Consider the following 57,671-nt stretch of genomic DNA (forward strand, 5'->3'; position numbering starts at 1 on the left):
ATGGTATCTTGATAACAAAGAATGGTGGGAGCAAATTATTAGTGGTGATTATCAGAACTATTTTGAGAAGCAATACAGCATTAATAAATAGGGTATTAACAACAATAAATGTGGCGAGTAGCTATCGAAATTTGGAAGAGGTAATGTTCAGATGAAAATTACAATCGCTGGAACAGGTTATGTAGGCTTATCAAATGCTATATTACTGGCTCAACACAACGAGGTAATTGCGTTAGATATTATTCAAGAAAAAGTAGATATGATTAATAATAAAAGATCTCCGATTATTGATAATGAGGAGGTAAGAGGATTAGACAGTTAGCAAATTATTGATGGTGTAGGTCTGGATCCGCGAATTGGTAATCATTATAATAATCCTTCCTTTGGCTATGGTGGATACTGTTGTCTGCCTAAAGATACAAAACAGCTATTAGCTAATTATGAAGATGTTCCAAATAATATAATGACAGCTATTGTAGATGCAAACAGAACAAGAAAAGATCATGTTGCCGAAATGATTATTAAGAAGAATCCAAAAATAGTTGGCATCTATAGGCTTACAATGAAAATGGACTCAGACAACTTTAGACAATCAGCTATTCAAGGTGTCACGAAGCGAATTAAAGCTAATGGTATTGAAGTTGTTGTATATGAACCTGCCCTTCATGAAGAGACATTCTATAATTCAAGAGTAATAAATGACTTTGAAGAATTTAAGAGGGTTTCAAATGTAATTGTTACAAATCGATTGTCTGATGATTTACGTGATGTAAAGGACAAGGTATATACAAGGGATTTGTTTAGTAGAGATTAATAGATAACCCGCTGGTCCAATTTGAACTGCCCCCTGTCAAGTTTGAAGGGCCATAAATGATTCTTGTTCTAGTCGATCTCTTCCTTGCATAATTCTTTCATCAGCTGTTTTTAAATTATCAAAAAGACCTTCGGTTGGAACTCCTCCAAAAACTCAAACACATGAACAAAACAATCTAAAAAAGCCTCTTGTTTCTCATGTAGGTAGGCTCTTACAAATTGAACACGACTTGCAGAAAGCTGAATACAAAAGAGGAAAACACTCTTCGTTCAACCCTGTAGAATAATATCCGCCTCTCCCCAGTCGAATTGGAATTTGTGGCCAAGTTGAAAATCAAGAGGAATGAAGACTTCCTGTAGTTTTTTCTTACGTTTAGCTACAACCTTACGTATATTGGATTCAGATCCTTTGAAATTATATTCATCTATTAATCATTTATAGATTCTAGCAGCTGTATGTTTTTGTTTTCCCCAACGCTTGAGATCGTCCTCATGCCATTGATCAATAATCGGTAAAACACGCTTAGTCTCGTCAGAGTACTCCTTACCACTATATGTATATGTACGATTTACAGTAGTTGAAGCTTCATTTTGTTTAATATATTTGCTTACAGTATTTCTAGAGATTCCAAGTTTTTTAGCTATTTGCCTTTGGGGTAGTCCTTCAACCTCCTTCAAGAATTTGATATGATGGTATTGAGCCATATTGATCATCCTTTTTTATCCTCTCTCATTGATAGTTTGGTCACTTTCAATAATAAGAGAGGTTATTAAATTTGGGAATTCAGTGTCTCATTTTTTATATGATCGAAGTCCTTAAAAGTGGCTCATTTTTTTCAAAAGCAGATTCCCCAGTATAATCTTTTGTCAAATTAGTAAAATATTCAGGATTCACCTCTAGTGCTTCTGATAAAGCAAAAATTTTATCATATGGAATATTTTTGATACCCCCCCCCCGTTTCATTATTGGAAAGGTAGCAAAGAATGTATCTGAGAATATAAAACTCTACTCTTTCTACCATTGAATTTACTTTTGTTAAATCGAATCTAATTATTTGAAATTAATTACAATTATTTGTATAATTAATTTAATTCAACATTGTTGAAGGTGTCTTGCAAAAATGGTTGCAAGAGAGATAAGTTTCAACTTGTCAAGCCCTTGATAATAATCAAGCTGAACAAGGTACCAGACCAGAATCAACAATTCCATGATACACATACAACAAGCGTCTGCTAAACTTAAACTTATCACAGTTATAATCTCCTTAGTGTTATTATAATTGATTTGTTTAACGGAGTCAGTGGTCACCGGGCAATTCCACACTTCTGGAATCCCAAAAACGAATGCTAGGAGGTTTTCTGTTATGGAACAGAGTAATAGGCCACAACAATTACATAACCTCCCTAGCTCTTCGGTAATTGATTGGTCTAAGTATGAACCTAAATTTTATTTGCATCTTGATGACCGTGTACATATAGAGCATGTAAAAAGTAAAATCCAGGATCCGAACTGGGTTTCTTCACATGCTTTTTTCCCTTCTATTCACTTTAATATAACTTTCAATAAGTATGTTACGACCTCAAATGACAAGAAATTACCAAAAGAACAACGTAAACAAAAAAAGAAAAAAGTGAGAGAAATTTATTATGCTGCACATAAAGATAGATTTATATATAAATACTATGGCGACATTTTAAATTCTTCTTACAATGAATATGCCCAAAATAATGGTATTAATGAAATTGCTATAGCATATCGAAATAACAAATCTGGTAGAAATAACATAGATTTTGCTTATGAAGTATTTGATTTTCTCCTTAGTCAGAATCAAGCAATAGTCATTTCTATCGATTTTACAAGTTTCTTTGATTATATTGATCATCGAAATCTTAAGCAGAATATTAAGTCGGTCTTAGGAGTAAAAGAATTACCAACAGATTGGTATAAAGTTTTTAAGAATTTAACACAGTTTACTTATGTAAATAAGTCTGATATAGATGAATTTTTAAAGAATAAGTATGGTGTGAAGAAACTAAAAAAGCTTATCAAAACCCAAAAATTAACTAAAATTATGAGCCCAAAAGAGTTTCGATCCTTTAAGAAGGAGCATTTGTATAAAAATAAAAAAACATATGGAATACCCCAAGGGTCAGGAATGAGTGCGGTCTGTTCGAATGTACATCTGATTCATTTTGATCAAGAAATGATTAAATGGGCATCAGAGTATAATGCTTTATATCGTAGATACTGTGATGATTTAATATTAGTCATTCCAGTAGATAGAGCAAACACACAGAAAGTAGAGCTACTAAAAGAAGAAGTAATTCAAATTATCAATAGTTATCAATCGCACGGTTTAAAGATTCAAGAGGAAAAAACAGAAATACGTTTGTATTCTGAAGGAAAAGTTTTTGATGAAAATCAATTACAAAGTACCCTTGATTATTTAGGATTTGTTACCGATGGACATACAATTAAAATACGAGAGAAGAGTCTCTTTAAATACTATTCTAGAGCATATAGGAAAGCGAACACTAGTAAAAGAACTGCATATGTAACAAAACGAAAAGGTCCTAGAAAAAAATTGTATAAAATATACTCTCATTTGGGTTTTAATTATAAGGGAAGGGGAAACTTTATTACATATGCTTATAGAGCACATGATAAAATGAAGAATTTGAAGGCGAAAAGTATTATTCGAAATCAGGTTAAAAGACATTGGAATAAGATTCATAGGCGGTTGGAGTAGATTTGAATTAAATGGCATTTTGGAAGCATGGGGACGGTTCTCACGCTTCCTTTTTACATTAAATACCAAGTTTTGCTTGCTCAGGATATGAGTGCTCTATGTCTCAGTTTCCCTTAATTAAATCGTATGTATAACCTCAAGAGGATATTTGCTCAGAATATAACTTCCATGGGTTATTATGTACTTGTTAAAGCGGATGAAATTTTTGATAGAATAGAAGAGAGGAGTGTTGGTGCAATGACGTATTAGACTATGGATGGAACTCAACCTGAGATGTTGGGTTCTTTTTTGTCTGTCTTTTTATGGTAGAACCCCTTGAATTTAACAAAAACACCTCCAACAGATAATTTCGGCTGGAGGTGTTTCTTAAAAAATACTTATTTTATAAAGCATTATCAATAAGGTAAGCTGATTGATAAAGCATTTCTTCCTGGTTGCAGCCACCTATGAGCTGCATCCCAATCGGTAATCCTTCTGTTGATTTACCACACGGGATACTAATACTTGGAACTCCGATATAATTCGAAATAAAGGTAAGTCGCATTAACGCTTGACGTACATTATGTGTCTTCCCATGAATATGAACGGTTTCTTGACCAAATTCTGGTGGCAGGATAGGGATGGTTGGTGTTAGTAACACATTCACATCTTGAAATGCCTTTTCAAAAGTCTTAGATAGTTTTACTTTTAACTCTTGTGCGAGCAAGAATTCATAGGCCTTATATTTTGCCCCGATTAGGATTCTTTTCCTAGTTTCTTCACCTAAATCGTTTGAATCTTCATGAACAATTTCTCGATTAATTAAGTATGCTTCTGCTTGGTCAATCGCACTACTAATGTACATTGTTTCGTTCATATCTGGTAGATTTAAATCAACCTCAACAACAGTATAACCAAGATTTTCCAGGTGGTTCATCATTTTCATAAGGCGTGCTTCCACTTCAGGATCCAGGTCAACGTAATAGTCTGTTGGGATCCCAATTTTAAAGGAGCTTATTTTCGGTAATATACCCGTTGCTAATTTTTTGTATATGGAGTCTGAAGTACCTAACGTCCCACAGAGTCCATCGTACAAAATGGCGTTATCTGTTACTGTTCGCGTAATTAGGCCAACATGATCCATGGTCCAGCTAAGTGGATGGATACCCTCTAAATCTAGTTTCCCATACGTTGGTTTCATTCCCACAACCCCACAAATAGATGCTGGTATCCTTATTGAGCCACTCGTGTCTGTACCAATCGAACCCCAGCATAGTTGAGCTGCAGTAGCAGCGGCAGATCCACTACTAGATCCGCCAGCTATTTTACTGGAGTCGTGTGGATTACGAGTTGGACCAAAATATGAATCATCTCCTGTGGTACCATAAGCTAATTCATGTAAATTTTGCTTTCCAATTAGTATTGATCCCATGTTTAATAACGTCTTTACTAATGCAGCATCCTCGTTTGGAATAAAGTCTTGATACACACCTGATGCCATAGTTGTTTTGATTCCTTTAGTATGGATTAGATCTTTTAAACCGATAGGAATACCAAGTAACATGCTATTAGAATCATTGTTTTTGTATAATTTTTCTGCATGACGTGCTTGTTCCAATGCATCATCCTTACATAGGGTTATAAATGCATTAAGGTCGCGATGGTTTTCAATTCGTTTATATAATAGTTCGGTAACTTCTACAGGGGATATTGTGCGTTTCTTGTACTCCATATGAAGCTCCGCTATCCCTAAATGCAATAATTCTTGTTCGAGTTGCATGGTTTGTTTCTCCTTTTAATTGACGCTTTCCACTAATTCCTCGTCTTTTTGTTCTTGTTTTTTCTCCGGATACAATAGACTGAAAATAATACCAAATGCAGTTGCTATGAAGAACGTTGTAAAGCGTGAACTGATTAATTCCTCTAAAGGTGAGTTAATCCAGATTAATGTACCAATGAAACCGGATAGAATGGTTGCCAGAACTCCTGCACCAGAATAACGTTTCCAGAAGAATGTCATTAAAATTGCTGGTGATAATGTTGATCCAATTCCTGCCCATGCCCAACTAACCACACTATAAACAAGTGATTCGGAGGTTAAGGCAATGGTTAAACCTAGTAATCCTGCACCAACGACAACAATCCGAGAAACGGTAACCCAGTTCTTTTCACTTAAATTCATTTTCAGGCCTTTATGCATAATGTCTTCACTGACAGAACTTGCGATAACCATAATCTGTGAATTAGCTGTTGTAATCATCGCAGCCAAGATACCGGACAATAATATACCTGCAATCCATGGAGGTGTTAGGTCTAAAATCATTGTTGGTAGAATTGTTTCTACATCAGCGAAGTCTGCAGAGTTGTATAAGGCAATACCTGTTATACCAATAAAGAATGCGCCAAAGAATGCGATAAGCATCCAAGTAATTGCTGTGTAACTAGCTACTTTTGCTTCTTTACTATTTTTTAATGCCATGAATCGGGAACTTAGTTGTGGTTGACCACCTAGATATCCAAAGAACCAGGTGAAGTTATTGAAGAATAATAGAGCAAATGCAAATCCAGTCACACCACCAGTCCAAGATCCTGCTCCATTCCCGGCAGTGCTTAGTGCATTTGTAAGGGAAATATCATTTGTACTAATTTGAATGAATGCTAGAATTGGAATAACTCCAAGGGCTAGTAGCATCATGATACTTTGTACCATATCCGTCCATACAACGGAAATAAAACCACCTAAGAAAGCGATTAAGATAATTGCTGCTGCACATAGGAGGATCCCAGTTATTGGATTAAGGTTAAACGTAGTTAACAACGTTTTTCCAACCCCAGCTAGTTGAGCTCCTAGGTAAAAGGTAAAGAATACTAGAATAAGCCCAGTTGCTAAGTAACGAATACGATTGCCATGCACAGGGAAGCGGACAGCAAGATAATCTGGAAGGGTAAGTACTTTATACTTATCGGTTTCTTCCATAAATCTACGTGCCAAGAATAGCCAAGAAAAAATAATCCCTAATCCCATACCTGCTATGACCCAAATGGATGAGAGCCCATTTACAAATACAAACCCAGTAAACCCGAGTAAGAGCCAGGATGATTCTCCGGTTGCACGTTCGGAAAACGCAAGTGCCCATCCAGGTAATTTTTTCCCGCCAAGTAGAAAATCTGATTGTGTCATCTTTTTACGACTGAAGTAAAATCCTACTCCAAATACAACTAAAAAGTACAGGACCAATTCGACGATAAGAATCGTGTTTGAATTCATGTAATTCCACCTCGTTTTAATATGTGAAATAACATCCCGAAATGAAAGCGCTTTATATTGAAAATTATAAAACCTTATTGTAAAATTGTCTATAGTCTAAATAAATAAAAAATTATAAAAAAGGGACTGATTTCAATGATTGTTAGAAAACTAGAAGATGTTCTAAATACGAAGTACGATGTGTCTGGAGATAATTGGAGAAGCAGAAGGATATTATTGAAATCAGATGGTATGGGTTACTCGCTCAACGATACCATTGTCAAAAAGGGAACGGAAACTTATATATGGTATAAGCATCATCTTGAGGCTTGTTATTGTATCGAGGGAGAAGGGGAGCTAGAAGTAGCAGATGATGAGGGAAATAAAACAGGTGAGATCTATAAAATTGAACCTGGAACTGTCTATGCATTAAATAAACATGAACGCCATTACTTGCGCGCAACAACTGCTGATATGCGACTTATTTGTGTATTTAATCCACCACTTACAGGGAAGGAGGTACATGATGAGGAGGGTACTTACCAGGTGGTGGAATAATATTCGTGAGAAAAACTGACACAATTAAAGAATGTAAAAAAGCTGCTAGGATAATAGTATCGTCTGGCTTTTTTGCTATATAAATAAGGGGAAGGGATTAATTAGTTCTATTACCCATATTCTTGAGATTTAAACTTTATATTTATAGACTATTCTAATTGTATTGATTTAATTGACGATTCAAAAACCAAGTATTAATATATATAATATAAAATTATTTAGTGCTTCGAAGTAATTTATTCACATCTTAGAAATGCTGTGTAAATCTAACATAAAGGGGGATAGATTAAATAGCCAAGCATTTGTCACTTTAATTTTTGGAGAAAGCTAAAAATAAGGCAAAGGGAGCTGAAATACATTGGAGCTTATACACAACGATAATTTTCTATGGTTTGTAATAGGTTATGGAATGGTTATTTTAATTCTTGGAGCGTTTTACTCAAAGAAGGTATCTTCAAGTGACGATTTTATACTCGCAGGAAGGTCTTTAGGGCCAGTTGTATTAATGGGGACTTTACTTGCTACTTGGGTAGGTAGTGGAACTGTAACAGGTGGACCAAACTCATTAGCTTATTCACATGGATTATGGCCTGCAATTGGATACGCTATCCCAAGCTTAATAGGAATTACAGTTCTCTTATTAATTTCAGCTAAAATTCGTAACTATGGCAAGTATACAGTATCTGAAATATTGGAGATTAAATATGGTCCTGTTGCTAAAGTTATTGCAATGGTTATTATTGTGCTTGCATTTGTTGGAATCGTTTCTTATCAGTATCAAGGTCTTGGTTTTATCTTACACGTATCAACGGGAGTGTCGGTAGAAACAGGTACAATAATTGGTGCTGTTCTTATTATCTTTCTAGCAACAATTGGAGGATTGATGGCAGTTGCTCCTACCGATACACTAAGTGCGTTAGTAATTTTTATTGGATTAATAATAGCTGTTCCTGTTGTTCTTGGAAATATTGGTGGTTTTGATCAACTTGCTGCTAGTGTGGATGCTGAAAGCTTAAATTTATTCGGTAATTTAAATTTCTTACAAGTGTTAGGATTTTACGTACCTGTCCTTTTCCTGCTGCTCGGAGACCAGAATATGTATCAAAGAATTTCTGCTTCAGGAAGTGATAAGTCAACAAAATTTGGTATTTCTGGATGGATTGTTGGTATGATTATTTTTACTCCTTTAGTGGCCACATTAGCATTTGCTGCTAAATATTATTTTCCAGATCTTGATCCTGGTATGGCATTAATTTCTACATCATTAGTATTGCCAACTGCAGTCGGAGGTTTATTGATTGCTGCAGTTACTTCATTTATTGTAACAACTGGTAACTCCTATTTATTATCGTCTGCCACAAATATTACCTATGACATTTATGGAAGATATATTAATCCTAATGCATCGGATAAACAAAAATTAGTCTTTACAAGAATGTTGATTCCAGTGCTTGGTTTAATTGCATATCTCTTAACAACATATTTCCCAACTGTTTTAGCTGTACAGATGTATTCATATACTGTATATGGTGCTGGTATAACACCGGCATTATTAGGAGTATTTTTATGGAAAAGAGTTACAAAACAAGCAGGAATTGCATCGATGCTTGCTGGAGTAATCACTACTTTGATATTGGAGTTGTCAAACAATCCATTCGGTGTTAATAGTTCTTTGATTTCTATTCCCGTAGCTATAGTAGTTCTTATTGTAGTAACTTTATTAACCTCTAAAAAAGAAAATGCTATTGATTTCAGAAAGGATGATTTAGTTGCAAATAAGTAATAGAGTAGAAAAATTACGTGAGTTTATGAGTGAAAACAAAATTGATTTATCCATTATTATGAACTTCGAAAATCAATATTATTTTAGTGGGTTAAAAGCTATTACTTATTCGAGACCAATTGTACTTGCTATTGATTCAATGGAGTTAAATTTAATTATTCCTTCATTGGAAGAAAGTCATGCGAAGGAAAAAACGAAAGCAAATAATTTGTATATTTATCATGAAACTCATTTACGTGGTAGCGAAGGGAAGTCCCACCTTGAACATTTACAAGCTTTAATTTCTACCTATCCGTCTGGTACACGGGTTGGGGTTGAATTTTCATCCTTGCCTATAAAAATGGGAAATATCTTAAGAGAAGCTGGTTTTGAGCTTGTAAATTTGGATAGCCAAATCTCTGAAATGCGCTATGTGAAAGATGAAGAAGAGATTAAACTTGTTACCGAAGCTGGAAAACTTGTAAGTCTTGCACTTAAACAATCCTTGGAAAGTACCAAACCGGGTATTACTGAAATGGAAATTGATCGACATGGTACCCAACTTTTATTCGAAGAGATGGATAATTATCCAAATGCTACGTTAGATTATTTTGCGATGTCACCATCCGGTCTAAAAAGAACCAATATGCCACATGTGTTTTCTAATACTAGAAAACTAGATGAAAATGATATTGTAGTCCATAGTAGACAAGTGGCTCTAAATGGCTATAGAGCAGAATGTGAGAGAACATTCTTTGTGGGGAAACCAACGGATAAACAGGTAGATGCTTTTAATGCTGCTTATGAAGCACAATTAGCAGCATTGGACAAAATTAAAGTAGGTATAAGTGCGAAAGAGGTTGATGAAGTAGCCCGTAAAGTGTTTCAAAAGGCAGGATATGAAGAATTCAGTATTCATAGAACAGGACACGGAATAGGAATTGGGTTACATGAAGAGCCATCCCTTCGTTTTGATAATGATCTTGTATTAAAAGAAGGAATGATTTTTACCATCGAACCAGGAATTTATATTCCAGGAGTTGGAGGTTTTCGCCATTCAGATACAGTTATTCTAACGAAGGAAGGAACCAAATTAGTCACGGAATATCCTAGAGAATTAGAAAAATTAATTTATTGAGAACATAAAACTCATAAAAAACAACCTGGATCCTAAGAACAGAGGTTGTTTTTTACTTATCGAGAGTTAAAGGGATGTGGAACGGTATTTGGCAGGACGTTAGTATTTATAAGGAGTATAAACTTTCCTATCTTTATAAGTACAACAAAGGAATTTACCATAAATGCAAAGTAAATACTAATTTTTCTTAGATTAAATGTCTGAGTTTCCAAAACGAACTTTGGAGACGTTATGGAATTCAACAAAAAGGTTACGATTAGTCGTGTTACTTCAACGGAGATAAATTGGTGCGATTAAGCCATGTACTTGTGGTATCCAGGCTCTCCTTAGAAAAAGTTAATCTAGGTACAGAGCTATCTAAAAATCAAAATACCGTTCCTTATATTCTTTAATCATTTCTTTGTTTTCTGAATACTCGATTCCCTCTCCACGGGTATATTCATCATACTTGCCTTCAAAAGAAAGAAAATTATAACTCCCAATCAAGTAAAAGCGATCATCGCAAATAACTAACTTAAAATGAGTATTGGTACGCTTCATTTTAAACGTTTCCTGCTTTACATATTTAGCTAGTTTCTTTTTTAATGAATTAGCTAATTCTTCCGTCTTAATGGACCGGTTATTTCTTTGATTTTCTTTACTTTGATCATTAATGCCATATAGTATTTTAATCGTAACTCCTCGCTTACAAGCATCCTGTATATTGGAAAGAAATTGGTTGTTAAAAATCCAACTTCCTAGCCAAGGGCTAATGATACACAGTTCATATTGAGCAGTTTGCAACGCTTCAATAAATTTTCCTCTTATTTCCGCATCCTTTATGTGCCTGACATTAGCAAAACTAACTCTATCTTGTTTAAACTTTTCGATTACATGATGAATGATCTTTTCGATATTCTGTGTTCCATCTTCTTTGATATGTTTTATTTCGTTTTCAATCATTGATGTGACAAACTCTTTTTCTGCTAAACTAACCCCACTAATTATATCATTTAGTTGTTCGATTTTTTTATTCAATTTATGTAGTTTCTCTTCAACATTAGCTTCTGGATCTGGTGCTAGTTGATGAAGTTCTTCTTTTATAGCACGGAGGATTTTTGCTTCAAAATCATTCCAATTATTCCGTTGGATTTCGTATTCATATGAATTACTTTCCAATTTTTTATCCATTGCTTTTAAAGCGTGTAAAATGGCTTCCATCTTTCTATCTAGTTCATAAGAAAATGATTTTATCATTTCTTGTTCCCGATTTACCGAATATTCTTCAAGTCTATCTTTTATTATAGTTGGTTGAGTGTTTTGTTCTATAAGATAAGAGTTCTCTTTAGCAATCTTTTCCTTATCCACATCTATTTCATTTAATGGCTGAGAATTTTCTCTATTAAACATAACAATGGTTGTACGTATCAATAAAAAAACACCAAATAATAATAATGGCTTTTGAAGCACTGGGATAATCAACGCAAGTCCTATTAAGAGAACTCCGAAAATTAGTGCTGGATATGGGTTATTTTTAAACGGATTTCGTTGGTAATATCGATATAACTCCCAAGTTACAAACACTAAACTAATACCACTTAAACCATAAAAAAGCATCTCGGAGATTAGGAAAGGAGTAAGAGCTATGATAAATATAACTATAAATAATTTATTCTCAGACACAAAACTCACCTACTAATATTGAATAAAAACTTTGTCTACGATTACTTCTAATTCATTATCATAGAAATCGACCATAGCTAAGATACGAATTGGAAAGTCTTCCTCTTGTGCTTGCATAATCTTTATCTTTCTACCTTCTATCTCGTTTCCATCAGCCTTAAATAATACAGATTTAATCTCATCACTTCCGTCAACTAAAGTAAAAAACACATGGCCATCGTGTTCAGCAGCATCTTTAACATTACCTCTTACTTGTACCATTTTTCCTCGAAGTTCGGATGATATGTCAGAAACTTTGATTAAATCTATTTCCTCTTCATTACCTAATTCAATTATTTCTATATCTTCTTGCTTTTGTGGAATTACTTCTAATTGATCTTTGTACAAATCTATTGTTCCTTTGATCCCGACTTCAGAATTAATTGGAATATCATCTATATCAATCTGGTTATTTTTAAAAATAGGAACTTCAATCTCCTCTGAATCACTAAGAATAGTCATAAATACGTGACCATCTGGATGGGCATATTTTGATAAAATGGTGCCATAAATGGTTACTTCCTTTCCAACATTTTCTTCGGTAACCTTATTGGTGGTATTCACCATTCTCATATTCTCTTTACTCTCTATAGAAATTTCCAGTGTATTGTTGAATTCCTTAACTTTTCCTGTAAATAAATACGTCATACCTTCCTTTATATAATCTTTATCAATCCCTTTATCAGAAAAAATGGGGACCGATATTTCTCCTGTATCATCAGTAACGTTTAAAAATAAGTGACCGTTTTCATGTTCTTTTATTGTTCGAACTGTACCTTCTATGGTAACTTCTTCCCCAATATTCGAATGTGTAATTGTATCAATAGAAAGAACACTATCTTTCATTTGATTACTATTACTATTACTATTACTCTCACTTTGATTGGATGATTGAATCTGTCCTTCACTGGTGTACAAGTCAGTTGTATCTGCGTCCCCTTTGGTAGAGAACAGGCCATGATCATATATCAGGTAACCTATTACAACTACTAGTATGCATCCCATCCATAGTATTAATTTTTTGTATTCCCCCATTTTCAACCACCCTTTATATATATCTTTCTTTAATAGAAAAATTATAACATATTTTTAAATTAGATTAATTGTAGTTTCATAATCCTATAGGGTCTTTAGAATATTTCACTTATGGAATTCGATAATTATATAAAAGATTATAAAGGAAAAAGGAATTTCAAGGTTAAATATCGAAATAGTATGAATAAATTTCTTAGCTGTTATAAAAGGGGAGAATTAACTTGAATATTAAAGTATCATTAACTGATTTTGTTGATTTTTCAATTAGAAATGGTGCATCTAGAATGACTAAAATAAAGGAGATAAGAGGGAGAGACGTATATCATCCAAGTAGAGATTATTGGAAAGATCTAAGAGATGGATTAGTATCTTTTCATGAAAAAAACCTTGATAAGAAATATCTTAATAGGATAATTGAACGTGCTCCAGAGAGTAAGAAAACTAATTATAAAACTGTTATTGATAATTATAATTCATTTCTAGGAAGAAGAAAGATAGAATGGTTTACTCCGCAATCCAAAGACTGGCATTTTCAAGACGTTATCATTCGAGTTAATCCAGAGTTAGGGTTGTTTATCAATGATGTGCCGCATATTATTAAGATTTATTTTAAAGAGGATCCTTCAAAACCTATTACAAGTTTAGATAAAAGGAAACTGGAATCCATTTTTTTTCTAATGGAGACCTCATTGAATGGTTATCATCCAGGAATTAACTATTCAGTATTTAATGCCAAAAGAGGAAAATTAGTCACAAAAAATAGGTCTGTCGAAAGTATTAAAGAAATACTTGAATCGGATGCTTTAGCTTTTAAACACTTATGGGAGAACACGTGATTATTAGTTATAATTTTTAATTATTGTTAATTTTATATATTACTATTGGTACTTTTAGAGTTTATTAATGTTATTTTACTACATTTATATAAAAACTTGACTATATCTTGGTATTTTTAATCAAGGTTATTCAATCATCGAATTATGATGAGTAGAATTTGTGCTCACTTTATTTAGACACATATAGGCGGTATTCCTTTACTAAAAGAGGGTGTGAAAACTCATATTGGTATTAGTGATAAAGAAGATAAACTAATAACTAACCAAACTCATTTTCTACCAATAGGACGAATTAAGCGTGTTCAGTATTTACCAGAAGACCTGTTAGTCGATAAACAAAAATCAGTTATCAAAGGAGTACTTTTTGGAGGATTTTTACTTGGATAGTTACAGCTATTTTCAGTGGAATTTCAGGTGTCGGTACTAAAGAAATTAAGGAGATTCAACACTTTTTTATCAATAAATTTCACAGACAAAGGTGGGGAAGAATTGACGGCTGTCTTGCTAGTTGGGAAACTTGGAGTGGAAGACATTCAAAAGTTCCTAAAATTGGTTAATGGGAAAGTAGGATACGTGGAAGAAACAGTTACACCAACAATAAACAAACCATATGAAATATAAAATAAAGAAAAGTGATGTATCTCTAGCTTTCTATATATACAGAAAATGCCACATTGATTAATAAAAAGTTCCAAACCTAACCTGCTCAAACCGATGCACACACATAGCAGTACGAAACATTTGTTTCTCCAATACATGGTAAGAAACATCCATCGGTAATTCGAATCCATCTTTGAAATAAACAATTGAATTGGCATGAGGTGTTGGTGGCGGTTTTATTTGGTGGATATGGTGGTAGAAGAGCCATACGCAATCGGGGTCATTTGGAGAAAGCGTTGGAAAGGCGTAGATATTTTGAAAAGGGTTAATGGGGATTGGTACCTTTCGTTTATAACCAATTTGATGCATGACTGCCTCGCGTATTCCAGTATAGGAAGAAAATTGCTGGATACACGTTTCTTTTATAATTTCTAGTGGCGTTTTCGTAATATGTAACGTTTGATTTCTAGCTAATACATCGGTGAAGTACTCCTGATTCCTAGCAGGTAGGAGAGCGGTGGTTTGATCCGTAATTAAGTAATGGGATTGTATTTCTTTCATTAGGGGAACACTCCTTTTGGGTTAATTGTTTTGGGGAATGGATTTAATCGTTGGGAAAAGAAAGGATAGGCTAACTATCCCTTTGGCTTGATTCTATTTGTTTCATAATTTCCTGGAATATTTCATCAGCGCTGAAGTCTAGTTCACGGTATAGTTTGAAGAAGGTATAAAGTGACGGGGATTTTTCAGCTCGTTCTAATCGGCCTATGTGTTTATCATCTAACTGTGTGTCTGATGCAACTTGATCTAGTGTTTTATTCAGGTTCTTCCTGCTTTTTCTGATTGCTTCGCCTATTAATCTATTAAATAACTCCTGATCATCCACAACAATCTTCCTTTTTTTAACTATTATCATGGAGTGGTACAAGGTGCTCCACGCCCTGTAGGACACTTTTGTGATGTTTTGGAAAAAATGGAGGAAGCAGTGGAAATTCTAAAATATACCTAATTTAATAAAAGTCCGTAGAAAATGGAGTTTTCTACGGACTTTTTACGATTTTAATGTACATTTTAAAAGGAAAAAGGAAGTTTATTGGAAGAAACGAAACGTTAGGTGTCTGCAAGACTCTATCTTCTTTTATATGATGTGTTTGAAGTGAATCTTGTTACGCATATAAAAAGAGGGGGAGAGTTGAAATGAACTATATTAAACAGATAAATGCATTTTATGACTGTTTGGAGAGAAATCCTTTATCAGCATCTGCCGTTACCTTATGGCATGCATTAATGCATATCAATAATAAAGACGGGGTGGTCTGTGGAGTTTACGGTAGCTGCACCTGTATTACGATTGAAGACTGGATTAACGGAAAGTTCATTTAAAAGAGCGAGGATTGAACTAAAAGAAAAGGGCTATATTTACTGGAGATCGAGAGGGGCCAATCAAGCACCAGCTTATCGAATAATTGGATTGGCTTTTGGAGGAGAACAGGGTGGTACGATTGCATTGGACGAGCAGAGGAACCAATCTGTGAACCACCATATGGACCAGCAGATGAACCGACATACAAGCTCATTAATTAAACAAAACCATACGAAACAAAACAATAGAAATCATATAACTGACGCGGTCACTTTTTACCAGGATAACTTCGGTGACATCCGTGAATTTGTTTTAGAAGAATTGTTGAAGTGGATAGAAGCGGTTGGTGAAGAACTCGTTTTAGAAGCGATGAAACGAGCGCTAGAGAATAATAAAGGAAATTGGGGTTATGTACAAGCGATACTTAAGGCATGGCTGCAGAAAGGATTACATAGTTTAGATGCAGTGAGGGAGGAGGAAGTAGCGTTTTGGAATCAAAAGAAGCAAACAGCTAGTAGGAGTGGAAGAAATAGGTTGTCTAATTCAAAAGAGATTGTGCCAGATTGGTTCCGGGAGAGAAAGGATAAAGAAAGAGAGAAACGACGTATCCAGGATTCGGTAAAATTTGATGAAAATGGGGAGGATGTTGAAGCGTTGCTTGCTAGATTTAAGAAGGAGGGTTCTGTTGGGGGGGGAAGGAGGGGAAGTTACGAAGGTTAAGTGAGGATCAACTGCTCCTGCAAATTTGATCATCCCTTCTTCCAACATCTACCTGAAACCAAATACAACAATCATTCGTATAAAAAGTAAAGGAGTTGCTTTTTATGAAAAAACTAGCAGTCATACTTATTATCTTAGTTACATTTTTTACTTTTGTAGAAACAGTATTTGCTGATGTTGACTATTCCATTACGGATGTTCAAATAGATGCTAATCTAATGGAAAATGGGGATGTTGTGGTAACGGAAAGGTTCACATATGATTTTGAAGATGATTTTAATGGTATTACCCGTACGATAATCCCAAAGAGTGATACATCGATTGAAGACTTTGTGGCAAGTGAAAATGGAAAGTCACTGAAGGTTGAAACCGATGAAAACGAATATAAAATTTATCGTAGTGGTAAGGAGGAAACTATAACTGTAGACTTAAGTTATACCATTCATAATGGGGTAGAGGTATACTTAGATGTTGCGCAGTTCTACTGGCCATTTTTTGATAGTAGCAATGAATCGGAATACGAAAACATGACGATTTATGTGCATCCACCTAGTGATACGAGTAATGTTACTGCTTATGGTTATGATGAAGCACATGATACAGCAGAAGTTACAGAAGAAGGGACTGTCGTTTTTTCATTAGGTCATGTGGAAGACGAGAAGAATGGGGATATTCAAGTAGTATACGATGCTACTCTTTTTAGTGCTGCTACATTAACAAGTGAAAAAATGATGTGGGATTCGATTCAGGCAGATATAGCTAATCATGAAGCAAAATTAGCTGCATTTCAGGAGAGAAAAGAGTGGTTAGATGGTATTGCGCCCTATGTTATTGGCTTGTTTGGATTATATTTAATTATTTTGCTTTTCGTAAGCAGTAGGAAAAAAGTAGAACGAAAGCATTATGTGCAAAGTCGATTAAATCAGAACTTAAGCGTACCAAAGCTGGAAATGAGCTTGCCCGCAACGATCTATTATACCCATCCATTCACACCGCATAATCAATTACTAACGACAGCTTTATTAGAATTAATTCGAAAAGGTTATGTGCAATCAAACAATAATCAAGAAGAGTTCTTGTTAGTAAATCGAAATACTGACCATGAACATGAGAGCTTATTAATAGATTACTTATTTGACAAAATTGGTGATGGCACAACATTTCGATTTGACGATTTAAAAACATTTACAGAGGAACAATCCAATCATCATGATTACTACAAATTTATTGAAACATGGGTAAATTCAATTCGTGAGGAAGTACAATCGAAAGGACTTACCAAAAAGAAAGCAGGCTTTAGATGGTCGGTTGCCATCTCCAGTTTACTGCTTGTTCCATTAAGTATTTTCTTAGGGATTCATGAATTATTTATGTGGATGTTTTTCTCTATTTTCCTAATGTTTTGCTTACTCGCTTTCAGTGTTTTATATAATCCGAGAACGTTGGAAGGTGCTAGCATATGGGAACAATGGAGAAAATTTAAAAAGGAATTCGGTGAAATGCCATCAAATCAGAACTTAAAATGGAGTAAGGATGAACATATCATCGCAGTTAATTATGCACATGGTATTGATGATAAAAAAATGATAGAACGTAATAAAACATTTTTTAATCACGATAAATTTGACGAACCATCGAATACGAACATGGATACAACGAACATCATGATTTTCTTTCTTATTGCAACATCGGCGAATCAACACTTTAGTGAAGCAGACACGGTTGTTGCTGAAACTACTGGTTCTTCGACCTCGGTAGGAGCAGGATCAGGTACAGGTGTAGGCGGTGGTGGCGGCGGATCGGGTGCGTTTTAAAACAAGGGTGGGGGATTCCCCCACTGCACACCAACGTGATTAAGTGAATTCAATAAGTCTATTTGCCTGTCAGCTGTCTATATAGCCAATGCTCAATAAATAATTTGAAATTTTAAAAGGGAAATTTTACAAATCTAGTTAGAAAGTAACAATTTATGCTATAATTTTCTAAGAGTATAATGTAGAAAGTAGCGATTAAATGTCTAAGGAAACAAAGAAAAAAATGAAGTTATGGAAAAAAATAGTGATTTGGGTATTGGCTGTTCTAGTGGTTACAATGATTGGTGGCGGTGTCTACGCTTATTCCATCTATAATAATGCAAAGAAAACTGTCAATGATCAGATGCACAAAGAAGTGACGAACATAGATCAAAAGGTTACGAAGCAGAAGGTAGATCAACTGGAAACCTTGAATGTTTTACTATTGGGTGTGGATGCACGTGCTAATGATGCTGGGCGATCGGATACTCTGATGGTTTTAACATTAAATCCGCAGAACGACCAAATGCAAATTCTTAGTATTCCTAGAGATACCCGTACAACGATCGTTGGTAAAGGGATAGAAGATAAGATTAACCATGCATATGCGTTTGGTGGGATCGATATGTCCATTGCTACAGTAGAGAATATGCTAGATATTGAGTTAGACTATTATGTTGAAATGAACATGGAAGGTTTAACGGAATTAATTAATGAATTAGATGGAATTACCGTACAGAACGAGTTAGACTGGGAAGGTGATAATGGATTCCATTATAAGAAGGGTGAACTTCATTTAGATGGATTAGAGGCACTCGGATATGTACGGATGCGGAAACAAGATCCTAGTGGTGATTTTGGTCGTACTGCCCGCCAACGACAAGTGGTTGAAGCGACAATAGATAAAGGTGCAACTATCGCATCTGTTGGTAAGATTAATAATTATATCGATATTCTTGGTGGTAATATGGAAACCAATATGGATTTTGATGATATGAGAAATTTATTATTGAATTATAAAGATGTTCGACGTAACACCTCTGAATATATGTTACAAGGAACCGGAATGACCATTGACGGAATCTATTACTATCTAGTTTCTGATGAAGAATTACAGAAAGTAAATGGTATGATGGTAGGGAATAACCAAGAATAAGGTAGTTGCATCATCAGATTCAGAGAAGGTAGCATCCGTAGTAATATTGATGCTACTTTTTTGCTTGGTAGTAAATTCTACTCGCCAGAAATCTTAGTGTAGGTAAGTGGTATGCTGTGAGGAACAACTGCCCGTAAATGTCCGATTCGTTCAAACGTTATTAGGTCATAACTTTAAGGTGAATCAGTTGGGATGAATAAAATCCCCCCATTGATAGATTCACTTTACAAACCTACTAATTTTTTGAATATTTCTTTATTTCCTATTGGGGTTGAATCTTGGTCAGCACATGCTATACTAGTAACATTCAAATTTTAATACTAATTCATATAATCGCGGGGATATGGCCTGCAAGTTTCTACCGGTTTACCGTAAATAAACCGACTATGAGTCTTTGATAATGAATGGATTATACCTTTTTGAGGTATATTCTTTTCGTTTTTCTTTCAAACTAGCAAAAGCTTGAAGGATGCGCTACCCATGGTCGGAGTTGTGCGCATTTCTTCAAGCTTTTTTTATATTCAATGAAGGGAAGAGACAACATGAAGGCACTAGAGAACGCAATAGTAAAGCATGGAAAGGTTTTGTCGGATACAGTGTTGAAGGTAGATTCCTTCCTTAACCATCAAATTGATCCAGAGCTAATGCAACAAATTGGGGAGGAGTTCGCTGTTCACTTCCAAAAGGCAGGTGTTACCAAAATCCTAACGCTGGAATCATCGGGTATTGCACCATCGGTTATGGCTGGTCTGCAATTAAAGGTACCTGTTGTTTTTGCAAGAAAAAAGAAATCACTCACATTAAAAGATGAATTATATTTGGCAGAGGTATATTCCTTCACGAAAAAAGAAACAAATGAAATCTCGATTTCCAAGGACTATATTTCATCAAACGATATAGTTCTGATCATTGATGACTTTTTGGCAAATGGACAAGCAGTTCTAGGATTGATGGAGATTACTAAGCAGACTGGAGCATCACTTGCAGGGGTGGGGATTGTTATTGAAAAGGGATTTCAAAACGGGGCAAAACTTATCCGTGATAAAAACATTCCATTGAAATCACTTGCAATTATAGATTCCCTTGCAAATGGTCAAATTACTTTTCGGAAAGAAGGAAGCTTATCATGAAAACAGCAGCACTTAGTATTCAACACGTATTAGCTATGTATGCAGGGGCTATTCTTGTTCCCCTTATTGTCGGAGATGCACTAGGGTTAACTTCCACGCAGTTAACCTATCTTGTTGCCATTGACATCTTTATGTGCGGGGTTGCTACTATTTTGCAACTTGTTAATAATCGCTTTTTTGGTATCGGACTACCTGTTGTTCTAGGTTGTACATTTACCGCAGTAGGACCGATGATTGCGATTGGTGGGGAATTTGGAATATCAGCTGTTTACGGAGCAATCCTTGTTTCAGGACTTTTTGTTATTCTTATTAGTGGATTCTTTGGTAAATTGGTTCGATTTTTTCCACCGGTAGTAACGGGTTCAGTTGTTACCATTATTGGAATAACCCTCATTCCTGTAGCCATTAACAATATGGGTGGCGGTGAAGGAGCAAGTGACTTCGGTTCGCTTCCTAATATAGCGCTAGCATTTGGTACGTTATTCTTTATCATCTTGATGTATCGTTTTACCAAGGGATTCCTGCGATCGATTTCCATCCTTATTGGGTTGATCATTGGGACGATTGTAGCTTCATTTATGGGGAAAGTAAGCTTTGACGCAGTGACAGAGGCTTCTTATTTCCATATGGTCGAACCGTTCTACTTCGGCATGCCGACATTTGAATGGTCTGCCATTCTAACGATGATTCTTGTTGCGATCGTTTCATTGGTTGAATCGACAGGTGTGTACTTTGCGCTCGGGGACATTACGGAGAGAAAATTACATGAGAAGGATTTTGCCAAAGGCTATCGTGCAGAAGGAATTGCCATTGTATTAGGAGGTATATTCAATGCATTCCCTTATACTGCTTTTTCACAAAATGTAGGTTTAATTCAATTAACTGGTGTGAAGAAAATCAGAGTTATCATGGTGGCAGGTTTGATGCTAATAACCCTTGGACTAGTACCAAAAATTGCTGCTTTTACAACGATTATTCCTTCTGCTGTACTAGGTGGAGCTATGATTGCGATGTTCGGTATGGTGGTTGCACAAGGAATTAAGATGTTAGCATCTGTTATCGCCAACTCACCGGAAAACTCTATGATTATTGCGTGTTCGATTGGAATGGGGCTTGGCGTGACAGTCGTTCCAGAGCTGTTTGCTCAGCTTCCAAGCGGTCTACAGATTCTGACGAGTAATGGAATTGTTGCTGGAAGTTTAACTGCGATTGTATTGAATATCGTGTTTCATATGATACCTTCGAGGAAAGCTGCTGTGAATGCATTGGAGAAAAGTGCGTAGTAGTAGGCGGTGATGAAGTTTGGAAAAAATAGTGATTTGGGTATTGGTCGTTCTAGTTGTTGCGGTGATTGGTAGAGGATTTAGTTTCCGATGAGGAATTGGCTAGGATGACTGGTATGATTGTTAGAGATAATAGCTGGGATAAGGTATTTATAATTGTTATTTCAATATGAAACTAGAAGGAGACTTATTGATATCAATTTTGCTACGTAGGTATTCAGATTTCCAGTTTATTAGTTATCGTAATAGATTAAGGTGTATTATGATTACTAAAGACATTCATTCTATTTAAAAGAGTAAGTGTCCTTTTTTGTTATAAAAATATTTTCTTGATCCACTAACTATTATGAGAAATACAATTAAATAGTACTAAGCGCCTATGACATTAGGGTTGGTTCAAGAATTATTATCTTAAATAAATACAACTTATACGTTGGATATAGCAAATTCCATTGCTTATCAGGCCAATCGTCTACTTGGTTAAGGAGAAGAAATGGTGGAGGAACTCAGTAGGAAGGTAAATGAGTTAAAAGGGTGGTTGTTCAGATGAAAATACAATTAAAAGGAAATGGAAGCGGTGGAACAGAAATTAAGCTGGATTTCCATTTGGTCATGAGGAAACTTGAACATGCAAACGAACGCCTACGGGAGTTAGAATTGCCAAAGCCAAAAAATACGTATGGAAAAAACGACTTAAAGTTCACCAATGAATGGTTGGAACGAGAAGAAATGATTCATCAATTTTTCAAGCAATATGTGGAGACGGTGAAAAAAATCTTACAGATACGAAAGAAAATGTTAAGAAGTTGAAAGAACAGGATTAGTGATCGGTAGATAGAGGGACGGGAGGGGAGTAGGAGCGATGAGCTCAACCCAATTATTAGAAACCAAAACGTTAATAGAAACAGTTCTTGCACGAAGCAACACTTGGGACAGCTATAGCAATTAAATATAATCCCTCTTCAATATTTTCTTTATAGAGATGCTCTATTCCATGTACTAATCCGAACATTATTTCATATTGTTCTGTATCATTATCAAATCTCATACATAATTCTGTATTAACTGATTTATCCCCTAAACCAATGAGCTTACCTAATGCTACTGGATGGAAGTTTTACATTACAGAATTTTAAATCTTGAACAAGTAAGAAGAATATACGGTAGTGTACTATCTAAGCTAAATGACAAGTCAAAAGAGATAATAATAAACTTATTAGAGACATAAAAAGTGAAGACCCAAATATGTTTAGCAATTCTGTAGATGAAGTATTAAAAGCAATATAATTAAAACCACCTTAATGGGCTAAAGACCTTTTAAGGTGGTTTTATAATTTACTACTACCTAGTACCGAATAAATTGCTTATCAATATGAAGTTAAATATAACTGATGTAATACCCATATAACGTATTAACAAATTCTTTAGTACGTACAACACCTTTTAAAAAGGTAACCTATCTATTGAGTTTCATTAATTGTAAAATAGACTAAAATCATTAGATACTACCATTCAGACCCTTCAATACGTTCCCTTTGTTTTCCCCTGCTTTTAAAGAAACTCGCAACTTTGGCGTACAATAGAACGGTTACTAGAGTGAGGGCTACTCCACCTCGATTAACTCCTGAATGTCGATGTCTAACACTTTGCATACGATTTCTAATGTTGAGAGATAAACATTAGTTCCGATTAGTTTTATGTTGTTATATCAATGGACGTTAAACAAAAAAAATATCCATCTATATTCTATACTACTATCCGCAGTATTAGCTTTTATATTAAAACCCATTATGGTCAACCTTCACTTTTTCCATATATTTAAGGGAGTAAGTTTCGTTTATTTATTTCTATTTTATGTGGCATTTTTCATTGTATCTAAACTTTTTACAAACTTGTTTCTATGGTTGCAACAGAAAGAAACTAAATAATATGTTATTAAATAGGCGGAGCTAAGGTTGAAGAAGAAGCCATAAAGTACAAACATAGAAAAGGAACTTGCATACCTAAAAACCTAAGCTCCTTTTCTGCCTTTTTTATTCCAAACAAGCATCTCTTAGACTTAACCCTCCTTGAACTTTAACTCCTACATATGAAGAAATGGTTTCAGGAATACAGGGATCGTTCTTTGATTCAACCGGCATCCTGCTGTATGTAAAAGAACTTGAAACAAAGCGGGAAGCCGTTCATAACCCATGACTGGTCCATTGGTATGGACCAGCTCCTCCTCAAAAACTTACAACTTTGTATGATAAGCCCAATAATCTAATACACAGGCTATCACAACCTAGTAGAATGAAAAGCATTATTAAGAGGCTTTTAAAAAAAATTGCTTGCAGTAACTTGTGGTTATTCGAGTTTTTAGGGGTCTATCATAGTATAAGTTAATTAAACTATCCCTATTAATAAATAGGTGTTTTATATTAGACAATCACCCTTACTCTTTTTAATTTTTAACATAAGATATTTTAAAACAAGAAGGAGGAATGATGATATGCTAAAAACGAAGCAAAGAGCAAGATATAATAAGAGTATGCCCACGTGGGTAGAAAAAATGTATTGTAAAACTAGTTATGACGATAGGTGTGACGATAAGCGTCATGATGGGTGTCACGATAAGCGTCATGATAGGTGTCACGATAAGCGTCATGATAGGTGTGACAAATGTCCACAGTCAGAAAAGGGTCACGGTCCGTGTTGCAAAGAACCCATTCAATGTAATGCATTAGACCCGACAAACTGCCATCCCTTTAATCCCAATATACCTCGTACTCTTAGAGAAGTGTTATTAAGTTTAATCAACGAACAAGTCCAAGTCACTACTCCGTTTGGACCGATCACAGGAACATTGCTAGTCGTCAAATGTGATTATATCGTAATTGTTGAAGCTTCTGGAGCACAGGTACTGGTTCCTATTGATAAAATTGAGCTTGTCAGTGAATTATAAAGGAGGGATATAAATGTTTGAAGAAACATTTGTTGAAGAACTTGCTACGCGTATTGGATCGAGAGTTGAAATAGCTACAGATAACAATTTTATAGAGGGGATTCTTTCAACTGTTACAGAAGAATTGGTTCTAGTTATTGAAGTTAGCAATGGTTATGGATCAAGCACCATAATGTACATTGCGGTAGATGCTATTAACTTTGTTCGTTTTCCTGTAGCAGCATAAAATATTTTGCCCTAACAGTAGGGCAAAATAGATTTAATTGAACTTTAAAGGTAAATTGGAACGAGACAATCAAATCGAACATCATTGAGCCGGCAATGCCATTTTCGGAACCATCTTTAACACGAAACTGAGTCAAGGGTGGTTCCAACTTTTGTATTTTTCCAATATGTTAATGTAAGAAATTAATATTCAGGGGGTTCTTGTATGGTCAATCAACCATATGGTGGAAGATTAATTAATCGTGAATTAACCGGAATTGAAAGGGATGAGGCGGTTAGGAATGCTGAAAACCTTAAGTCAATAACCATAAATTCCTGGGTGATTTCTGATATGGAAATGATAGGGACAGGTGGATACAGTCCTCTGACAGGATTTATGGGACAGGTTGATTATGAAAATGTCCTTAAGAATACACGTCTAGCGGACGGTATGATTTGGAGCATTCCTATTACACTCCCGTCGACTGAAGAAGAGGCTAAAAATCTTAACATCGGTGAACAAATTGCCCTAAAAGGAAAAGATGGCATTATCTATGGAACAATTAACCTGGCCGAGAAATATGAATATGATAAAAAGAAGGAAGCGCAATGTATCTATGGGACGACTAGTGTGGCACATCCAGGTGTGAAGAAAGTCTATGATAAAGGAAATATATATCTTGGTGGGTCGATTACACTTCTTAATCGTCCGGATCACAGTCAGTTTGCTTCGTATTATATGGCTCCAGTTGAAACACGGCGGGTGTTTGAGGACCTGGAATGGAAAACAATCGTTGGCTTCCAGACACGTAATCCGATTCACCGTGCGCATGAACATATTCAAAAGACAGCGCTTGAGTCTGTAGATGGCTTGCTATTGAACCCGCTTGTCGGTGAAACGAAATCTGATGATATTCCGGCAGTTGTCCGAATGGAAAGCTATCAAATGATTTTAGATAACTATTATGTGAAAGATCGAGTACGCCTTGTTATCTATCCGGCGGCCATGCGATATGCAGGACCGAAAGAGGCGATTCTGCATGCAATTGCTCGAAAAAACTATGGCTGCACACATTTTATTGTTGGACGTGATCATGCAGGTGTAGGTGATTACTATGGCACATATGAAGCTCAAAAGCTGATAGCTCAATATGAAAAAGAACTCGGCATTCAGATTTTCAAATTTGAACATTCGTTTTACTGCAATGTCTGTGAAAATATGGCATCCATAAAAACATGTCCACACAAAAAGAAAAATCATGTCCACTTGAGTGGTACAAAGGTGCGTGAACTGGTCCGTAATGGCATACGTCCGCCAAAGGAATTCTCACGTCCGGAAGTTGCAGATGTGCTGATCAGAGGAATGCAGAAAGATTAAGGTAGGCTGTTCAGAAAGGCCAATATTCTTTCTTATTGAATACGAATTAAAAAGGGATTTGATATCCTATGACGTTAGAGATGATGTTTGTTCTGACTTTACTGATGACTATGTTTGCCATGCTGTTCTTTGAAGTTGCCCGGCCTGACATGGTTATTTTTTCTGTATTGGTTATATTATTGTTGTCTGGCATCTTAACGGTTAATGAGGCATTAAGTGGTTTTTCCAATGAAGGGATGCTGACGGTCGCATTATTGTTCATCATTGCAGGAGCTATACAGAAGAGCGGGTTGATAGATAAATTGATAAAAAAATGGCTTCAGAATAGCCATACTCACACAGGGTCGCTGATGCGCATTCTTGTACCGACATCTTTGTTTTCGGCTTTTCTAAACAATACGCCGATTGTTGTGACATTAACACCAATAATTAAGAAATGGTGCGAAGATCGAGGAATTGCTCCTTCCAAGTTTTTGATCCCATTATCATATGCCGCGATTTTGGGCGGGATGATAACAATCATGGGAACGTCTACAAACCTTGTCGTTCATGGCTTAATGCTTGAATTCGGAATGGAAGGTTTTTCATTATTCACATTTACTGTCGTTGGTATTCCGGTTGCACTCATCGGACTCATTTATTTATTTACAATCGGATATAAATTGCTACCGGATAACAAAGGTTTTGACCAGCGGATTAAGGAAGATTCCAAAGAATATATTGCTGAAATAGTGGTGAAAAAAGATTTTGGTCATCTCGGCAGGCGTGTCGAGCAAGCCGGCCTGCGTGATTTGAGGGGTCTTTACCTGATTGAAATAATCCGCGGCGATGAACGGATTTCGCCGGTTAGGTCAACAACTGTTATCCAAAGTGGTGACCGACTTATTTTTGCTGGCTTGATTTCAACCATTGCTGACTTGCAGAAAATAAAAGGTCTGGAGCTGGAAACAGGAACGAACATAGAGCTTGATGATCTTAAGGATGGATCGATCAATTTAGTGGATGCAGTTGTTTCAGATCAATCTTCACTTTTATTTAAGTCAATTAAAAAGTCGAAGTTCCGCTCACGGTATGATGCAGGTGTCATTGCAGTACATCGGAATAATGAGCGGATCAGGAGCAAGATCGGTGACATCGTTTTAAGGCCCGGGGATTCCTTGCTGCTTGTAGCGGGCGCTGACTTTGTCGCCAGATATCAGCAATCGAATGACTTTTTTGTTGTGTCGCCATTGGATACACCGGCTGCTTTGTATCAGAGTACTAAGAAAGGCTGGTTTTCTATTATCATACTACTCGTGATGATTGTAACGGTGACATTGGGGTGGCTCAACATGTTTAAAGCGATGGCACTGGCAGTTTTGTTATTGTTGACATCGAAAAGCATCACACCTCAGGAAGCTAAGGAATATGTTCATTTTAATGTATTGTTATTGATTGCCAGTTCGCTTGGAATTGGTACTGCCATGAGGAAAACGGGTCTTGCAGAGTGGATAGCTGCCGTCCTGTTGGATTTTGGCAAGCCATTAGGATTATTTGTCATTCTATTTATAATCTACATCTTAACAAATCTGTTTACTGAGATTGTCACCAACAGTGGAGCAGCCGTCATAATGCTACCGATCGGGATTGAAATGGCGAATTCCCTTGCTGTCGAGCCGATGGGGATGGCTGTTCTAATTGCGATAGCTGCTTCGGCAAGTTTCACCACACCAATCGGTTACCAGACGAATATGATTGTGTATGGTCCCGGTGGCTACAAGTTTACGGATTACGTGAAAGTTGGGCTTACGCTTAGCCTCTTAGTAATGTTGACATCAGTTTTTATTATTTATTATGTATGGTTTTAGGGGGACACGTTTATGGATAAATCAGCAAATATTGAATGGCACCGTTCGAAAGTAACGAAAGAAGATCGAAGGCATTTGAATCATCATAATAGTTTCGTGGTGTGGTTCACTGGCCTGTCCGGTTCCGGCAAGTCGACTATTTCGGTGGAGGTGGAAAAGGAACTGCATAATATGGGTGTCCGGACGTATCGTTTGGATGGCGACAATATCCGCCACGGTCTGAATAAAGATCTTGGTTTCAGCCCGGAAAACAGGAAAGAAAATATCCGTCGTATCGGGGAAATATCCAAGTTGATGGTTGAGGCAGGATTGGTTACATTGTGCGCTTTCATTTCACCGTATCGAGAAGATCGTGATGAAATACGTAAATTGCTGAATGCTGGTGAATTTATCGAGGTGTTTGTAGATGCGAGCATAGGAACGTGTGAATTACGGGATCCAAAAGGACTTTATAAAAAAGTACGCGACGGCGAGATTAAAGGGTTTACAGGGATTGATTCACCATATGAAGCACCGGTGGCCCCGGAAATCACGTTGGATACTGATATACAGAGCATTGAGGAATCGGTACAGACAATCGTGTCATATTTGAAAACGAAAGGATACCTGCAATATGAGTGATGTGAGCTTAAAGACAATGCTGGATACATCATTGGATGTCAGCCGGGAGATTTTGTACGTCTATGATTGGGGATTTTCGGTTGAGAAGAAAGAAGGCGACTCACCTCTGACAGAATCTAACATGCGCTAGAAGCGTATTACTTCAGGCAGTTCAGTCTGGGAGCGTTTAGATTGGAAGATGCGTCACGTGTGAATTTGGCTGATGATAGGGCGCTGACTGTGCAAAATGTACGCCTACCGGTTACGGACCCGGGTGTCGCTGTCAATGTGGTTGTGAGTCGCACCCACATGTCGGGAGAAACCGATGTATTTATTGAAGAATGGTTGATTTTTAGTCAAGCGGTGAATTAATAGCTATATTTACAGGGCAGGTGATTTGTCCTTTTTAACCAGAAAGTATATAATTTTGGCTCTATAAAGCTCTTTGCCAGCAAGAGCTACGTCCAGCTACAGCGCCCATCACCTAGCGCCCTTCCGGACTCTTCTTACGATAAAGAAGACTTGCCGATTGGTGAAACCAGAGGCTTAGTCGCACTTATACCCTTGTGGTGAAAGTCAACATCAATTCGCTTTGCTCATTGTGTTTTCTTTATCTCATATGACTCCGTCCGGGTCATACGGTGGTAAGCAGGGCGCTTGCGCTTTTGTTTTGGTAGGTGCCCCCTAAATAAACCACTCCACCTTTAAGCACCGACTATCAAGTAAATATTATATAGTCCATAACTATAAAAAGAAACCTGGATAATATAGGACAGGTTAAACTTTGTATAGAAAAAGTTGATCCTTTTCGGCATCATTACAATGGAGATTCAATGTAAATGACGGCAAATTCTCGTTCCGGCTGGTCGTCCATTAATATCGATACTCCCTCGGATATTTTACGACGATACGGGTGCACATTATGATTAAAGGATTATATTCTCTTATAAGACGGTTTCCTTATGACATTTTGGACTCACAGCAAATGCCTCTTTTGCCTTTACTTAAACGTGTATCATGTACAATCTATTATTTTTTTCATAAATTGAGGTATAACCAATTCGAACTTATTAAAAACGGTTATCTAACAGGTATAAACGAACCAATTTTAGTAGAATTCCTGAACTACAAGTCATCAACCGTGTTCGAATGCGTCTATTAATGATTATAAAGAATGGGCATTAACACTAGAGGGAGTTGTTTAAATGTGTTTAAAAATACCACAATATTGATTACTGGAGGGACAGGGTCCTGGGGACATGAACTCGTCAAAAAGCTGCTTTTATCTCAACCAAAGGAAATTAGAATCTTTTCACGCAATGAATTTGCTCAGGTGAAGATGAAAAGAAAGTTTTCAGATAATCCTTGTTTAAAATTTCTGATTGGTGACGTAAGAGATTTTGAAGCAGTGAACGAAGCTGCAAAAAATGTCGATTATATATTTCACCTTTCGGCACTCAAACACGTACCAATATGTGAAGACCAGCCTTTAGAAGCGTTAAAAACCAATGTACATGGTACGGAGAATGTTATCAAAGCAAGTTTAAATCAAATGGTTAAAAAAGTCATTGATGTTTCAACAGATAAAGCTGTTGAACCAATCAATTTCTATGGACTTACGAAAGCGATTGGTGAAAAGCTAATCATTCAGGCTAATCAATTAAGCAATCATACACGTTTTCTCTGTATCCGCGGTGGAAATGTGATAGGAACAAATGGAAGTGTGATCCCTTTTTTTAAAGAACAGATTGCATGCAATCATACAGTTCCCCTTACATCCAGGGAAATGACACGCTTCTTTCTGACTGTTTCTCAAGCCATTGATTTACTGCTACACGCATCCGAACAAGCAATTGGCGGCGAAACATTTGTTATGAAAATGAAAGCATGCGAGATTGTCGATTTGATTGGTGTTCTAGAAAGACATTTTGCAGCAAAAGATATTGTTATAAATGAGACTGGGATACGTCCAGGTGAGAAACTCCACGAGGTTTTAATATCAAATGCCGAATCGCGGAACACTTATAAATTTGATGAAAATTATTATGTCATTTTACCTGACAATGCTTCAGAGGATTTGAAGAAAAAATATACAAATTTACCAAAGGTCTCCTTCACCCGATATCAATCCAATGATGAATTAATGTCTTCAGGAGAAATTGAAGACATTCTAATGAAAGCAAATATCCTCACGTCAAGCTCTTTTTCAACGTAACAATAGAGGTGTGACTCAAAAGGTAGTCAAAATATCTCCAAATAGTCCTTATCATTATAATTGTGGTAAGGGATTTTAAAAAGATAAGAAGTATAAAAATTTAACTCTACCATGGGACTTGTGCCTGTGGTGTTTTTATTATAAGGAGAAAAATATCCTCAAACGAATCTTTTTTAATGAACATGAACATTGGCCAGCATTTAAAAGAAAATATGGAGATCGAATCCGTCCCATTGTCATCAAAGAGGTTGAGAAATTTCTTGATTGTGGAAATACCCAAAATGGATTCAAGCTCTTTGAATGTGAATGTTGCTGTGATGTCCGGAACGTTCTTTTGTAAGGGGGGTTTTTGTACCACCTGTTCTGGTGGTGAAAGTGAAGAATGAAGCCTTATTCTCACGGAGGATGTATTGCAGGTAAACCGTCGTCATGATCCACTTGTGTGTCCACATTGCGACAATTATTATGAGTACAAGGGAGAAGTCTGTCTTGAGGATGGTAAATTGAAAATCAAAATAGCTTTATCAAAGGAAGCAAGAAGGAGAGGGTGATTTACTATCACGCGGAGCAACAAACGAGGCAAAAAAGGAAAGAAAAAGAAAGGAACCGAGCACTTGCGTTCTAAGAAGACGAATGTCATTTTGCATTGTTTAACGTGTCATAAGGAAGAGAAAATTCCTTATAACGTAGTTAAAGATTTCGATCTGATGGATGGAGGAAATCCTAGTACCCCACCAAGATCCACGGGTGAACAATGTGGAGGAGAGATGTATCCACAGTACTATAAAGGAATACATGGCCACGAACATAAACTATCGGATATTCTCTAGACTCAATAGACAGAAAAGGACCGGGCAGTTTTTGCCCGGTTTTTCTTATATCCCCTTCTATAAAACGCTTTTTATCTGCCGGACTAATTGTCTTGCCCGATGAGCGGTTGAATGATGATTATGAACTAAGCGGTGCCCCTTTTCAGTGATTCTTTCCCGCTCTTGAGTATTGTTTAAATAGTATTCAGCCCTTTCTGAAAAGTTTTCCTCGTTTATATCTACAAAATGCTCGCCTGGTATTAAGCCAACCTCCTTAAGTTCCGGTAAATCAGGAGCCATTAGTAATGTGCGACATGCAGGGACTTCAAAATATTTGAATGTCACAACTTGACGAACAGAACCGCATGCAAAAAAAAGTTTTGCCTTATTAATAGTCCTGGCATAGTTTTCACCGATCAATGACTTTTCTGCCTGTTTCGTTGTAAAATCCCGCCATCCCGGATGAGGACGATTATAAAACCCGGGGGTATCTTTATAATGCTGTAATATTTTTTCTCTTAATGGATAGATTTGCGGAAGCGAGACCTCTCCCAGCATCATCAAATTGATCGTTTTCTCATCACCGTAATCTTTAAAGATGGAGGTATTGGCAAATTGAGGAAGGAAGAAAACCTGATTATGCCTCTGACCGGGATAATAGTTGTAAAAATTATGCCGACATATTACAAAGAATATTCTAATATTGTTATTCAAAATATACCTTCTTCGCTGTTCCACAAACCGGTGTGCGTCGTTTACCATCAGTCCCACAGGTATGTCGATATCGGCTAAGCCGGTAACGATAGGTGCAAATGTTTTCTTTATATCATTTACTAGTAAGATGAAATCGGGCTTATAGGGAAACTTCCTTAATATCTTGCTAATATGGCCCGATTTTCGATAAACCATCAGGTGCGTTATTTCCGCTAATTCCTTCTCCAATACATCATAGTTATTATTTGTAAAAGTAGATGTATCTGCTGCAATAAGCAGTAACTTCAGAATTGCTTATTCACTCCTTCCAGGAAGTTAAAAACGCCTTCTGATATTGAAAGGCGCTTACTTTACTAAGTTGAAATTTCGTATCCTAATCTTGTTAATGCTGTGTGAAACTTTTGGTTGATCTGCTTCTGCTGATTTTGATTTAAAACAGATTTCCATTTATTCGCCTTGCCTTCTCTCACAAAAGGCATTTTAGGATTAACAAACGGTGAGTTGCCGTTAAGATGGATACTTTGTTTCTTCTCCAATGCTTTCATATTATCAAAAGATGCCCAATCAACGGCTTCGTTGATTTCCTCTTCGGTTCTGTCCAAGTTTAAGAATTTTATAATCCTGTGCGCATTTTTAGAAGTGTTTACAAGAAGATCCTCATATTTAATAAGCAGAAAACCCTTTTTAACCTTATCTCGATTGTCAAGCCAGCTTTCCACATTCTTATCCCATGGACCAGCAGGACCGATAGATCCTTCCATAAATGCATCGAAGAAATCATCAAAATTCCGTGGATCAGCGTAATACTTCCGATTATGATGATGATAAGAAATAACGATATCTCTGGGATCTCTTACCAGATAAATAACCTTTGGATATGTTGGATCATAGCCTTCATGGCTCCATACAAGATGTGGAGAGGGTAGGCCTTTTATCGGCTCGGTGGCAACGTTTTGAATCATTTTCCCTTTTGTCGACCAATCTATTTTAGTCTTATACAATAGGGTGGCAACAAGAAATAACAGGAAATTATTTCCTGATTTAGGGTAGGAAACCAAACAAATATCATCTTCCTGAACTATATAATTCTGATTCTCTGACATAAAATCATCCTTTCTTTTGATCATTTTCCCTATTATGGACCTCCAAGTAATAGGTATCTGGATTATCCGGATTAAAAAGCTCATTAGCCCAGAACAGAACAATTATTTCATCATATGTTATATTTTCAATCGAATGAGTATACCCTGGGGGAATATCCACAACTTGAATGTTTTGGTCTGAAACAATGTAAGTGATTACATCATCTGAATCGATGTTTCTTAATTTAATGCTTGCTTTTCCTTTAATAACACAAAACTTTTCCACCTTTGTATGGTGATAATGATTTCCCCTTATGACTCCTTTTCGTGATGTTGACATAAATATTTGACCAGCTTGGTGCGATTTGATTAATTCAACCAGACTACCCCTTTCATCTTCATACGCAGGCAAATTATATGAGAAGTTGTTCGTGTCTAAATAGGATAAATAGGTGGTGTATAAATACTTAGTAAGCTTTTCGGACAAGTCTGGTATAATCAACGACTCTCTCATATCCCTTATTTTATAAAGGGTATGAGCTAGTTCACCTACCGTAATATGAAAAGTTTGTTTGGTATGATAATAAAATGTTTCTTCTGATTTTTCTTGGTGCAGACATTCCAAAAAGCTATCCACTACATCGTCTATATATACAAGCTCAAGCACTTTGTCGGGATCATGGATATCTATATCGTTGCCATGCGTAATTTCATGACAAAACGTAGCAACAACTGAATTATAATGAGGCTTACACCACTTGCCAAAGACACCCGGAAGCCGGTAGATTTTTACATCTGCACCAGTGTCTTTACCAAAATTTTTCAATACTTCTTCAGCGTCCTTTTTACTTAAACCATAAGGTGTATTTAACTCTGCTTGCGCTGAAGATGAAAAAACGATTGTTGGAGTCTTTTGCTGGTCACTTAAATAGTTGACAATAGACTGAGTAAGCCCTTTATTAACTCTTGCAAATTCTTCGTTATGCTTAGGTCGGTTTACCCCCGCCAGATGATAGACTACATCCGCATTACTTAAATGCTGATAGAGCTGTGACAGGTCATCTCCGCGATAATATTGATTGACGATAATACCCTTTTTTCTATGCAATCTATCAACTAGATTTTTACCAATAAATCCCCCTGCACCGGTTACCAATACATTAATCATTTCATGTCACTCCTTTCCGTTTACAGTTAAAATCCTAACACTATTGAGGATTCTTCTACATATTATGTAATACTCCAAAAGATGTGTAAAAATAGGGCAGGTTAACCATAGGAAAGGAGATTAGGTATGTCAGATTTATATATCCGCACAAAGGATTGGATTGAAAAAAATACCCCGGAGTCAGATATACAAAATGTTTATAAGGAGTTTTATACAAATGAAACTATAAAATATACTCAACCAAAAGGGGATCCACCACAATGGGTTGATTGGGTAAATCCACTATTGTTCGAAAAAAATTATAAGTTTAGTGAATCTTATGTTTCTAAGATAGAAAATGGAAGTGTATGGATGTGTAATAATGGGGAAGGTATAGTTTATGCATTGACACCTGATCGCAAGTGTTTGCAAGATATGGTTTTTCATTTATATTGGCCATTTTTTAAAAAGCAGGCAGTTAAGAAAATCCCTTCTGCATTATACTATAATGGAAATTTAGGGGTTCTAGCCTGGGCAGGGCATACCAATTATTGGCATTGGTTACATGATACGTTGGGACGTTTTCATTTACTTCAACTCAGCGGTTTTAGGATCGATAAATATGTTCTTCCGCCTTTGACATTGCCTTTCCAGCGGGAAACGGTTAAAATGCTTGGCATCCCTGAAGAAAAAATTTTGCAACTTACTCCAGGAAAGCACCTACAGGCTAAAAATTTGATATTGCCTTCCGTTCCGTTTAACACTGGGACATGTGTGAAGTGGACAGTTGAATTTCTTAGGGACTCATTTCTTAAATCAAAATCCCATACAAGCTCATTAAATTTTGAACGTATCTATATCAGCCGGGAAGATGCCTCGTGGAGAAAGGTTTCCAATGAACCTAAACTCATGACAGTTTTAAACAAAAAAGGATTCAGAAAAGTTACTTTGAGCTCCTTAACCGTACAGGAACAAATTGATATTTTTTCTTCAGCCAAAGTTATCATAAGTTCGAATGGTGCCGGTCTTGCAAATATTATGTTCTGTCAGCCGGGAACGAAAATCATTCAGTTATTTACTTCAACATCAGACGAATTCATAAAAATTGGGCAGTATTTAGGTTTGGATTATCGTTTTTTGAAGTGCAGGATTGCGAATCCCGCATCCAAAGCACATGAAGTCCTACAAAACATTGTGGTTGATGTGAAAAAATTATCAAGGATTCTGGAAGATGAGGGGATAAATTAGTTATTAGAAGTCTACTTTTGCATGAACAATTAAGTAGTCCCTGATAAAATTAGGTAAGGAGTCAAATTAAAGCTACAGTTGACTTTTGATTAATTTATCGAGGAAGGGATTTAGGTACACTGCATGTGCTGATGAAACCCCATAGGCTCTTTTTACCGCTTATGATGAAGCGCCTCCATTAATAGGACACGAGCAAGGTCAAAGTTAGACATGGAGGAGGGTTTATTGATTACTTTTATTAAAGAGTAGGGGCATTACTATTTCCCCTTCGTTATTTGTTCCAAAACAAGTCAACATTATATCAACAGTAAAAAAACCTTAGCAATCAATGGATGAAAAACATCCATTGTGCTATTTAATTTGAATTGAATGTTTTTATAAAATCATTCCACTTCGAGTCGTTATATTTCGTGATGCTTTCCATATGTTCCCGGACATTATAAACAGTAAAGTCATGATAACGAAACTGAGAGGTCTTTATTAACCTGAATAACACACTTACGTCTTCATAAAGCCTTCCATTTTCAAACTCGATTACCGGAAATCCCCCTTCTTCCTTTAAAGTTGAGGTTCGGTATACTCTTGGTCCAAGTGGAAAACGATAAGTTAGTAATTGAGTCACCCCATTGATGGGGATTCCTTTGGCAACCCCTTTAAAGAGCACATCCCCATCTAATTGCTTCCACTTTCTGAGATTTCCATACAAAACGGAAAAATCCTTAGGAAGGTATGCCAAGTAATTTTTAATAATGGAAACAGCATCAGGATCAAGCCAATCATCAGCATCAAGCTCCAGAATAAAGTCAGACTTCACATGTAATAATAATTCGTTTAAAGCTCTTGCTTTTCCCCCATTCTTTTTTTTAAATACTTTAACCTGTTTCCCGTCATCCCATTGTTGTAGTTGTGAAAAGGAATTGTCCGTAGATCCATCATCAATGATTAGTACCTGTTCAAATTGTTCACTTTGTAAAAGACAAGAGACAATGGCAGTTTCTACATACTTCCCCATATTAAAATGTGAGATCATAACAGATACCGTTGGGTATTCCTTTTTGACTTTTTGTAGTTGGTACTTCTGTATAAATTTTTCCTTTTCGATGGTATTGGTAAAACTATTTTTCCTTGCTTGCCTTACTAAGTTATCTTTAATTAGTTGACGGGAGTCTCCTACATTTGAAAGCCAAGCTGGAAAAAGGGCCTCTTTGAAGGGTAGTTGGTGGTTTGACAAGAACTTTTTTCTTTTAAGAAAAGAGGTACAGACTAATAATGGGAAATGGATAACACTGTTCCGATTATGATGCAAGGTTACTAAAACTATTTTTTTATGGGAAAGCTGTAGGGAATCGGTATTTATAGTTGGAGAAAGGTAGTCCGTACTCTGAAGAAATAATACGTAAGGTGAGGATAAACAATAAATGGTATCATTCAGTATTTGCCCTGGGCCATTAACCCCACTATCTAAAAATTCAATTTGATCAAACCAATCATAGCCGTGTATCATATCTATAGACATTCCTTGTTCCAGGATAACAATAATAGATTTCAACCTAGATTTAATTTTTTTTAAAGAGTTTAAAGCCTTTTGTAGCACGCCCAGATCAGTATAGTGAACAAGGATGGCGGTTACATCTTTCAATATTTAGCCCTCCGTTCTTTTAAATACTACCCATATTAATTGGTACAGGGTTTAATAATACATAATTATGATTTTGAAAATGATTATATACCTGTCAATTTGCATATTGAAGTAAGGTTATTTAATTTTGACTCTCCACAAAACAAATAACTCAAAGAAAGAGCAAGATAAAGATATTCCTTTTACTTAAAAAACAAAAGAGAACCCTGCCTTCTAAAATCAGGGTTCTCTATTTAATTGGCTTCATCCTTCTGTGATGTTCTTATTAGTTGTATTATTGTTTAAAGTTGTTAAGACTCCAACTAGTGGTGTTAATATTGTAGTGGCATTTGGCATGTTAATGGTTGCTGGTGTACCAACTGGATCACAATCTTCAGGATCAAAATCGTAGAATTTGCCGTTTCTCTCAATTCCTTGACGAGGTGAGTGCGCAGAATGGCTTTGAACAGATGGAAGTTTATAAGTATTGATCCCACACCTGTAGCAACCCCTCAGGAGTAAGAACCTTAGAATCTGGCGGACCCACCTTTGGAAACAACCTCCGAAAGTTAGAGCTAATAAATCTAACTTTCGGGATGTTTTTTATGGCAAAATATAGTGAAGAGTTTAAAATGAAGTTTGTCGCCGAGTATTTAGGTGGAAACATGGCAAAAAATTTAATATGGGTAGCCAAACACCTATACGTGATTGGGTAAAATCGTATGAGTCTCAAGGAATGAATGGGTTAAAACGAAGAAAAAGGAAGAAAAGAAGTTAACTCGTGAAGAAGAGTTGGAACGCGAGAATGAACTACTAAGGCTAGAAAATGCATACCTAAAAAAGCTGAAAGCTTATCCGAATGCGTTCCACGGAAAGCACAAGCAAATGTGGCATTCGAACTCAAAGAAGAAGGATCCGATTAATAGATATTCTCGTTGTAGTATGCATTCCTGAAGCAACCTATCACTATCATGTGAAAAACTTTGAAATAGAAGATCCGAACACAGAACTAAAAGCACTCATTACACACTTATTTAAGAAGTTTCATGAACGTTACGGTTATAAACGTATCACGAAAGAATTAAAGAAATTAGGACATCTTATCCATCATAAAAAAGTGTACCGAATCATGCGAGAACTAGGGTTAAAATGTGTGAAATTTATGAGGAAATCTCGCAAATACAATTTTTATAAGGGGAACGTTGGAAAAGTAGCGAAAAACCGATTATCCTGCCGTTTTAACACACCTATTCCTCTTCAAAAGCTAGTTACTGACAATACAGAATTCAAGTGTCTAGGTGAAGAGAAGTTATATTTAAATCAGATTCTTGACCTTTATAATGGAGAAATTGTTTCTTATGGTATCAAGAAAACGTTAGATCTTGTCATGGAACCTTTAAAAGAAGCGATAGAGTTGATAGAGAATCGTGCAATCTATCGCACTACCACCCATTCCAATGGGTGAGGACATTAAAAGAAAATAAAATATTCCAAAACATGTCACGAAAAGCAACCTGCGCAGACAATGCTTCGATGGAGAATTTCTTTGGTATTTTAAAGCAAGAAATGTATTATGGGGAAGAATTAGTAATCTATGAAGAATTAAAAAGACGGATTGAAGAATATGTCTACTGGTACAACCATGAACGATCAAAAGAAAAATTGGCTAGATTAAGTCCAGTAGAATATAGAACTCAACCCAACCAATCAGCTGCATAATAAAACTCTAACTTTTAGGGGTAACCTCCTTTCCCCCCCCTATTATATCAACCTATTTTTCTAGATTAATTATTCATATTCAAAAAAATAGACTAATGAACAGGCTTAAATTATAAACTTACATATCATAATAGGGAAAATAATTTCTCAGAAAGGAGATGTACAATGGCTAAATGTAGAAATAACGGAAAGCTAAATAACGTAAAACTAAATAACGCAAAAGAGAGTACCATTGAAGATGACTGTGTATGTGGGGTAGTGAGAAGTATTATTGAAGCACAAGATGCTATTATGGATGACGACTGCACAACCAGCTGTAACACGTCAATTCGGCAACTTTTGGCTCAAGGTTCAGGTAATGGACCAACTAACACCACCATACCAATTGTGCTTTATTGTGAAGGAACATGTAAGCCGTTTTTCGGCAGTGGTATCTTTCAGGGTATTACAGGAGACGGGGATAACTTCTTCGGGTGCGTCCAATCTCCGATTTTCAGGGCTAAAAACTTTGTAAAAGATAGCAAGTGCTGTGTAAAACTAGAACTATTATTACCAGTTGACGAGGAGGGAGATATCCAAGTCTGCGACGACCATGATGTTTGTTCTTATTTTCCATCGGATTGTGTGATTACAGATTTCCAGGCAACTGGTATCTGTATAACTGTGGACTTGAAGCACTTTATGGGAGTAACTTGTTTGGATCCTGTTACTCCTATCCCTGCACACGAAGCTCTTTCGCCTACCGGGTATAGATAATAGAACCAAACTTTTAGGAAGAAGTTGCTAATAATATGTGCTAATATATTAGGGTAGATAAACAAGAATAAATAATAAGTTAGCATATTTTAGTAGTGTAGGGGAAAGAGATTCCACAACTCATATTCTCCCTTTTTATATAAGGAGCCATTTTGTTGGCTCCTCAGCTTGTAGAGAAAGTAGGTGTTTTTTCTCTACAAGCTTTTTTAATTCTGTCATAACTATTTCATTAAGTAAGAAATTTTATTGAAAATAAACTCCCACACACCTAGCCTAGCTTTGCTAGGTGTGTGGCAATCTTCTTCATGTTCTGGCACGCTGCTGTGAGTAGTACTTACTCACTCGCATTGTGCAATCCCCTTAACCTGCAGTAGCGAAGCCCATGTAGTTCTTTCGAATCTGCGAAGCTCCGCTCAACTTTCTCTTTTCTATATTTATAAAGCATTTTTCCAGATTGTGATAACCTATTCAATCTAACTTTTTCCTTGAATTCTTCCCAAAGATGCCAAGTTATTACTTTTTGATGATTCTTCGATCTTGTACATGGGTCTAATAATGGGCAACTTGCACACAATTTGGGATCTGATTTATATTCCCTGTATCCATCTCTACTGGTAGTAGAATAGGTTAAATTTTGTCCATTCGGACAAATGTAAATGTCTTTTTCCTTATCATATTTAAACTTCCACTTTGGAAATAGACCTTTTGTTGGATGGTATCTACGATGGGCAATTACTCCAAAATAATTATTAGTACCACTTTAAACTATTAGGATAATAAAGAACAGGCTGTCGAAAAAACCTACTTTCATGAAAGCTATGTTAAACAACTCTAAGCTATTTGAAAAATACGAATATATGCTCTTGGGTAAAGTGTCTTAGTTGAGGGTTAACAAGTAAATACAAAAATGTGTTCAATAAAAGTAGAGGTTTATAATGAATCAAACTAAAAGTGAAGTGAAAAATAATACTCTTTAATACAGGTGGTGTATTTTTGATACTGTAAAAGGAGTGACAAAATTAGATGTTTATTGACGAAAAGAGGATATGCTCCCTTCATCCTACTAACCTCACTTATATTTACTTCCTTAGTCTGATTCCACTCGATCTATCATGCAGAAGTCCTTATTTCTTTTAGTCCTTTTGACGAATATCTTAAGGTTCAAATCCATGTTATTCTATCCATAGACAACTAGATTCGTATAATTCTAACTATTCAGTTATAGGGGGGTGGCATTTAAAGTAAAATCTCATTTCCAGCGCTTCTGTTTGAAATGAATGCACTAGATTTTAATATTAATAAAATTATAGTTAATAGAAAATATTGCAGTATTTATTTGTACGGTATCTAACAGGACAAGCGTTGGAGAAATAAAGAAAAGGGAGTTTTGTATTAATTAGTCTTCCAGAGTGTAACAACAAATCTTAAATTTAGGAGGTTTGTAAGTTGAAAAAGACTATTAAAAAGTTGATTACTATTGTTGGTTTTACTTTACTATTTACATTTGCCCTGTCCATTATAAGTACAGATGAAGCATCTGCCTATAATTGGACTCGTACTTTACAAGAAGGTTCTAGTGGTTCGGATGTTCAAGAATTACAAATAAGAGTAGCTGGTTGGGCTGCTGATTCCCCTTCGCAAACGTATGTTGCTGTTGATGGTCAGTTTGGGCCTGGGACAAGAGCGGCGGTAATGCGTTTTCAAAGAGCATATGGATTAGCGGTTGATGGAATTGTTGGCCCTGTAACACAAGCAAAATTAAATGAGTTAGAACGTTCAAATGGAACGAAGCATTTTAGTTATACAGAATTTTATTCAAAGGATGGTAGTGGCTTTAGTGGTGGAAATGTTTCATCAACGACGGTTAGAGAAAATGTTCGGAGAATGATGTATAAGCTAGAAGCAGTTCGCGTGAAAATAGGAAACAAACCAATTACAATCAACTCTGGCTTCCGAAGTGTTTCCCACAATAATAGTATCCCTGATGCTTCACCGAATAGCCAACACACATACGGAATTGCAGCAGACATTAAGTCTTCTGGTGCTTCCATAACAACTATCAGAACTGCTGCCAAATCCTCAGGTTTTAGTGGTGTTTATAATGGAAGTTCTTATACCCACGTAGATAGTAGAATAGAATATCCATACGGGGCTCAATATTGGTATTGGCCGTAATCAAACTAGATTTTTTGTGGTGTTTGGTAGAGCCTGAACAAAAACATAGTTAATTGGGAAAGGCATCATTTTCTTAATGGGTTTGGATTTGGAGAAAGTATATATAAAGTAATAAAAGGGGTGCAATCGCATCCCTTTTCGTTATGGAAAATAACAATATAATTGCACACTATAGGGTTTTTGTGGAAGCTTTGGATCAGACCTTCTTGCTAGAGAAATCTTATTCTATGTATGTGTATGCTGCGCTGTACAGTAGGTCTGTATTACCACAAATCACACCCCTTCTCTTGTATGATGAATATCTACCAAACAAAAAAATCTAAACTGGCTAGTAGGGCTCGTACCTTGCTTGCACAGTTTAGATCTCTATTATTTTAAAGACTATACGGTTTATTGTTCGTCATCATCTTCGTCCTGATCATCATCATCGTCATCTTCGTCTTCATCATCATCGTCGTCATCGTCATCATCATCGTCTTCATCATCTTTATTTTTACGCTCTTTTTCAGCCTTTTTCTTTTCGGCTTTAGCAGCTTTTTCTGATGCTTTCTTTTGTGCTTCTTCTTGCTTTTTAGCTGCTTCGCGTTTCTTTTCTTCCTGTTTCTTTTGCTGCTCTTCTTGTTTTTTTAACGCTTTACTTGCTTTTTCTTCTTGCTTTTTCAGTGCTTCACGTTGCTTCTCTGCAGACTTATTATCAGCTTTGGCTTGCTTTTCTACTACTTTAGCAGAAGAAGCAAGTGATTTTACTTCGTCATCTTTATCTTCGTCTTTATCTTCATCTTCATTGTTCTCATCTGTAATATCTTCATCTGTTTCTTCATTGATTTCTTCTATTTCTTCGTCTAGTTCAGCTTCTAGTTCCTCTAGTTCTTCTTGATATTCTTCTTCATCTAAATTTCCAGAAGCAAGTTTTTCTTCTAGTTTAGCAAGCTTTTTATTGAGTTTCTTCTCAAGCTTTGCTTGGGACTTAGCAATATTTTTTTGCAGAGCATCTTTTGCTTTAGGATTTGAAATCTTTTCTATAGCTGCAGTTAACGCAAGGATATTTGCTGAGAGCTTCTCCTCTAATGCAGCACGGATCGGATCAACAGAAGTAGTATCTTCCTCTACCAAATCCTCCGTTTGTTCTTCACTTTCTGTTGGAACGGTCTCGGTATCTTCTTCTTGTTCAGAGATTTCTTCATTATCAATAGATGCTTCTTCGTCTACAGATTCATATTTAGCAAGCGCTTCTTCTTGTTGTTGTAGTGCTGTTTCTAGGGTTTCTTGCGCAAGTTCTTCTTCCCCTTGGGCAAGTAAGGCTTCAGCCTCTTTAATACGTAGTTCTGCAAATTCAGCCAGTAGTTCAGCTTCTTTTACGTCATCAAATGTTAATGCAAGCTGTACGTTTTCCTTTATTTTTTGAACAAAGTAAAAGAAATCTCCTGGTAGTAAGGAAGGGATATTTTCTTCTACATCTTCTTCATCTACTTCTTCATCCGTAGATTCTTCAGGTACTTCTTCTACTTCCGATTCCTCGTCAGAAGTTACTTCCTCTGAAGTTTCAACAACTTCAGTTTGACTATCATCTATATCCTCGTTTTCTTCCGCAAAAACAAAGCTTGTCCCAACGGTTAATGTAAGGATAATAGATAAGATACCAGTAATAAATAGTTTACTAGCTTTTAACATAAAAAAACCTCCTAAATCAAATAGATTATTTGAATCAGAAGAATTTTGAATTAACTCTATGAAGTTTGAGTCATTCTCCATCCTTCAGCGGTTCAGCCACCATAGTAATTTGTTTACCGTAGGCCTGTAACTTTGCGTCTCCGTTTTTCAACTGGATTTGCCTTTTTCAAATGAGAAACGACTTTATTGTTCAACCGTCTATCATTTAACTACATAATAATACAAACTTTTAAAATTGTATATAGATAAAACTTTCCAAATGGGGTCGGTGTCACTTGTTGGGGGAAGTAGGGGGGGTATACAGGAAAAACAAAATCGGACTATAAACTAAAATGTGATCGAACGATTTAGTCCAGGTGAGCAGAATGGCATTATTTCATGTTTGAATTATTAGATTCTGCTATTCAGCGTCCCCAGCAGTCTGCCTTTGGTAAAGATGCCTATCAAACAGTTTTTGAAAAGCTGGAGACTATTTGAATCGATTGCCAAAAATTAATTTGGGACAAAGGGTCTGACCCTAAATCTTTTCAGTTGCTCCAATAATAGTTTTATGCTTCTAATGTATACACTGTGGTAAAAATACAAATATGGGTTTTAAATTGGATAATTTATTCATCACAACAAAAATGTAAGCGGTTAAATAAATTGTGATGAAGTACTGAGTATTCGATATATTCCGGTGATATACTAATATTGTAAGTGGGAGGGCTTCTATATGAGTATTACTGCTAGGGATAATCTTATAAAGTATCTGATTCGTAAGAAAAAGGTTAGCTTAAATGACCTTATGTTGAAATTTGGCATGTCTAAGGTTGTTACAATTGACTTGATTAATGAAATAAATAAATCCTTTAAAAGCGATATAATTTTTTCAAATCAACAAGGGATTTATATGACGGAGCAATCTAAAATGATTTGTTACAATCAGATATTTCGTGGAAAGGCGCCTTTATTTGATTGCTTTGAAAGTGATGAACGTTATGTACTAATCATTATTAAATTGCTGGTAGATCAAGAGTTTTCTTCCTTACAAAAACTTGCTGATTTTTGTCTTGTTAGCAGAAATACTATTCTAAATGACATGAAAGTTATAAAAAAAATTCTTGGACTGAAAGGGCTATCTGTATCCTATTCAAGAAAAGAAGGCTATTTGATTTCAGGTTCGGAATTCAACATTCGCAATAAGCTTGTGACCATGGTTAAGCAATTGTTGAATATGCCGGCGGGGAAAATAATCCTTAATGAAAAACAAATGGTTAATGGAGAAGAGATTTTTAGATTACGAAAGAGGTTAGAAAAGGTAGAGAGTAGGATTGGTATCACATTAACGGATGAACAATTGGAAGATTTACCTTATATTTTGCAATTTATTATTAAGCGGGCAAGTCATTTTCAACAAAACTGGACCTTTCAAATTGCAAAATATGATATTCAAAATACGATAGAGTTTCCGGAAATAAAAGGGATGTTTTGGGATTATAATTCGTTAAAAGAAAGCGATTTACTGTATTTATCTTTACAAATTCTATCCTCCAACATGGTTGAGTCAGCTTTTAGAATCTCTGAAGGGGATGAAATCTCACTTGCTACAGATCAATTTATGGATCATATAGAAGCCTATTTAGCAATTCAGTTTACTCAAAAGAACGATTTGAAAGAGAAGTTAATTTTACATGTAGGTCCTGCCATTTACCGAAGTCTAATTGGTTTTAAAATTAATAATCCATTAGTGGATGAATTCATTGAACAATACGAAGATATTTATAATATCGTGCTCAAGGCTGTGGAACCATACGAAAAAATTATTCAAAGTAAACTTTCTCAAGAAGAAGTAGTCTATTTATCTATGATTGTCTTGAGTTGGGTTTTAAAGACAGAAGAAGCAGAGAGTTTGTTTAAGGCAGTCGTTCTCTGTCAAAGCGGTACGTCGGTTTCGAAACTGCTACTTTCATCTTTAAAGCAAATGTTTAAAGAGATAGATTTTGTTGGCGCATTTGCTGTAAGGCAATATTGTGAATTCGAAGAAGTGGATTTTGTTTTCACAACAGTACCGATTGAGACACAAAAGCCAACTTTTCTAGTACCTTCTTTGCTGGATAAAGATAGTAGGAAAACATTAATACAACAAGTTTATCAAGAGATTCAAGGAAATAATAAGCGAATTACTCAAAAACTTCTTTCATCCATCGAGGAATTTATTCCAAGGGAGAATTTAAAGAAAGTTAGTGACCGAATTACCGATATTTTTCAGCATCAGTTTCGTAAACCAAGTATAAGTGATTTAGAAAAGGAAACTGATCAATTTATATTTACCCACGAACATATTAGTATATTTACCCGCTTGATTGAGTGGGATGATTTAGTAGATTACGCTTTGGAGCCACTCTTAAGAAGAGGGAGTATAACAGAACAATATGTGAAAGTTGTCAAAGATATTTTTTATTCAAAGTATGACAACATGTTGATTGCGCGAGATGTATACCTACCGCATGCAAGTCCTGAATATGGTGTGAATCAGATGGATTTTCAAATTATAATTTTAAAGCAACCAATTCATATGCCAAATGGAGATGATTTGAAAGTGGTAGTAACACTAGCACCTGATGTAGATAACAAACATGTATCTACATTAATAAAGTTAAACACTTTATTTAATGATGATAATGTGTTTGCGCAGATATACCAAGAAAAAGATATTGGTGCAATCCAGGCTGTATTGAACAACTAGGGGGATCTTTAGTCATGAATTATGCAGACTTATTTGATGAAGAATTAATCTGTATCAATAAAGAATTTTCATCAAGAGAAGAGTTATTTGAAGAGTTAAGCAACATTTTGTATAGCAAAGGATATATAGAAAAAACTTTTAAATATGCAATTAAGAAGAGAGAATCGGAATATCCAACAGGTTTAGCAACGGATGTTATGAATCTTGCTATTCCACATACTGATGTAGAGCATGTTAAAAAACCGTTTATTTTTGTTGCTAAATTGAAAAAAACGTTACCATTCATTCAAATGGGGACGAATGAGGATGTAATCAATGTGGATAACATTTTTATATTAGGTATTAAAGATCCTTCTAAGCAAGTTAATTTACTATCGAAAATAATGGAAAAGTTACAAGATGGAATCTTTAAAGGAAACTATACATCTATCTCGGATGAAAAAGAAATGGCAACATATTTAAAACAAACGTTTGGGAGTGAAAAATAATGAAGAAGGTTATTGTAGCGTGTGGGAGTGGTGTGGCTACAAGTCAAACAGTAGCTTCAAAAGTAAAGAAGATTTTGGAGGAAAATAAAATAAAAGCCGACGTAAGTGCTGTAGATATTAAATCTTTAGATAAATATGTAAAAACTAGTGATGTATATATTTCGATTACTAAAAATACTAAAGAATTTAATATTCCAACGTTAAATGGTATTGCGTTTTTAACAGGTATGGGAATTGAGGAAGAAACAAAAAAATTATTAGATTTATTAAAGTAATGAAAAAAGATATGTAATCCAGGTAAAGAGGGGGAGTTATTCATGGGTTTTATTGAATCTATTTTCGATTATATATTAGGACTTGGTGCAGAAGTATTTGTTCCTGGACTAATGATTGCAATTGGTTTAATAGTTGGAATGAAATTCCGAGAAGCCTTTAACGCTGGTATTATTCTTGGTGTTGCATTCATTGGTATGAACCTTGTAATTGGTTTTATGCTAGATGCCTTAACACCGGCAGCACAAGATTTGGCTGAAATGACTGGAATTGATTTAACTGCTGTTGATGGTGGCTGGACTACTGCTGCGACGCTATCCTGGGCATGGCCATATGCATTTCTAATGTTTCCTATTCAGTTGATTATTAACGGTATTATGTTGTTCTTTAACTGGACAAAAACATTGAACGTAGACCTTTGGAATGTTTGGGGAAAGATTTTTACCGCTGTGGCTATTACAGGCGTAACAGGAAATCTCTATATTGCCTTAGTTGGTGCTTCTGTTATCGTTGTAGTCGAACTATTACTATCTGATTTAAACCAACCTTCTATTGAAAAGGTAACTGGTATTCCAGGTGTAACGGTATCTCACGGGATGAACATTTTAACAGTTACATTAATGCCTATTGACTGGGTATTAAGGAGATTTAAGTTCTTTAACAAGAAGATGGATGCGAACGCCTTACGTGAAAAAATAGGTGTATTTGCAGAGAATAATGTAATGGGCTTTATCATTGGTATTTTATTAGGTTTTGCAGCAGGTTACTCGATAGCAGATGCGTTAATTCTTGCAATGCAAGCAGCCGCAGCATTAACTTTATTCCCAATGATTGCAAAACTATTCATGGAAGCGTTGTCTCCACTTTCTGAAGCAATCAATGAATTTATGAAAAAGCGATTTAAGGGTCGTGAAATGTATATTGGACTTGATTGGCCAATTCTTGCAGGATCTAGTGAAGTATGGGTTGCAATTATTTTAACTGTGCCATTCACATTATTACTAGCATTTATTCTTCCAGGGAATGCAGTTCTACCATTTGCTGGTATTCTAAACATCGGATTGGCTGTACCGGCATTAATTGTAACAAGTGGTAACTTACTAAGGATGATGGTACTAAGTATTTCTGCTACACCAGTATTCTTATATGTTTCCACATACTTTACGGATATTATTACAGATCTTGCAAGAACAACAAATGCTGTTGCGCTCGAAGAAGGTCAACGGTTAACGTGGAGTACTGTTGAGTACCCTGTATTTCGCTTCATTTTAACGGAATTGGGTAGTTTTACATTAATTGGAATAGGAATGGTTGTTGCTTGGATCTTATTATTCTTATTCTACCGTCAACAAATGACCAAACGTAACGAAGAATTTAAAGCAGAAGTAGAGGAAGTTGCTTAAGATGAATTACACAATTACACTTAACCCGGCAATTGACCGATTGATATTCCTTGATGAAAAAATGGAAAACAGAAAAACCAATCGCATCACAGATGTAGCTTATGATATTGGTGGAAAAGGTACACATGGTTCTTATGCGATGACGAAATTAAATGTGAAGAATAAAGCCCTTGGTTTCATGGGTGGGTTAAATTCGGATAAATTTCAACGAATCTTAGAAACGAAAGGAATATCGAACGGTTTTACAACAGTAAAAGGACAAGCGACTAGAGAATGTTATGTTGTAATTGATCGTGATTCTACTGGCACTACGATGTTAACCGAGAAAGGTCTGAAGGTGTCGAGAAATGATGTTGACACCTTCCAGACTAATTTAAAAAAGATAGTAAATTACGGAGATTTTGTATTAATAGCAGGTTCATTACCTGTGGGATTTTTCTTGGAAGATTTAAAAAAAATGATTAAAATCTTGAAAGAAACTGGTTGTTTTGTTGCATGTGATTTATCAGGGGACGCATTAAAGTTAGCTACAGAAGTTGGAGTAGATTTTATTAAACCAAATGAGTTTGAGATCAGAGAGTTAAATGATAAAGAAGAGGAATTAATACCTTTTCTTAAAAAGTTAAATAAAAAAATATCGTACATTGTTGTATCCCTAGGGCAAGAAGGTAGTTATTGTATTCACGATGGTGAAGTTTACCGTGTGAAATCTCCATTTGTAAAAGAAGTAAATGATACTGGAGCTGGAGATTGCTTTGTAGGTGCATTTTTGGCAGGGATAATTATGAAACAAACTATTGAAGAAACTCTACGTTTAGCTAGTGCGTGTGCTGCTAGTAAAGTGATGCACAATGATAGTTCAACTTTTAACTTGAATGAAGTCGAAAGGTTAATACATCAAGTGGAAATTTCTAAATATTAGGAGGGAGAATTATATGTTATATCAAAAGGAACGTGAACAATTAGCTGATATTGTAAAAAAGATGTTCGATCGTTACGAAACAAATACAGCCGGAGGTAATGTTAGTGCACGAGTTAGTAATGAACATATCATTATGTCCCCAACATTAATGTCACAAAAACATCACTGTGATATCTCTCCATATCAAGTTCTCGTAGTAGACATGGATGAAAACATTGTAGAAGGTGATGGTCGGATTACTCGCGAAATTAATATGCATATGGCTTGCTACAGACATAATAACAACATTGGAGCAGTTGTACACGGTCATTCCTTATATTCTATGGTGTTTGCTACCATGGGGATGGATATGCCTAATCTAACAGAAGCAACTCAAAAGTTCGGAAAAATTAAATGTTTGGATTTTGCTCCTGCTACGTCTTCAGAGTTGGCTGGTAAGGTACGTGATTACCTTGAAAAAAAAGGTCATGATTCAGTTATGAATACAATCTTATTAAATCGACATGGTGTCTTAGTGACGGATAAAACATTAGAAAAAGCTTATGATGATTTAGGCCGCCTTGAATATAATGCGTATATTGCAGAAAAATCCCTTGTCTTTGAAAAACTGGGTATAGCTAAACTTAACCAAAAAGAATACGACTTTAATCTCGTTGAATAAACAAAAAATAATCTTTAATCTGCTAGTTTTTTCTGCTTCACTATGCCTAGTTATTTCATTTTTCAAACGGGATCTTTTCTTAACAATATTAGCGTTAGGGTTCGCATTAGGAGCTCAGGTTATTTTTCGAAAATGGCATCCACGCAAGATTTATTCATATAAAGAGGTAATGGAGGAACGAAAGAGAAAGTCAGAAGAGGAATGTAAATCATAGCGTTCTAGATATACAGATTTTGGGTAGAGAGAGGAGTAGATTATTGATGTTATTAGTGAATGAACGTAAGAAGATTATTGAATATGGAAAAAAACTGTTGGATACAGGTTTGACGGTAGGAACGGGTGGCAACATTAGTATTTTTGATAAAGAGAGTGGCTATATGGCGATAACTCCTAGTGGAATTGAATATCATAAGTTGAAGGATGAAGATATTGTCATCATGGACCTATACGGAAATGTGGTGGAAGGAACATTGAAGCCTTCAAGTGAACATCAGATGCATTCAATAGTTTATCAAAACCGATTTGAAGCAAATGCAATGATACACACCCATGCACTATATGCTACGACTGTATCTTGCTTAAATAAAGACTTACCTGCAGTTGATTATTTAGTTGCGCATGCAGGGGGACCGAATGTTCGTTGTGCAAAATATGCTACTTACGGTACGAAGGAGCTAGCAGAAAATGCCTTAGCAGCTATGAAGGAAAGGAAGGCTGTCTTGTTAGCAAACCATGGGATAAATGTAATTGGAAATAATTTAGATGAAGCATTTGCCATTACGGAACAACTTGAATTCTGTGCTCGTTTATATTGGCAGGCAAGTGCAATTGGCTTACCTGTCATTTTACCGAAAGAGGAAATGGAAATGATGGTTGGAAGGTTTCAAAATTACGGACAATAAAATTGACTAGAAAAGAAGAAACAATCTAAGAATTCATATCTGGTTAAGCCACTCTAATGTTACTAGAGGTGTATTGCTGCTTTAATAGATAGACTTTTAAGTTTTCCCAGGATGTAACTACTTCTTCTTTAACAATAAAAGGCTAGCTGTTCTTAAATAATACTGTACTTCAAGTTAATGCACATACTTTTGAAGTGAACATAAAGCAAGGATATGGAGATAAAGACTAGTAAACGCTCCCTCCCTTTCTATCTATGAAAGGGAGGGGTTTGGTTATGCCACTAAGGCACCAGCACCCAAGTGTCGCGCATCGCTATCATTCTTGAATTTCTGGCTCTGGATAGTCTATCCCTTTTGTATCTACTTCTACCTTTTCCATTCGTTTATTGTTACCATCACGGTCGCTAGTTACGATCTCATCAACTACATCCATTCCTTCTAATACCTTTCCAAATGCAGCATAATCCCCGTCAAGATGTGGAGAATTTTCTACCATGATGAAAAACTGTGAACCAGCTGAGTCCGGATGATTGGAGCGTGCCATAGAAATGACGCCACGATCGTGTTTTAGATTGTTTTCAAATCCGTTAGAACTGAATTCACCTTTGATCGAATAACCCGGTCCTCCGGTTCCATTGCCCTCAGGATCTCCACCTTGAATCATAAATCCAGGAATAACGCGATGGAATATAAGCCCATCGTAATATCCTTGTTCGATTAAAGATACAAAGTTATGAACCGTATTCGGAGCAATATCAGGGTACAATTCCACTAAAATTTTTCCGCCATTTTCCATTGTGATGGTAACAATTGGGTTTTCTTGGTCAGATGCAGAAGTATCTGCTTCTGTTTGCTTATCAGAATTCGTATGTTCTTGTTCATTTTCGTTTTCAGATGCTGTTCCACACCCTACCAGTATCAATATCAAAGAAAGGGCAGCTATGCTTGTGAGATATTTTAAATTCTGTTTCATGGTTAACCTCCTATAATTGTTCCAATGCATACCATTAGTCTATCGAATTATGGAGGGGCTGTCACTATTAGCGTACATGGGAAAGTAGCCCCTCATACTATAAGAGGGGACTACTTTATGAAATCATCAAAACTGTCTCTGTGCCTCACTCTTCTTGCATTACCTTATTTGTGCTCTTCCGATGATCGTAACGTTCTGAAATCTGAATTTTATATTCTAGATTTTGTTGATATTCCTTCGAGAAAACACAGGAATAAAGAACATCTAATAAGAAACTAATCGAGTTATTGGTGCTAAAGCTGCCTATTTTGGAATATAATTTTTCCCTTGTTGTAATATGAAATACACAATCGGCATGTTTACTTAATGTATTATCCCCAATGCTTGTTAGCGCGATAATGGGGGTTTTTCTTCTTTGGAGTAAAGGAAGAATATTTTTCGAGACAAGACTTTCACCACTATAGGAAATCAAAATAGCAACCGTCTGAGAATTAGAGCTTGCTGCTTCAAATTCCGAATCAACGGAGCAGATGCTAACTCGTTTTCCAATCCGATTCATATGTGCTTTAAAATCATGGCAGAGGATCAGATTGTTATTAATGCCAAAGATTTTAATTTCTTCTGCTTGATCTAAAAGGCTGGTTGCTTTTTGTAAATCATCATAATTCAAAAGGGATAATGTGTCTTTGATGGTGGTTTGATGTAATATTGCCATTTTGTTCGCGATGTTCAATAGATGATCATGCTCGTGAAATGGGAAATTTGCATCCACATCCGTAAAATGTCTATTGAGGTACTCCACTTCTTTAAGAAAATGATCTTTTAGTTCAATCCAACCATTATATCCGAGCTTTTTAGCAATTCGAATAACTGTCGAAGGATGTGTAAATGTATCTTCTGCTATCTGTTTGGTAGTCTTATCTTGCATTAATTCTTGTTGCTCTAGCATATAGTTGATAATTGCCTTTTCAGATGGGGAAAAAATGTCTTCTTTCATTTTTTCAGTTAGTAACATATCGCATCACCTATGTTTACTATACCAATTTGTAAATGATATTTACAAAAATATACGATTTTTGTAAACGAATCTGTAAACATCACATGATTATCGCCGAAGTCGCTTGTTTCTCATTTTCTCCAATTTATAATAAGGGTGTAATTGTGAAAACAGTAACAATAATTATTGTGATATAAGACGAAGGAGGAATAATGAATGACTAAAGGTGTTAAAATTGTAACCATTGGTGGAGGAAGTAGTTATACCCCTGAACTTATGGAAGGTTTTATTAAACGATATGATGAACTTCCTATCAGAGAAATTTGGCTAGTCGATATAGAAGATGGAAAAGAAAAACTCGAAACAGTAGGTGCCATGGCGCAAAGAATGTGGGATGCTTCCCCTTATGATGTAAAAGTGCATCTAACATTAGATCGTCGTGAGGCGTTAAAAGATGCGGATTTCGTTACAACCCAATTCCGTGTTGGATTATTAAATGCACGTGTAAAAGACGAACGTATTCCACTATCATATGGAATGGTTGGTCAAGAAACAAATGGTCCTGGTGGTATTTTCAAAGCGTTCCGAACCATTCCGGTAATCTTAGATATTGTAGAAGATATGAAGGAACTATGTCCGGATGCTTGGTTGATTAACTTTACAAATCCTGCTGGTATGGTAACAGATGCAATTATGCGTTACGGTAAGTGGGAAAAAGTGATTGGATTATGTAATGTTCCAGTTGGTGCTATGATGGCCGAGCCTGAATTAATTGGAAAATCACTAGATGAGCTTGTATATGCTTTTGCAGGCATCAACCATTTCCACTGGCATCGAGTGAAGGATTTACAAGGTAATGATGTAACAGGTGAAATCATTGAGAAAATGTACGGTAATGATTCGGGTATTCCAGCCAATATCCATGATACCCCATTTTTTATTGAACAAGTAAAACAAATGAATATGATCCCATGTGGCTATCATCGTTATTACTACCGTTTTGAAGAAATGTTGAACCACATGCTAGAAGAGTACCATGATCCAGAGGTCGGTACTCGTGCTCAACAAGTGAAGCAAACGGAAGCTGAATTATTTGAGCTTTATAAAGAGACTAACCTAGATCACAAACCAGAGCAATTATCTAAACGTGGTGGTGCCCACTATTCTGATGCAGCATGTGAAACGATTGCATCCATCTATGCTAACAAAAATACTCATATTGTGGTATCCACGAAAAATAATGGTGCAGTTCCAGATCTTCCAGCAGATACAGTAGTAGAGGTTTCTGCTTACATCGGTGCAGCTGGTGCTAGACCAATTGCATTTGGTTCACTTCCAGCGGCAGAAAGAGGCTGGTTACAAGTCATGAAAAATATGGAACTAGTTGTAGAAGAAGCAGCTGTAACAGGGGACTATGGTTTAGCTCTTCAAGCATTTACCATCAACCCATTAATTTCAAGTGGTGAAACAGCAAAACGCGTTTTAGATGAACTACTCATCGCCCACAAAAAATATTTACCACAATTTGCTGAAAAAATTGCTGAATTGGAAGCAGCTGGTGTAACAGTGAAGGATGAGATTGCTAGAGATTTAGTTTAATGGAGGTATTTTCATAGTTTGATAGATGGAGGGGAAAAATGTAGAGGATTCAATAGAAGAGCCGGTTCTCGTAACTGTGAGAACCGGCTCATTTTATTATTTACTCTTAACTTTTAATGGATCTAAAACAAGTGTATCTATTGCATATGCAACGCCACTTTCATTATTCGTTCGAGTCTGAAAATCGGCTGCTGCCTTCACTTCTGAAATAGCATTCCCCATGGCCACACTACATCCTGCGTACTCAATCATAGGTAAATCATTTCCATTATCACCGATGCACATTACTTCTTCTTGCTTAATTCCAAGCTCTTCTGCTAACTTTTTCACAGCGTTTCCTTTATTTGCACTTGGGTGAATAAATTCAAGAAAATATGGTGAACTTTGTACGATTGTATATTGATCATACAGTTCTTTCGGAAGGGCTTGAATGGTTTGAGTTAGCTTTTCAGGATGATTAATAAACATGACTTTTGGAATGGATATTATTGCTGGCACATCACTCACCTGCTGATAATGTAGAGGGATTTTATTTAAATAGGACTCTAACACAGTGTATTCACTAATATTAGCATTGGGTGTGTAAAGTCCTTCTGCATCAAAGAAATGAATTGGTGAGTCTAATTCCATACTGACGTCATATAGCTTAACTAAATCATTACGTTCCAGTGATAGTTCAGCAACAATTTCATTTGTATCTGTAGCTTGAACTAACGCACCGTTATAGGCAATCGCATAATCACCATCTTCATCTAGGCTAAGTTTTTCAATATAGCTGTGCATACCTCCAATTGGTCGCCCGGAACAAAGCACGATCTTTATTCCATGTCTCTTTGCTTCATCTAGTGTACGTTTTACGTCTTCGGGTACTTCGTGATGGTCATTTAAAAGTGTTCCATCCATATCTATAGCTATTAATCTATACATGATTATGCTCCTATCTTTAGTTGATAGGTCTATTATAACAGGAATAGAGTTGCGGATCAGGTTTACCGTTTAGCAGATTGGAGTCGACACGCAATATGAATGTCGGTGCCTGTCACTTGTCGGTTTTTGTCGGATTATGTCGGGTTTTGGGTTTTGTGCCATGCTTCCTACCTATGATTAAAATCGTTCAATTATCCTATAAAAATTTATATCCATTTAATACTCCTTTGCTAGGATAAAAGATAGAAATTGCTGAAAAGGAGGGGAATAAGCTTTCTAACTGGTCTATTTTTGCGATTTTTCACATAAGTGCAGGTAAGGCATTCTTTAAAGATTTTATGATAGCCTAGCTTTTTGTAAAAAAGGGAGGGAGTATGTTGAATCGAAAATGGTTAAGTAGTTTCTTAGTTGGTTTGCTTATCGTTTCATCTTTTTTTCCAGTGGTACAAGCTGAGGGGAACCCTATAAGTAATTCTCGTTCTGCTTCGTCCAACAAATCGGAACCGATTGTAACAGTTGGTCCTGCTGGGGAGACATTGTTAGCAAATGAAGAAACCACACAGATTGGTCCAGGAATTGAATTAACAGGATTTGAGCGATTTGATGCTCGTGGCTGGTTAAATGGGGAAGTGATGACAGTAGACTTGGCAAATGATGCAGTTTCTACTGATCTGCTGTTTCCAGGTGTGATTACAGATGCTAAGCCTGTATCCGAGATGGCAAAACAATCTGGTGCAGTTGCTGGTGTGAATGGGGACTTCTTTGATATCAATAACACAAAAGCACCATCCGGTACGATGATTCAAAGTGGCCGTCTATTAAAAGGGCCACAGGGATCGCATACATTAACAGCTGGTGTGGATGAACAAGGAATAGGCAAAATTATGAACATATTTTTGCAAGGTACGGTTCAGCTACCAACAGGTGAACATGAGCTAGCAGCACTCAATCAATCTAGTGTTCCAGCAGGTGGAATAGGACTCTATACGTCTGTTTGGGGACAAGCTCAAAGACCGAATAGTGGGGAATCAGTATATGAAGTAGTTGTCCAAGATGGGGTAGTGGTTGCTGTATCCAATCAGGTTGGTGATGGAGTCATTGAAGAAGACACCTTCATTCTCGTTGGACGAGATGCTGGAGCAGAGGTTTTAAGAGAGCTTTCTGTAGGGGATGAAGTTAGTGTGTCCTATGCTCCACATGTTGATGGGGATTATTTAATGAATTTTGCAGTTGGTGGGAATGTAAAGCTAGTTGAAAATGGAACGGTTCCTGCAAATTTAGATGACAGTACGACAGCACCACGTTCAGCGGTTGGTTTTTCGGAGGATGGACAGACGATGATTTTAGCAGTGGTCGATGGTCGTCAAACAGATAGTCGTGGGATGACCTTTAAGGAATTAGGAGAATTAATGAAAGAATATGGTGCTTATCAAGCATTGAATATTGATGGTGGTGGATCGTCTACGATGGTCGCACGTATGCCTGGTGAAGCTGATGCAGAGGTTGTCAATAATCCATCTGACGGTAGTGAGCGGCATGTGCCGAATGGCATTGGCATTTTTGCGGAAGCAGGCAGTGGGGAATTAACGAGCTTTGCTGTTGAAACCGTACTAGAGGATGAGTATAGTACTCGTGTTTTCCCAGGTTTAAGTAGGAGTTTTGTTGGTAAAGGGCATGACGAAAATTATGCACCGGTCGATGTGGAAGGGGTATCCTGGCGGGCACTTCCAGCAGATGTGGGATCATTTGATGAGAATGGCATATTTTATGCAAAAAAATCTGGTTCAGCCGTAGCACAAGCACAGAT

At 36.2% G+C, this 57,671-nt stretch carries 52 protein-coding genes, 4 pseudogenes and 2 riboswitches (2 of these 58 running past the window's edge); of the genes and pseudogenes, 38 read left to right on the top strand and 18 right to left on the bottom strand.

What is annotated here, in order from left to right; all coding sequences use genetic code 11:
* The 3 genes and pseudogenes from rfbB to GMD78_RS03310 form a co-directional block, all read left to right on the top strand.
* Positions 1-91, top strand: partial view of a dTDP-glucose 4,6-dehydratase gene (gene rfbB, locus GMD78_RS03305; protein ID WP_343042096.1) — the end only. The gene continues 935 nt to the left of window position 1, outside the view; only the last 91 of its 1,026 coding nucleotides appear in the window; its start codon lies beyond the left edge, outside the window; its stop codon occupies positions 89-91.
* 60 nt (positions 92-151) lie between these two features.
* Positions 152-322, top strand: a complete 171-nt coding sequence (locus GMD78_RS21910; protein ID WP_425495042.1) for a hypothetical protein — start codon at positions 152-154, stop codon at positions 320-322.
* A pseudogene (locus GMD78_RS03310) lies at positions 323-814 on the top strand (UDP binding domain-containing protein); the annotation flags it as partial.
* Positions 815-1,245: 431 nt separating this feature from the next.
* Here GMD78_RS03310 and GMD78_RS21515 read toward each other — a convergent pair.
* Positions 1,246-1,518 carry a helix-turn-helix domain-containing protein gene (locus tag GMD78_RS21515; RefSeq protein ID WP_246187547.1) on the bottom strand — a complete coding sequence of 91 codons (273 nt, stop codon included), beginning with the start codon at positions 1,516-1,518 and terminating at the stop codon, positions 1,246-1,248.
* A gap of 659 nt (positions 1,519-2,177) precedes the next feature.
* Here GMD78_RS21515 and GMD78_RS03320 point away from each other — a divergent pair.
* The gene (locus GMD78_RS03320) at positions 2,178-3,563 is read left to right on the top strand and encodes a reverse transcriptase domain-containing protein (RefSeq protein ID WP_155667103.1); all 1,386 of its coding nucleotides are present in this window, start codon (positions 2,178-2,180) and stop codon (positions 3,561-3,563) included.
* A gap of 382 nt (positions 3,564-3,945) precedes the next feature.
* Here the strand turns inward: GMD78_RS03320 and GMD78_RS03325 are convergent, their stop codons facing one another.
* Both GMD78_RS03325 and GMD78_RS03330 read right to left on the bottom strand, forming a co-directional pair.
* Positions 3,946-5,322: an amidase gene (locus tag GMD78_RS03325; RefSeq protein ID WP_155667105.1), complete on the bottom strand. Its 1,377-nt coding sequence runs from the start codon at positions 5,320-5,322 to the stop codon at positions 3,946-3,948.
* 15 nt (positions 5,323-5,337) lie between these two features.
* Entirely contained in the window at positions 5,338-6,810 is a 1,473-nt protein-coding gene (locus tag GMD78_RS03330; protein ID WP_155667107.1) for a sodium/proline symporter, read from the bottom strand.
* Positions 6,811-6,945: 135 nt separating this feature from the next.
* On the opposite strand from GMD78_RS03330, the gene GMD78_RS03335 reads away from it, so the two are divergent.
* The 3 genes from GMD78_RS03335 to GMD78_RS03345 all read left to right on the top strand — a co-directional run bounded on the left by GMD78_RS03335 (position 6,946) and on the right by GMD78_RS03345 (position 10,247).
* Positions 6,946-7,347, top strand: a complete 402-nt coding sequence (locus GMD78_RS03335) for an ectoine synthase (RefSeq protein ID WP_155667109.1) — start codon at positions 6,946-6,948, stop codon at positions 7,345-7,347.
* Between the two features lie 358 nt (positions 7,348-7,705).
* Positions 7,706-9,130, top strand: coding sequence for a sodium:solute symporter family protein (locus GMD78_RS03340; RefSeq protein WP_155667111.1), 1,425 nt, complete (start codon positions 7,706-7,708; stop codon positions 9,128-9,130).
* Positions 9,117-10,247: a M24 family metallopeptidase gene (locus GMD78_RS03345; protein WP_155667113.1), complete on the top strand. Its 1,131-nt coding sequence runs from the start codon at positions 9,117-9,119 to the stop codon at positions 10,245-10,247. Before GMD78_RS03340 ends, GMD78_RS03345 begins: the two co-directional genes overlap by 14 nt.
* A 357-nt stretch (positions 10,248-10,604) precedes the next feature.
* Here the strand turns inward: GMD78_RS03345 and GMD78_RS21805 are convergent, their stop codons facing one another.
* Positions 10,605-11,909, bottom strand: a complete 1,305-nt coding sequence (locus tag GMD78_RS21805; protein ID WP_155667115.1) for a phospholipase D-like domain-containing protein — start codon at positions 11,907-11,909, stop codon at positions 10,605-10,607.
* A gap of 12 nt (positions 11,910-11,921) precedes the next feature.
* Entirely contained in the window at positions 11,922-12,983 is a 1,062-nt protein-coding gene (locus GMD78_RS03355) for an OB-fold nucleic acid binding domain-containing protein (protein WP_155667117.1), read from the bottom strand.
* A 221-nt stretch (positions 12,984-13,204) separates the two neighbouring features.
* Between GMD78_RS03355 and GMD78_RS03360 the strand changes: the two genes are divergently transcribed.
* The 3 genes from GMD78_RS03360 (at position 13,205) to GMD78_RS21695 (ending at position 14,440) form a co-directional block, all read left to right on the top strand.
* On the top strand, positions 13,205-13,819 hold the full coding sequence (locus tag GMD78_RS03360) for a hypothetical protein (protein WP_155667119.1): 615 nt from the start codon (positions 13,205-13,207) through the stop codon (positions 13,817-13,819).
* 213 nt (positions 13,820-14,032) lie between these two features.
* Positions 14,033-14,206 (top strand): hypothetical protein, encoded by a 174-nt coding sequence (locus GMD78_RS03365; RefSeq protein ID WP_155667121.1) that lies wholly within the window; start codon positions 14,033-14,035, stop codon positions 14,204-14,206.
* Between the two features lie 102 nt (positions 14,207-14,308).
* Complete coding sequence (locus tag GMD78_RS21695) at positions 14,309-14,440, top strand: hypothetical protein (RefSeq protein WP_281349662.1); 132 nt, start codon at positions 14,309-14,311, stop codon at positions 14,438-14,440.
* A gap of 57 nt (positions 14,441-14,497) precedes the next feature.
* Here the strand turns inward: GMD78_RS21695 and GMD78_RS03370 are convergent, their stop codons facing one another.
* A complete protein-coding gene (locus tag GMD78_RS03370; RefSeq protein ID WP_155667123.1) occupies positions 14,498-14,980 on the bottom strand; it encodes a competence protein ComK in 483 nt (160 codons plus the stop codon).
* Positions 14,981-15,050: 70 nt separating this feature from the next.
* A complete protein-coding gene (locus GMD78_RS03375; RefSeq protein ID WP_196493706.1) occupies positions 15,051-15,305 on the bottom strand; it encodes a helix-turn-helix domain-containing protein in 255 nt (84 codons plus the stop codon).
* Positions 15,306-15,737: 432 nt separating this feature from the next.
* On the opposite strand from GMD78_RS03375, the gene GMD78_RS03380 reads away from it, so the two are divergent.
* From GMD78_RS03380 to GMD78_RS03405, 6 genes are all read left to right on the top strand, one after another.
* Positions 15,738-16,502 (top strand): DnaD domain protein, encoded by a 765-nt coding sequence (locus tag GMD78_RS03380; protein WP_155667127.1) that lies wholly within the window; start codon positions 15,738-15,740, stop codon positions 16,500-16,502.
* A 104-nt stretch (positions 16,503-16,606) separates the two neighbouring features.
* Positions 16,607-18,316, top strand: coding sequence for a DUF2207 domain-containing protein (locus GMD78_RS03385; RefSeq protein WP_155667129.1), 1,710 nt, complete (start codon positions 16,607-16,609; stop codon positions 18,314-18,316).
* A gap of 199 nt (positions 18,317-18,515) precedes the next feature.
* Positions 18,516-19,451 (top strand): LCP family glycopolymer transferase, encoded by a 936-nt coding sequence (locus GMD78_RS03390; RefSeq protein ID WP_155667131.1) that lies wholly within the window; start codon positions 18,516-18,518, stop codon positions 19,449-19,451.
* Positions 19,452-19,756: 305 nt separating this feature from the next.
* Positions 19,757-19,858: riboswitch (purine riboswitch) on the top strand.
* A 135-nt stretch (positions 19,859-19,993) separates the two neighbouring features.
* Positions 19,994-20,581, top strand: coding sequence for a xanthine phosphoribosyltransferase (locus tag GMD78_RS03395; protein ID WP_155667133.1), 588 nt, complete (start codon positions 19,994-19,996; stop codon positions 20,579-20,581).
* On the top strand, positions 20,578-21,864 hold the full coding sequence (locus tag GMD78_RS03400) for a nucleobase:cation symporter-2 family protein (RefSeq protein WP_155667135.1): 1,287 nt from the start codon (positions 20,578-20,580) through the stop codon (positions 21,862-21,864). Before GMD78_RS03395 ends, GMD78_RS03400 begins: the two co-directional genes overlap by 4 nt.
* A gap of 546 nt (positions 21,865-22,410) precedes the next feature.
* On the top strand, positions 22,411-22,674 hold the full coding sequence (locus tag GMD78_RS03405; RefSeq protein ID WP_155667137.1) for a DUF5344 family protein: 264 nt from the start codon (positions 22,411-22,413) through the stop codon (positions 22,672-22,674).
* Between the two features lie 85 nt (positions 22,675-22,759).
* Here GMD78_RS03405 and GMD78_RS21915 read toward each other — a convergent pair.
* Positions 22,760-22,954 (bottom strand): annotated as a pseudogene (locus GMD78_RS21915) (Imm30 family immunity protein); the annotation flags it as partial.
* Between the two features lie 513 nt (positions 22,955-23,467).
* Positions 23,468-23,563: a helix-turn-helix domain-containing protein gene (locus GMD78_RS21810; protein WP_343042123.1), complete on the bottom strand. Its 96-nt coding sequence runs from the start codon at positions 23,561-23,563 to the stop codon at positions 23,468-23,470.
* A gap of 792 nt (positions 23,564-24,355) precedes the next feature.
* On the opposite strand from GMD78_RS21810, the gene GMD78_RS03420 reads away from it, so the two are divergent.
* The 8 genes and pseudogenes from GMD78_RS03420 to GMD78_RS21920 all read left to right on the top strand — a co-directional run.
* Entirely contained in the window at positions 24,356-24,808 is a 453-nt protein-coding gene (locus GMD78_RS03420; protein ID WP_155667141.1) for a DUF2642 domain-containing protein, read from the top strand.
* A 13-nt stretch (positions 24,809-24,821) separates the two neighbouring features.
* On the top strand, positions 24,822-25,034 hold the full coding sequence (locus GMD78_RS03425) for a hypothetical protein (protein ID WP_155667143.1): 213 nt from the start codon (positions 24,822-24,824) through the stop codon (positions 25,032-25,034).
* A gap of 204 nt (positions 25,035-25,238) precedes the next feature.
* A complete protein-coding gene (gene sat / locus GMD78_RS03430) occupies positions 25,239-26,390 on the top strand; it encodes a sulfate adenylyltransferase (protein ID WP_155667145.1) in 1,152 nt (383 codons plus the stop codon).
* A 68-nt stretch (positions 26,391-26,458) separates the two neighbouring features.
* Entirely contained in the window at positions 26,459-28,237 is a 1,779-nt protein-coding gene (locus GMD78_RS03435; protein WP_155667147.1) for an SLC13 family permease, read from the top strand.
* Positions 28,238-28,249: 12 nt separating this feature from the next.
* A complete protein-coding gene (gene cysC, locus GMD78_RS03440) occupies positions 28,250-28,858 on the top strand; it encodes an adenylyl-sulfate kinase (protein ID WP_155667149.1) in 609 nt (202 codons plus the stop codon).
* 171 nt (positions 28,859-29,029) lie between these two features.
* The gene (locus GMD78_RS03445) at positions 29,030-29,209 is read left to right on the top strand and encodes a hypothetical protein (protein ID WP_155667151.1); all 180 of its coding nucleotides are present in this window, start codon (positions 29,030-29,032) and stop codon (positions 29,207-29,209) included.
* Between the two features lie 835 nt (positions 29,210-30,044).
* Entirely contained in the window at positions 30,045-31,052 is a 1,008-nt protein-coding gene (locus GMD78_RS03450; RefSeq protein ID WP_343042102.1) for a polysaccharide biosynthesis protein, read from the top strand.
* A 124-nt stretch (positions 31,053-31,176) separates the two neighbouring features.
* Positions 31,177-31,435 (top strand): annotated as a pseudogene (locus tag GMD78_RS21920) (transposase zinc-binding domain-containing protein); the annotation flags it as partial.
* A 504-nt stretch (positions 31,436-31,939) separates the two neighbouring features.
* Here the strand turns inward: GMD78_RS21920 and GMD78_RS03460 are convergent.
* From GMD78_RS03460 to GMD78_RS03470, 3 genes are all read right to left on the bottom strand, one after another.
* Positions 31,940-32,575, bottom strand: coding sequence for a glycosyltransferase (locus GMD78_RS03460; protein ID WP_196493707.1), 636 nt, complete (start codon positions 32,573-32,575; stop codon positions 31,940-31,942).
* A gap of 353 nt (positions 32,576-32,928) precedes the next feature.
* Positions 32,929-33,678 carry a sulfotransferase domain-containing protein gene (locus GMD78_RS03465; protein WP_196493708.1) on the bottom strand — a complete coding sequence of 250 codons (750 nt, stop codon included), beginning with the start codon at positions 33,676-33,678 and terminating at the stop codon, positions 32,929-32,931.
* 4 nt (positions 33,679-33,682) lie between these two features.
* A complete protein-coding gene (locus GMD78_RS03470; RefSeq protein WP_155667160.1) occupies positions 33,683-34,825 on the bottom strand; it encodes a polysaccharide biosynthesis C-terminal domain-containing protein in 1,143 nt (380 codons plus the stop codon).
* A 126-nt stretch (positions 34,826-34,951) separates the two neighbouring features.
* Here GMD78_RS03470 and GMD78_RS03475 point away from each other — a divergent pair, with 126 nt between their 5' ends.
* Positions 34,952-36,052, top strand: coding sequence for a glycosyltransferase family 61 protein (locus GMD78_RS03475; RefSeq protein ID WP_155667162.1), 1,101 nt, complete (start codon positions 34,952-34,954; stop codon positions 36,050-36,052).
* Between the two features lie 355 nt (positions 36,053-36,407).
* On the opposite strand, the gene GMD78_RS03480 is transcribed toward GMD78_RS03475, so the two are convergent.
* On the bottom strand, positions 36,408-37,691 hold the full coding sequence (locus GMD78_RS03480) for a glycosyltransferase family 2 protein (RefSeq protein WP_155667164.1): 1,284 nt from the start codon (positions 37,689-37,691) through the stop codon (positions 36,408-36,410).
* A gap of 838 nt (positions 37,692-38,529) precedes the next feature.
* On the opposite strand from GMD78_RS03480, the gene GMD78_RS03490 reads away from it, so the two are divergent.
* The 3 genes from GMD78_RS03490 to GMD78_RS03500 all read left to right on the top strand — a co-directional run bounded on the left by GMD78_RS03490 (position 38,530) and on the right by GMD78_RS03500 (position 40,145).
* Positions 38,530-39,135: an IS3 family transposase gene (locus tag GMD78_RS03490; RefSeq protein WP_155667168.1), complete on the top strand. Its 606-nt coding sequence runs from the start codon at positions 38,530-38,532 to the stop codon at positions 39,133-39,135.
* 32 nt (positions 39,136-39,167) lie between these two features.
* Positions 39,168-39,389 (top strand): IS3 family transposase, encoded by a 222-nt coding sequence (locus GMD78_RS03495; protein ID WP_155667170.1) that lies wholly within the window; start codon positions 39,168-39,170, stop codon positions 39,387-39,389.
* 165 nt (positions 39,390-39,554) lie between these two features.
* A complete protein-coding gene (locus GMD78_RS03500) occupies positions 39,555-40,145 on the top strand; it encodes a CotY/CotZ family spore coat protein (protein WP_155667172.1) in 591 nt (196 codons plus the stop codon).
* A 268-nt stretch (positions 40,146-40,413) separates the two neighbouring features.
* Here GMD78_RS03500 and GMD78_RS03505 read toward each other — a convergent pair.
* Positions 40,414-40,893, bottom strand: a pseudogene (locus GMD78_RS03505) (transposase); the annotation flags it as partial.
* Between the two features lie 698 nt (positions 40,894-41,591).
* Between GMD78_RS03505 and GMD78_RS03510 the strand changes: the two are divergent.
* Positions 41,592-42,320 (top strand): D-Ala-D-Ala carboxypeptidase family metallohydrolase, encoded by a 729-nt coding sequence (locus GMD78_RS03510; protein WP_155667174.1) that lies wholly within the window; start codon positions 41,592-41,594, stop codon positions 42,318-42,320.
* 390 nt (positions 42,321-42,710) lie between these two features.
* On the opposite strand, the gene GMD78_RS03515 is transcribed toward GMD78_RS03510, so the two are convergent.
* Positions 42,711-43,991, bottom strand: a complete 1,281-nt coding sequence (locus tag GMD78_RS03515; protein ID WP_155667176.1) for a DUF5667 domain-containing protein — start codon at positions 43,989-43,991, stop codon at positions 42,711-42,713.
* An 83-nt stretch (positions 43,992-44,074) separates the two neighbouring features.
* Positions 44,075-44,163, bottom strand: a riboswitch (cyclic di-GMP riboswitch).
* A 543-nt stretch (positions 44,164-44,706) separates the two neighbouring features.
* Here GMD78_RS03515 and GMD78_RS03520 point away from each other — a divergent pair.
* From GMD78_RS03520 to GMD78_RS03550, 7 genes are all read left to right on the top strand, one after another.
* Positions 44,707-46,719: a BglG family transcription antiterminator gene (locus tag GMD78_RS03520; RefSeq protein ID WP_155667178.1), complete on the top strand. Its 2,013-nt coding sequence runs from the start codon at positions 44,707-44,709 to the stop codon at positions 46,717-46,719.
* Between the two features lie 14 nt (positions 46,720-46,733).
* Positions 46,734-47,207, top strand: a complete 474-nt coding sequence (locus GMD78_RS03525; RefSeq protein WP_155667180.1) for a PTS sugar transporter subunit IIA — start codon at positions 46,734-46,736, stop codon at positions 47,205-47,207.
* Positions 47,207-47,482, top strand: coding sequence for a PTS sugar transporter subunit IIB (locus GMD78_RS03530; RefSeq protein ID WP_155667182.1), 276 nt, complete (start codon positions 47,207-47,209; stop codon positions 47,480-47,482). The genes GMD78_RS03525 and GMD78_RS03530 overlap by 1 nt, the downstream gene beginning before the upstream one ends.
* Positions 47,483-47,524: 42 nt before the next feature.
* Positions 47,525-48,883: a PTS galactitol transporter subunit IIC gene (locus GMD78_RS03535; RefSeq protein ID WP_155667184.1), complete on the top strand. Its 1,359-nt coding sequence runs from the start codon at positions 47,525-47,527 to the stop codon at positions 48,881-48,883.
* Position 48,884: 1 nt separating this feature from the next.
* Positions 48,885-49,805 carry a 1-phosphofructokinase family hexose kinase gene (locus GMD78_RS03540; protein WP_155667186.1) on the top strand — a complete coding sequence of 307 codons (921 nt, stop codon included), beginning with the start codon at positions 48,885-48,887 and terminating at the stop codon, positions 49,803-49,805.
* A 13-nt stretch (positions 49,806-49,818) separates the two neighbouring features.
* Positions 49,819-50,466, top strand: coding sequence for a class II aldolase/adducin family protein (locus tag GMD78_RS03545; protein ID WP_155667188.1), 648 nt, complete (start codon positions 49,819-49,821; stop codon positions 50,464-50,466).
* 260 nt (positions 50,467-50,726) lie between these two features.
* Positions 50,727-51,368, top strand: a complete 642-nt coding sequence (locus GMD78_RS03550; RefSeq protein WP_155667190.1) for an L-fuculose-phosphate aldolase — start codon at positions 50,727-50,729, stop codon at positions 51,366-51,368.
* Positions 51,369-51,684: 316 nt separating this feature from the next.
* Here the strand turns inward: GMD78_RS03550 and GMD78_RS03555 are convergent, their stop codons facing one another.
* Together GMD78_RS03555 and GMD78_RS03560 are read right to left on the bottom strand one after the other, a co-directional pair.
* A complete protein-coding gene (locus tag GMD78_RS03555) occupies positions 51,685-52,341 on the bottom strand; it encodes a peptidylprolyl isomerase (protein WP_155667191.1) in 657 nt (218 codons plus the stop codon).
* Between the two features lie 145 nt (positions 52,342-52,486).
* Positions 52,487-53,356: a MurR/RpiR family transcriptional regulator gene (locus GMD78_RS03560; RefSeq protein WP_155667193.1), complete on the bottom strand. Its 870-nt coding sequence runs from the start codon at positions 53,354-53,356 to the stop codon at positions 52,487-52,489.
* A gap of 198 nt (positions 53,357-53,554) precedes the next feature.
* Between GMD78_RS03560 and GMD78_RS03565 the strand changes: the two genes are divergently transcribed.
* Positions 53,555-54,937, top strand: a complete 1,383-nt coding sequence (locus GMD78_RS03565) for a 6-phospho-beta-glucosidase (RefSeq protein WP_155667195.1) — start codon at positions 53,555-53,557, stop codon at positions 54,935-54,937.
* A gap of 96 nt (positions 54,938-55,033) precedes the next feature.
* Here GMD78_RS03565 and yidA read toward each other — a convergent pair whose 3' ends face one another.
* Positions 55,034-55,864, bottom strand: coding sequence for a sugar-phosphatase (gene yidA / locus GMD78_RS03570; protein WP_155667197.1), 831 nt, complete (start codon positions 55,862-55,864; stop codon positions 55,034-55,036).
* Between the two features lie 377 nt (positions 55,865-56,241).
* Between yidA and GMD78_RS03575 the strand changes: the two genes are divergently transcribed.
* A protein-coding gene (locus tag GMD78_RS03575) for a phosphodiester glycosidase family protein (protein ID WP_196493709.1) crosses the window boundary here: on the top strand, positions 56,242-57,671 show its 5' portion. Its footprint extends 1,966 nt past the window's final position; only the first 1,430 of its 3,396 coding nucleotides appear in the window; the start codon lies at positions 56,242-56,244; its stop codon lies off the right edge, out of view.

It is taken from the genome of Ornithinibacillus caprae (assembly GCF_009728145.1).
Classification (GTDB): Bacteria; Bacillota; Bacilli; order Bacillales; family Amphibacillaceae; genus Ornithinibacillus; species Ornithinibacillus caprae.

Excerpts from the sequence above, each read along its gene's own strand:
- GMD78_RS03395 (WP_155667133.1), top strand. The coding sequence starts at position 19,994 with ATGAAGGCACTAGAGAACGCAATAGTAAAGCATGGAAAGGTTTTGTCG.
- sat (WP_155667145.1), top strand. The coding sequence starts at position 25,239 with ATGGTCAATCAACCATATGGTGGAAGATTAATTAATCGTGAATTAACC.
- GMD78_RS03560 (WP_155667193.1), bottom strand. The coding sequence starts at position 53,356 with ATGTTACTAACTGAAAAAATGAAAGAAGACATTTTTTCCCCATCTGAA.
- GMD78_RS03405 (WP_155667137.1), top strand. The coding sequence starts at position 22,411 with ATGAAAATACAATTAAAAGGAAATGGAAGCGGTGGAACAGAAATTAAG.
- GMD78_RS03565 (WP_155667195.1), top strand. The coding sequence starts at position 53,555 with ATGACTAAAGGTGTTAAAATTGTAACCATTGGTGGAGGAAGTAGTTAT.
- GMD78_RS03385 (WP_155667129.1), top strand. The coding sequence starts at position 16,607 with ATGAAAAAACTAGCAGTCATACTTATTATCTTAGTTACATTTTTTACT.
- GMD78_RS03535 (WP_155667184.1), top strand. The coding sequence starts at position 47,525 with ATGGGTTTTATTGAATCTATTTTCGATTATATATTAGGACTTGGTGCA.
- GMD78_RS21910 (WP_425495042.1), top strand. The coding sequence starts at position 152 with ATGAAAATTACAATCGCTGGAACAGGTTATGTAGGCTTATCAAATGCT.
- GMD78_RS03370 (WP_155667123.1), bottom strand. The coding sequence starts at position 14,980 with ATGAAAGAAATACAATCCCATTACTTAATTACGGATCAAACCACCGCT.
- GMD78_RS03470 (WP_155667160.1), bottom strand. The coding sequence starts at position 34,825 with ATGATTAATGTATTGGTAACCGGTGCAGGGGGATTTATTGGTAAAAAT.
- GMD78_RS03525 (WP_155667180.1), top strand. The coding sequence starts at position 46,734 with ATGAATTATGCAGACTTATTTGATGAAGAATTAATCTGTATCAATAAA.
- GMD78_RS03500 (WP_155667172.1), top strand. The coding sequence starts at position 39,555 with ATGGCTAAATGTAGAAATAACGGAAAGCTAAATAACGTAAAACTAAAT.
- GMD78_RS03335 (WP_155667109.1), top strand. The coding sequence starts at position 6,946 with ATGATTGTTAGAAAACTAGAAGATGTTCTAAATACGAAGTACGATGTG.
- GMD78_RS03530 (WP_155667182.1), top strand. The coding sequence starts at position 47,207 with ATGAAGAAGGTTATTGTAGCGTGTGGGAGTGGTGTGGCTACAAGTCAA.
- GMD78_RS03520 (WP_155667178.1), top strand. The coding sequence starts at position 44,707 with ATGAGTATTACTGCTAGGGATAATCTTATAAAGTATCTGATTCGTAAG.
- GMD78_RS03425 (WP_155667143.1), top strand. The coding sequence starts at position 24,822 with ATGTTTGAAGAAACATTTGTTGAAGAACTTGCTACGCGTATTGGATCG.
- GMD78_RS03515 (WP_155667176.1), bottom strand. The coding sequence starts at position 43,991 with ATGTTAAAAGCTAGTAAACTATTTATTACTGGTATCTTATCTATTATC.
- GMD78_RS03325 (WP_155667105.1), bottom strand. The coding sequence starts at position 5,322 with ATGCAACTCGAACAAGAATTATTGCATTTAGGGATAGCGGAGCTTCAT.
- GMD78_RS03490 (WP_155667168.1), top strand. The coding sequence starts at position 38,530 with ATGCGTTCCACGGAAAGCACAAGCAAATGTGGCATTCGAACTCAAAGA.
- GMD78_RS21515 (WP_246187547.1), bottom strand. The coding sequence starts at position 1,518 with ATGGCTCAATACCATCATATCAAATTCTTGAAGGAGGTTGAAGGACTA.
- cysC (WP_155667149.1), top strand. The coding sequence starts at position 28,250 with ATGGATAAATCAGCAAATATTGAATGGCACCGTTCGAAAGTAACGAAA.
- GMD78_RS03540 (WP_155667186.1), top strand. The coding sequence starts at position 48,885 with ATGAATTACACAATTACACTTAACCCGGCAATTGACCGATTGATATTC.
- GMD78_RS03550 (WP_155667190.1), top strand. The coding sequence starts at position 50,727 with ATGTTATTAGTGAATGAACGTAAGAAGATTATTGAATATGGAAAAAAA.
- GMD78_RS03555 (WP_155667191.1), bottom strand. The coding sequence starts at position 52,341 with ATGAAACAGAATTTAAAATATCTCACAAGCATAGCTGCCCTTTCTTTG.
- GMD78_RS03330 (WP_155667107.1), bottom strand. The coding sequence starts at position 6,810 with ATGAATTCAAACACGATTCTTATCGTCGAATTGGTCCTGTACTTTTTA.
- GMD78_RS03390 (WP_155667131.1), top strand. The coding sequence starts at position 18,516 with ATGTCTAAGGAAACAAAGAAAAAAATGAAGTTATGGAAAAAAATAGTG.
- GMD78_RS03465 (WP_196493708.1), bottom strand. The coding sequence starts at position 33,678 with ATGTCAGAGAATCAGAATTATATAGTTCAGGAAGATGATATTTGTTTG.
- GMD78_RS03435 (WP_155667147.1), top strand. The coding sequence starts at position 26,459 with ATGACGTTAGAGATGATGTTTGTTCTGACTTTACTGATGACTATGTTT.
- yidA (WP_155667197.1), bottom strand. The coding sequence starts at position 55,864 with ATGTATAGATTAATAGCTATAGATATGGATGGAACACTTTTAAATGAC.
- GMD78_RS03400 (WP_155667135.1), top strand. The coding sequence starts at position 20,578 with ATGAAAACAGCAGCACTTAGTATTCAACACGTATTAGCTATGTATGCA.
- GMD78_RS03320 (WP_155667103.1), top strand. The coding sequence starts at position 2,178 with ATGGAACAGAGTAATAGGCCACAACAATTACATAACCTCCCTAGCTCT.
- GMD78_RS03545 (WP_155667188.1), top strand. The coding sequence starts at position 49,819 with ATGTTATATCAAAAGGAACGTGAACAATTAGCTGATATTGTAAAAAAG.
- GMD78_RS03475 (WP_155667162.1), top strand. The coding sequence starts at position 34,952 with ATGTCAGATTTATATATCCGCACAAAGGATTGGATTGAAAAAAATACC.
- GMD78_RS03420 (WP_155667141.1), top strand. The coding sequence starts at position 24,356 with ATGCTAAAAACGAAGCAAAGAGCAAGATATAATAAGAGTATGCCCACG.
- GMD78_RS03355 (WP_155667117.1), bottom strand. The coding sequence starts at position 12,983 with ATGGGGGAATACAAAAAATTAATACTATGGATGGGATGCATACTAGTA.
- GMD78_RS03495 (WP_155667170.1), top strand. The coding sequence starts at position 39,168 with ATGTCACGAAAAGCAACCTGCGCAGACAATGCTTCGATGGAGAATTTC.